This is a genomic window from Arthrobacter silvisoli, assembly GCF_003369445.1.
Taxonomy (GTDB): Bacteria; Actinomycetota; Actinomycetes; order Actinomycetales; family Micrococcaceae; genus Arthrobacter; species Arthrobacter silvisoli.
In genome coordinates, this window is the sequence record NZ_QRCU01000026.1 from 1 (window position 1) to 56,518 (window position 56,518).

The following is a 56,518-nucleotide window of genomic DNA, read 5'->3' on the forward strand; positions in this document are numbered from 1 at the left end:
GCGGCGTGGGCCCAACCGCCTCCCTGACCTCGCTTCGCTCGGCCAGGGAACCCGGGCGGCGTGGGCCCAACCGCCTCCCTGACTGGGTCGCAGTTAACGTCGTTTTGAGCCCTCAAAACGGCACCTACTGCGACCCAGTTTGCGTTTGGATCCACAGCACGCACACAGCTTCGCGTCGCATCATGGAGTCATCAGTTCTTTGCTGCCCGCCCCTTCCGGTCCGGGGAGGAGCGGAGAAGGGATCAGGCCATGTCCACTATGACTCCGGGCGTCCGCACGGCCCTCATCGCGGGCGGTGTCGCCCTCGTTTTGGGTGGCGGCAGCGTGTCCACGGTGTGGGCCGCCGGCCAGATCATCCCTCTGTACACGGGCGCTTCGCCTGCGGCCATGGCTTCGCCTTCCCCCGGCGCACCATCGCCTGCCACCCCCTCGCCCGGCGGCTTCAGGCACCTCCCCGGACTGGACCACAGGTTCGCCGGCAGGGGGATCCACGGCGAGTTCACCGTGAAAAACGACGACGGCACCTTTACGACAATCCTGGCCCAAACCGGCGCCGTGCAGTCCGTCAGTGATTCCAACATCACCGTCAAGAGCGACGACGGCTTCACCCAGAGCTACGCGATCGCCTCCTCCACCTCCATCGCCAGGATCCCCGCCTCCCGAACGGGCACCGAGGGACGGAAGCCGCTACTTGAAACCATCAAGGCGTCCGAGCTGAAGGCCGGCGACACCGTCCGGGTTTCCGGCACGAAGAGCGGCACCATGGTCACGGCCACCCGCATCGTCGCGGGCACCTGGCCCGCTGGACTGGACAAAACCATGCCCAACAACACAACGCCCGGTGACCACGGGCGGCGGCACCGCGAAGGGGCCGGTGCCTAGCCCGCACTAGGACACGGCCCCCCCAGACAGGGGCGCGAGGCTCTTCGTGCCCCGCCAAAGACCTCTTGGCTGAAAAGCGATTTTTCCGCGTAGTTTCAATCATTATCTTGCAAACGTGCTCCGCGTCACTTATGGTTTGTTAAACGGTTAACGAGCGTGGCCTGAGTCACCGCACCACCCGGCCAACAGCCAAACCCAGCCAACAAGGAGAGCGCATGAACCAGACGACGGAAGCCGCCCCGGCCCTGCCGGCCGCCGGCAACGTCCCGGCCCATGCCGAAGGCCGCCCGAGCCCCGGAAAAGGAAAGCCCGCTAAGGCGTCGGCCCCCAGGACCCCGGCCGGCAAGCAGGGCTTCCGCTCCCGCCTGCGGCGCGACAAGCAGATGCTGCTGATGATGGTGCCGGGCATCGTGTTCCTGCTGCTGTTCTTCTACATCCCCATCCTTGGCAACGTCATCGCCTTCCAGGACTACCAGCCGTATCTGGGCATCGGCGACAGCCTGTGGGTCGGCTGGCAGAACTTCGTGGACCTGTTCGACAACCCGGACTTCCTGCAGGCCTTCTGGAACACCCTGTACCTGGCCGCCTGGCAGCTGGTCTTCCTGTTCCCGGTGCCGCTGGTCCTGGCCCTGATCGTGGACTCGCTGATCAGCGTCCGCATCCGCAGGGTCTTCCAAAGCATCGCCTACCTGCCGCACTTCCTGTCCTGGGTGCTGGTGATCGCGCTGTTCCAGCAGATGCTCGGCGGCGCCGGATTCATCAACAACTCCCTGCGCCAGTTCGGCCTGGACCCGATTCCGTTCATGACCAACCCGGAAACGTTCCCCGTGCTGGTGGTGGCCCAGATGATCTGGAAGGACGCCGGCTGGGCGATGATCATCTTCCTCGCCGCGCTGGCCAGCATCGACGCGTCCCTGTACGAAGCGGCAGCGGCCGACGGCGCCGGACGCTGGCGCCGCCTGTGGCACATCACGCTCCCGGGACTCCGCTCCGTAATTGTGCTGCTGCTCATCCTGCGGATCGGGGACATCCTCTCGGTCGGCTTCGAGCAGTTCATCCTGCAGCGGGACGCCGTGGGCGCGGGAGCGGCCGAAGTGCTGGACACCTTCACCTACTACACCGGCGTCGTCGGCGGCGGCTGGAGCTCCGGCGCCGCGGCCGGCCTGGCGAAGGGCGTGGTCAGCGCCCTGCTGATCTTCGCCGCCAACAAACTTGCCCACCGCTTCGGCGAGGACGGCATCTTCGCAAAGAAAGTCGGCTGAACATGACAACCACAGTTTCCCAAGCCAAACCCCGCCCCGACCGGAAATCCGGCCGCAAGCCGAAAGGCCGCAAGCCGAAGGAACTGAGCTACAACCCCAAGCGCCCCGTCTGGAAGGAACGGCCCTCGCCCCTCTACCAGACCATCAAGACCCTGGTCCTGGTGCTCTTCAGCGCCTCGATCATCGTGCCGATCCTGCTGGTGGTGTCCACCTCCCTGGCGGACAAGGACCAGCTCGCCAAGGCCGGCGGCTTCGTGCTCTGGCCCGAGCGGCCCACCCTGGAGGCCTACGAGACCATCTTCAACGGCCCCATGGTGTTGAACTCCCTGGGCGTCAGCGCCTTCGTCACGATCGTCGGCACCGTCCTGGCCCTGTTCGTCACCATCACCATGGCCTACGCCACGAGCCGGCCGGTGCTGTTCGGCCGCCCGGTGGTCCTCGCTGTGCTCTTCACCCTGCTGTTCGCCCCGGGCCTGATCCCGTCCTTCCTGATGATCAAGCAGCTCGGCCTGCTGGACAGCCTGTGGTCGCTGATCCTGCCCGGCATCTTCGGCGCCTTCAATTTCGTGGTGATGCGCTCCTTCTTCATGAACATCCCCCAGGAACTCATCGAAAGCGCCCGCATCGACGGCGCCAGCGACTGGACCATCCTGTGGCGGATCGTGCTGCCGCTGTCCAAGGCGGTGGTCGCCGTCGTCGGGCTGTTCTACGCGGTGGGCTTCTGGAATTCCTTCTTCAACGCCCTCCTCTACATCAACGACCACAGCAAATGGCCCATCCAGCTGCTGCTGCGCAACTTCGTGGTCCAAGGCTCGGGCGCCGCCGACGGTCTGGGGATCTCCTCGGTTCCGCCCAGCCAGTCCATCCAGATGGCCGTCGTGGTGGTGGCCCTGGTCCCGATCCTGATGGTTTACCCGTTCCTCCAGAAGCACTTCACCAAGGGCGTCCTCACCGGCGCGGTGAAGGGCTGAGTCTTACCGAGCTGTCCATACCCAGTTGAAAGGCATGAACACATGAGCGCACCAACCCTTAACCCGGGCTTCAGCCGCCGGGGCTTCCTCGGCCTGGCCGGCCTGGCGGTCACGACGGCGGGCCTCGCCGCCTGCGGTGGCGGCGGCACCTCCGGCGGCAGCGGCGGAGCGGCCGCGTCCGCCGGGGTCAAGCTCCCCACTTACAAGGAGTTCACCGGGGTCACCGCCGACCTCGCGGGCAACTCCAAGGGCCTGCAGGCGGCGTTCTTCAAGCTGCCCGAAGGCGTTACCTCGGTCAAGGAGGCCCCGCTCAAGGGCAAGGTCACGGGCTTGACCGAGACTTTCGAAACCATGAGCCCCGGTATGAAGGACAACCCCTTCTGGCAGCGCCTCAACGCCAAGCTCGGCGGCGAGCTGGAACTGCAGATCGCCGAGGACATCGGCGACGGCTACCCGGCCAAGTTCGCCACCGTCCTGGCCAGTGACGACCTGCCGGACATGATGTGGGTGCCGCCGAACCAGGGTATTCCCAACGTCGGCCCCATGCTGGAGGCGAAGTTCCAAGACCTCACCAAGTACCTCTCCGGCGACGCCGTCCTCGAGTACCCCAACCTTGCCGCACTGAAGCCGGACTCCTGGAAGACCGCCGTCGTGAACGGCAAGATCTGGGGCGCCCCGATCCCGAGCACCCCGTTCGGACAGATCATGTCCGGCCGCCGCGACGTGTGGGAGAAGGTGGGCGGCCTGAACGCGTCCTCGGCTGATGAATTCCTGGACAAGGCCAAGGAACTGACCCGGCCCGCGGAGCGCAAGTACGCCTTGGAACCGGCTTACGTGAACGTCCTGCACATGGTCACCGAATGGTTCGGCGCCCCCAACTCGTGGGCCGTCAACAGGGACCGTACCTTGACGCACCTGTTCGAGACCCCGGAGTATGCCGCCGGCGTCGAGTTCACGGCGAAGCTGTTCGCGGCCGGCGTCTTCTACCCGGACACGAACGTCCCGGACATCCGCAACCGCGTGGCCAACGGCAGCGTCGCGGGACAGGTGCTGGTGGGTCCGCACGACATCAAGGCCTACCGCGCCTTCAACAAGGACCAGGCCTTCGACATCCTGGTGCCCTTCAGCGCGGACGGCAAGGTCAAGCCCACCTACGACATGGGCTACGGCACGGTTGGCTTCACCCCGTTCAAGAAGGCCGACGAGGGCAAGATCCGCGAACTGCTGGCCCTGATCAACTATCTTTCCGCGCCGTTCGGCACCGTGGAGTACATGCAGAAGAACTTCGGCGAAGCCGGCAAGGACTACTCGCTGGACGCCAAGGGCAACCCGCAGCTCACCGAATCCGGCAGCAGCAACCTGCCGGGCCTGGTGTCCGCGCTGAACATCATGTCCAGCCCGGAGAACGTGGTCTTCAACCCCGGCTTCGACGACGACACCAGGTACGTCAACGAGCAGCAGAAGAAGCTTCTGGAGTTGGCCTGGCGCAACCCGACCAATGGCAGCTACTCGGACACCAACTCCAAGGTGGGCGCCAAGATCACCAAGCAGCTGCGGGACAAGGTGGTGGACATCATCACCGGGCGGGCCAAGGTGTCCGAGCTGGATGCCGCCGTCAAGCGCTGGAAGTCCGGAGGCGGCGATAAGATCCGCGACGAGTACCAGGCGGCACTGCCGTCCGACGTTCCGGTCTTCCGCGCCTAGGCAGCCACGACACGGCAGACTGGGGCTGCAAACACCTGAAGGGGGAAAGCATGGGCAGGACAGCAGGGAGCGGAATACGCCCGACCATCCGCATGGTCGCGGCGGAAGCAGGCGTCTCGACGGCGACGGTGTCCTATGTGATGTCGGGCCGGCGCGGCGAGGGCGGCCCGGGTGTTTCGGACATCACCGTGGAGCGCGTGCGCGCCGCGGCCGAACGGCTGGGCTACCGGCCCAACCAGGCAGCGCGGGCCATCCGCACCGGCAGGACCAATACTGTCATCCTGTCCCTGACCATGCTTTCGGACCCCTGGTCGTTGTCCGTGATCGAGGCCGTGCAGAAAACGGCGGCGCCCCTGGGGATCACGCCGCTGATCCTCGGCGATGCGGACTGGGTGAAAGTGCTCCAGAGCCACGATGCCGACGCGGTGTTCGTCGATGCCGTCACACCGGAGCAGCATGGGCCGCTGGAAAGCCTCGCCGCCCGCGGAACCACCCTGGTGGTGTTCGACGAACAACTCGAGGCCGCCGGTTTCGATGTCATCCGTTCCGTCGCCGGACCCGGCTGCACCCTCGCGGTGGAGCACCTGCTGGCCGCCCACCGCAAGGTGGGCTGCCTGGTGCCATCCCGGGAGGGCCGGCCCCCGGCCGGAAAGCGCTACGAGGCCTACACTTCCGCGCTCGCTGCGGCGGGCATCGGCCTGAATGAGGACTATGTGGGCGCCTTCGATGGCACCACGGCGGGGGCCTACGCGGCCACCATGCGGCTGCTCGGCCGCGACGACCGGCCCACCGCGTTGTATGCCACCACGGATTATGCCGCCGTCAGCGCCATCAACGCCGCGCAGCGGCTCGGGCTGACCGTCGGCCGTGACGTGGACATCATCGGCGTCGGCAACGCCATCGAAGGCGAGCGGATGTCGCCCTCCCTGAGCACCGTGGGTCCGGTGGACTTCTTCGAGCGGGTGGCGAGGTTGCTGCTCAAGAGGGCTGTCGACGGCGGCAGCACCCCCGCGGCGCCGCCCGCCGTCCTGGACTTCCCCTGGCAGCTCTTCGTCAGGGAATCGGCCCCGCACCGCAGCGAAACCAACAGACTTTACTGAGAACAGAAAGAAGCACGAAAACACATGGGAACCGAAGACATGAAGATCGGCGTGGTGGGCTTCGGCCTGCGCGCAGGGCTCTGGCGCCATGCGCACAAGCCGGGGCACGGCTCGGAGGTGACCATTGTCTGCGACACCAGTGAACGCGGCCGGGCCGACGCAGCCGCACGCATCCCCACCGCGAAGGTGACCGCCGAGCTCCAGGAACTGATCGACAGCGGAATCGACGCGGTCCTGGTGCTCACTCCGGACAACCAGCACGCCGCCGTCGCCGTCCGCACGCTCAAGGCAGGCATCCCCACCTTCTGCGAGAAGCCGCTCGACATCACCATCGAGGCCGCCGATTCGATCCTGCAAGCCGCCTACGAAAACGGCACCCGGCTCTACGTGGGCCACAACATGCGCCACATGCCCGTGGTGGTCCAGATGCGCGAACTCATCGAACAGGGCCGGATCGGCGAGGTCAAGGCCGTGTGGTGCCGGCACTTCGTGGGCCACGGCGGCGACTACTACTTCAAGGACTGGCACTCCGAGCGGAAGAACGTCACCTCGCTGCTGCTCCAGAAAGGTGCGCACGACATCGACGTCATCCACTGGCTGGCGAACGGCTACGCCAAGCGGGTGTCCGCCGTCGGCGAGCTCGCGGTGTACGGCGGCGTGACGGACCGCAGCGACAACAGCACCAAACGCATGGGCGAATGGTTCTCGCTGGAGAACTGGCCGCCCACCGAACAGCACGGGCTCGCCGAGCGGATCGACGTCGAGGACATCTCCATGATGAACATGGTCCTGGACAACGGAGTGCTCGCCTCCTACCAGCAATGCCACTTCACCCCGGACTACTGGCGGAACTACACAGTCATCGGCACCAAGGGCCGGATCGAGAACTTCGGCGACGGGCCGGGGGAGCGGATCGGCCTCTGGACCAAGCGCACCCCGGGATACGCCGAGCCGGACGAAACCGTCACCATCCAGGACGGCGAGGGCGGGCACGGCGGCGCGGATCCGCGCCTGATCGCCGAGTTCCTGCGTTTCGCCTCCGACGGCGGGCCGACGCAGACGTCGCCGGTTGCCGCCCGGCAGGCGGTGGCAGCCGGTGTGCTGGCCGCCGAGTCCCTGCGGGCCGACGGCGGTGCCCGGGACGTGCCGGCTCTCCCGGCCGGACTGGTGGAGTACTTCGAACGCGGCCAGCCGGCACCGGTCCCCAGCAACTGAGCTGCTGTCAGAGGCGGTGGTCAGTTCGGGGCAGACACCAGCTCGTCCACGACCTCCCGCAGCAGCTGCGCCACCCGCTGCACGGCGTGGCGCCTGGCGTTCTCGGGACGGATCAGCATGTCGATGCGGCGCCGGGTGGCGATGCCTTCGAGCGGCCGGAGGACCACGCCCTGCGAGAGCGCCGCGGCGGCGGCAGTGTGCCGGGGCAACAGACCCAGCACGCCGCTGCCGGCCACCACGGCCGCGACCGTGGCGTAGTCGTTGACGCGGTGGGCAATGTGCGGTGCCCGGCTCGCCACGGCGGCGACGGCGGCCAGCACATCCGCGGGGGAGTAGCCGGGGCGGCTGGAGACCCAGCTTTCGCCGGCGACGTCGGCGGGCGTCAGCGAGGCCTTGGCCGCCAGCGGGTGCCCCGCAGGAAGCGCGACGTCGAAGGGTTCCTCCGCCAGCGGCAGCACCAGGATCCGGTCCGTGGGCCAGTCCTCGCTGTGGGCCATGCGGTGCGCGAGCACGATGTCGTAGCGGGCGGTCAGGGCCGGGAACCCCTGCTGCGGGACGTCCTCGTCGGCCAGGCGCAGCCGCGGCACGCTGCCTGCACCTGAACTGCCGGTACCCGAACCGCCGGTACCCGGACCGCCGTCGCCAGTGCCGCCGTCGTTCCCTGCCGTGGCGGCGAGCCGTCCGGCCAACCGCCCGAAAATCGCCTGGCCGGCACTATGGAAAGCGCTGACGGACACGGTGCCGGCGGGGTCGTCGTGGTAGCCGCCGATCGCCGCGTGCGCGTCGGCCATGGCACGGATGACGGCCCCGCCGGCGTCGGCGAGCACCTGGCCGGCATCGGTCAGCACCAGGTTCCGGCCCTCCTTGCGGGTGAGCGGCACGCCGGCGCTGCGCTGGAGGAGGGTGAGCTGCTGGGACACGGCGGAGGGCGTGACCATCATGGCCTCGGCCACGGCCTTCACGCTGCCGAGTTCACCGAGTTCACGCAACACCTGAAGCTGGCGGACATCCATAAGCCAATCCTAAAGTGTGCAGCCGCTCGATGTAGGGCCACTGAATCCGGACAAGCGAACGTACAGTTGCGGCCCGCGAATCCGGGGCCGCAAGTGTACATTCGCGCTTTGGGGAGGGGCGCTTAGAGGCCGTTGCGGACGATCGTTCCCTGGGCGACGACGGCACGCACCTTTTCGAGGGCGGTTCCGTCGCCGAGCGGGTCGGCGTCGACCACCACGGCGTCGGCGAAAGCGCCGGGCACGAAGCGGCCGGCCTTGCCTTCCCAGTTGAGCAGGCGGGCGGCGTAGGTGGTTGCCGCGCGCAGCGCCTCGAGCGGGGACAGTCCGGCCTCGTTGAGCAGCCGGACTTCGGTGCCCAGCGGGGTGACGTCGTTGCCGAAGGAGTCGGTTCCGGCCACCACGGTGACACCGGCCTCGTGCGCGGCCAGGACGGCGGCTTTGTGGATCGGGGTGTACTCCTTGCCGCGGGCGGCGAGGATCGGATTCGACGAGGTGGCCATGCTGGAGATGGCGTCCATGGTGGGCGTGAAGCAGGTGCCGCGGCGGGCCATCTCGGCGATCGTCTTCTCCGAGACGAACACGCCGTGCTCGATGCTGCGGACCCCGGCGCGCACGGCCCCATCGATGCCCTCGGCGCTGTAGGCGTGGCAGAGGACGCCTGCGCCGCGGGCTGCCTTGACGATCGAGGAGATCTGCTCGTAGCCGTAGACCAGTTCCCGGGGGTCCTGTTCGGGCAGGCCGGCACGCGGGTTGGCGCGGGTCTTGATGACTTCGGCGCCGCGGGCGAGGTTGACCCGGGTGAGGTAGGCCAGGTCCTGGGCCTCGGTGATGCCGTTCCTGAGGGCTGCCAGCGGGGCAAGGTCCGGATCGGCCAGGATCGAATCGCCCTGCTCGGGGGAGATGAACAGGCCCGCGGGACGCATGCGCGGGGAAGCACCTGGCGCCCAGGCGGGGAGCGCGGCGAGGGCGATGTCCTGGTAGAAGCTGCTCGAGCCGCTGCGGACGGCCGTGACGCCGCCCTGCAGCAGGAGCCGGGCATCGGACAGGGCGTTGGCGTGGACGTGCACGTCCACCAGGCCCGGGACAACCCAGCGGCCGGTGGCGTCCAGCACGGTGGCCCGGTGCGCGACGGCGGCCGCGGCCTTGCGCGTGGCGTCGCGGGTCCCGACGGCGGCGACCTGGCCGCCGTCGAGCACCAGCACACCATCCGCCACGGCGTCTCCGGTCAGGGGGTCGACGACGGTGCCGCCTTCGATGATGACGGCACCGGGGACGGCCGGGCTGCCGGGATAGTTCGGGCCGGCGGGGCGCCCGTCGGCCCGGGCCGCCGGTGCCGAAGCGAGCTGGGCGGTGACGCCGGCCACGGAAATGCCGGCCAGGGCGGCGGCGCTGGCGAGGATTCCGCGGCGGGACGGGACGGCGGATGGGACAGCCGCGCTGCTGTGGTCATGCAAGCACATGGTTACTCCTGGGGACTCGGGGAAGCACTGTGGTGCCGGGTGGTACCCTTCACCATATTTGGTATACCAAAGCGCTTTCAAGCTCTTCCCTTGCCGCACAGTCCGCGATTCCGGACAGTGTAGCTTCAACTAAACTGTTGAGTGAGATACTTGAGCTTGTTCTAAGCCGTCTGAAGGCATGTAATGGGAGCCATGAAGGCTCTCTACAAGTCCGGCCCGCACGCCGGCTTCGAACTCGTTGACCGGCCCGAACCCGGGGCCGGTCCAGGCGACGTCAAGATCCGCGTGATGACCACCGGTATCTGCGGCACCGACCTGCACATCCAGTCCTGGGATGCCTGGGCGCAAAGCATCATCGAAACTCCGCTCATCGCAGGCCACGAGTTCTACGGCGAGGTCGTGGCCGTCGGCGAGGACGTCCGGGACGTCAAAGTCGGCGACAGGGTGTCCGGAGAAGGCCACGTGGTGTGCGGTATCTGCCGCAACTGCCGTGCCGGCCGCCGCCAGATGTGCATCCACACCGTGTCGGTGGGCGTGCAGCGCGACGGCGCCTTCGCCGAGTACGTCGTGATCCCGGAAACCAACGTCTGGGTACACCAGGACCCCTCGGTCACCCCGGAGCTTGGCGCCATTTTCGACCCCTTCGGCAACGCCGTCCACACCGCACTGAGCTTCCCCCTGGTGGGCGAGGACGTGCTCATCACCGGCGCAGGCCCCATTGGCCTGATGGCGATCGCCGTCGCCCGCCACGCCGGTGCCCGCAAGATCGCCATCACCGACGTCTCCGAGTCCCGGCTGGCCCTGGCCCGCAGCATGGGCGTGGACCTCGCCGTCGACGTCTCCAAGATGCGCATCAGCGAAGCCCAGAAGGAACTGGGCATGCGCGAAGGTTTCGATATCGGCCTGGAGATGTCGGGACATCCCACGGCCTTGCCTGAGATGATCGACAACATGAACCACGGCGGACGCATTGCCATGCTCGGCCTGCCCAGCCAGTCGATCGACATCGACTGGGGCAAGGTGGTCACCCACATGCTCACGCTCAAGGGCATCTATGGCCGCGAGATGTTCGAGACCTGGTATGCCATGAGTGCCATGCTCTCCTCCAACCCCGTGCTGCACCGCAACATCTCGGCCGTCGTCACGGACAAGCTGTCCGCCGCGGACTGGGAGAAGGGCTTCGAGATCGCCCGTGCCGGCACCGGCGGCAAGGTTGTCCTCGACTGGACCGAGCTGTAACCGGCCGGACTGCGACTGAACCGGACCCCGAACCCCACCGGACTCTAAGGAGACCATTTTGTACACCTCGATCAAGGACCAGCTCCAGGCCGAACTGGACGAGATCCGCGCCGCCGGACTCTTCAAGAGCGAACGCCACATCGATTCCCCGCAGGCCAGCCACATCGCCGCAGGCCCGCTCGGCGAACCATCCCGGCCGGTCCTGAACTTCTGCGCCAACAACTACCTGGGCCTGGCCGACCACCCGGAGATCATCGCCGCGGCCAAGTCCGCCATGGACGAGCGCGGCTTCGGCATGGCCTCCGTGCGCTTCATCTGCGGCACCCAGGACCTCCACCTGGAGCTGGAGAAGAAGGTGTCGGAATTCCTCGGCACCGAGGACACCATCCTGTTCTCCAGCTGCTTCGACGCCAACGGCGGCGTGTTCGAGTCCCTCTTCGGCCCTGAGGACGCCATCATCTCGGACGCACTGAACCACGCCTCGATTATTGACGGCATCCGCCTGAGCAAGGCCAAGCGTTTCCGCTACGCCAACCGGGACATGGCAGACCTTGAAGCCAAGCTCGTGGAGGCCGAAGGCTCCCGCCGCAAGATCGTCGTCACCGACGGCGTCTTCTCGATGGATGGTTACCTTGCCCCCCTGGCGGCCATCTGCGAGCTCGCCGAAAAGCACGACGCCCTGGTGATGGTGGACGACTCCCACGCCGTCGGCTTCATGGGCGCCACCGGTGCGGGCACTCCCGAACACGCCGGCGTCAGCAGCCGCGTGGACATCTACACCGGAACCTTCGGCAAAGCCCTCGGCGGCGCCTCCGGCGGCTACGTGTCCGGCCGTTCCGAGGTCGTCGCGATGCTGCGCCAGAAAGCCCGCCCGTACCTGTTCTCCAACTCCCTGGCCCCGGCCATCGTCGCCGCCACGATCAAGGCCCTCGAACTGGTCCAGGGCTCCGGCGAGCTGCGCACCCGGCTCTTCGACAACGCGGCCCTGTTCCGCCGCCGGATGACCGAGGAAGGCTTCGAACTGCTCGACGGCGAACACGCGATCGTCCCGGTCATGTTCGGTGACGCCGTGGCCGCCGCGAAAGTGGCCGCCGAGATGCTCGAACACGGGGTGTTCGTCACCGCCTTCAGCTACCCGGTGGTTCCGAAGGGTGCCGCCCGCATCCGGGTCCAGCTTTCCGCTGCCCACAGCCCGGAGGACGTCGAGGCCTGCGTGCAGGCCTTCGTGGCCAGCCGGGACGCGGTCAACAGCAGGGAAACCGCCACCGCAGGTGAAACCGCGGGGGCCTGAGTGCCATGATCCTGACCCTGCTTGGTGGCGGAGGTTTCCGGGTGCCGCTGGTCCATTCAGCATTGCTGAGGGACCGGCGGCCCGGCCGCGTCACTGAGCTGAGGTTGTTTGACCACGACGCCGGGCGGCTGGCCGTGGTGGCCAAGGTCCTGGAGGAGCAGGCGGCGGGCGTGCCCGGCGCACCCCGCGTCCGGCTGTTCACCGAGCTGGCCGGGGCCCTGCCGGGCACGGACTTCATCTTCTCCGCGATCCGGGTGGGCGGCATGGCCGGCCGGGCCGCCGACGAACGGATCGCCCTGGAACACGGCGTAATCGGCCAGGAAACCGTGGGCGCAGGCGGGATCTCCTATGCCCTGCGGACCATTCCGGTGGTGGTGGAGATCGCCCGGGCCGTCCGGAAACACGCCCCGCAGGCCTGGTTCATCAATTTCACCAATCCGGCAGGCATCATCACCGAGGTCCTGAACTCACTGCTCGGCGGGCACGTGGTGGGCATCTGCGATTCCCCGGCAGGGCTGGCCCGGCGCGCGCTGTGGGCGGCGGGGTTTCCCGGCCTGGACGTCTATGGCACCGGCGTCGGGATCGACTACGTCGGCCTGAACCACCTGGGCTGGCTGCGCGGGCTGACCGTCGACGGCGCGGACGTGCTGCCGGAGCTGCTCGCGGACGCGGACGCCGTCGAATCCTTCGAAGAGGGCCGGCTGTTCGGCGCCCCTTGGCTCCAGGCCCTCGGCGCGGTGCCCAACGAATACCTGCACTACTACTACTTCCGCCGGGAAAACCTGCTGGCCGAACAGGAAGCATCCCTCAGCCGCGGCGCCTACCTGTCCCGTCAGCAGGCGGCGTTCTACGCGGCCGGCGCCGGGGAACAGGCCGGGGGCTCCGCGCTGCAACTCTGGGAGCAATGCCGGCTGGACAGGGAACGGACGTACATGGCGGACAACCGTGACGCCGCCGGCACGTTCGAGCGGGACGCGACAGACCTGCAGGGCGGCGGCTACGAGGGTGTGGCCCTGGCGATCATGCGTGCGCTGGCGGGTTCAGCAGGCGCCGGCCCGGCAGCCGCTCAGGATGGCGCCGGCCCGGCAGCTGCTCAGGATGGCGCCGGGGAGACCCGCCTGATCCTCAATATGCCTAATGCGGGAACCTTGCCGGGGCTCGATGCCGACGCCGTCATCGAGGCGCCTTGCCTGGTGGGTGCGGACGGGATCCGGCTAATGCCCGCCGATCCGCTTCCGGGCTATGCCGCCGGCCTCGTCACCTCGGTCAAGGCGGTGGAGCGGGCTACGATCGAAGCGGCCCTGGGCGGTTCCCGCAGCGCGGCCTACCGTGCCCTGGCCATGCATCCGCTGGTCGATTCCGTGCGGGTGGCGCACGCCCTGCTGGACGCCTACACGGACCACTTCAAGGAGTTGGCCTACCTGCGCTGAAGCCGGGGCGCCGGGGCCGCGGGCCGGGCGCGGTGCCCCTGTCGGGAATCACCGTGCGGGCCTAGGATCGCTGCATGGGCAATGATGCAGCTACCGAAGTTTTGGACCCGCAGGAATGCTGGGAGCTCCTCCGGGGCGTGTCGGTGGGGCGCCTGGCCGTCTGGCTCGGCGACCGCCCGGACATCTTCCCGATCAACTACGCCGTCGACCACGGAAGCGTCGTCTTCCGAACCGGGGCCGGCACGAAACTCGAAGCAGCGCTCGGCGACTACCCGGTGGCCATGGAAGCCGACGGTGTCGACCCCGACACCGGCGTCGCCTGGAGCGTGGTGCTCCGGGGCAAGGCCGTGCCGTTGAAGAACATCGACGACGTCGTGAGCTCCTTCTCGATTCCGCTGTTTCCCTGGGAGGCCGGGCACAAGGACCACTTCGTGAGGATCCCCGCGGACTCGGTGTCCGGCCGGCGCTTCACCGTCACACCGCCGCTGACCTGGTGGACCCCCTACAGCGGCACCAGGCCGACCCGCGGGGAGTAGCCGCTGCCGTCGCGCGGAGTCCCCGGCTTTGGCAGGATGGGTTGATGGCCTCGAATTACGACGTAGTGATTGTCGGCGGCGGCATCGCCGGGCTCTCGCTCGCCTCCGCCCTCGCAGGAAACTGCTCCGTGGCGCTGGTGGAAGCGGAGCAGACCCTTGCCTACCACACCTCGTCCCGCTCGGCGCGGCAGCTGATCCCCAGTTACGGGCCCGCCGTCGTGCAGGAACTCACCGTCCGCACGCTGGAACTGATTGCGGAGCGCGACGCCGGGCTGGATGTTCCGGTGCTGACGCCGCGGGCGTTCATGATGGTAGGGGACGAAACGGACCTCACTGCCGCAGCGAGCGGCCACATGCGTCCGATTACCCACGACGAGGCCTTGGAACTCTGCCCCGTCCTCCGGCCGGAAAGCTTCACGCACGCGGGCCTGGATACCGGCTCCTTCGCCTGCAATGCCCCCGTGTTGTTGGAAGACCACCGCCGCCGGGCGGAAGCGGCCGGCGCTGACATCATCACCGGAGCCCGGGTGCATTCGGCCCAGCGGATCGGCTCCGCCTGGCAGCTCGGTGCCGGGACCGAGGGACTCGGCGCCGCCGTCGTGGTCAACGCGGCCGGTGCCTGGGCGGACGAACTTGCGGTGCTCAGCGGCGTGGAGAAGCTCGGGCTGCAGCCGTACCGGCGCACCGCGGCCGTCGTCGACGTCGAACGGTCCCTGGCGCCCGGAACCCCGATGGTGGCCGAGGCCGCGCACCGCTGGTATTTCCGGGCGGAGGACGGCCAGGTGCTGATCTCGCCTGCGGAGACCGTGCCCAGCGGGCCGGAGGACGCCAAGCCCCGCCCGGGGGACATCGAGGCACTCGTGGCGCGACTGAACTCGCTGACCACCTTGGGCATCCGCTCGGTGGACCGCGCCTGGACAGGCCTGCGTACCGAAGCCGCCGACGGCGTGCCGGTGGTGGGCTTCGATGCCGAGGCGCCGGGCTTCTTCTGGCTCGCCGGCCAGGGCGGCTACGGCTTCCAAACGTCCTCGGCGATCGCCGAACTGGCGGCCGCCGCGATCCTCGACACCTCCGGCAGCAGTCCGGTATCCCGGACACCGGCGGAGCTGGCGGCCACCCGCTGGTCCGTCCGCCGGTGAACAATTGATCCATGACTACGGGGTTCACGAGCGGGCACGCAAGTACACTGATCCACAACATCGGCGAACTGATGACCCAGGACGCCGGGCATCGCGTCCTGCGGGATGCCGCCGTCGTCATCGAGGGCGAACGGATCTCCTGGATCGGCCCTGCAGCGCAGGCGCCCGCCGCGGATGCCGCCGTCGACGCCGAAGGCCGCGCCGTGCTGCCCGGGTGGGTCGACTCGCACTCGCACCTGGTCTTCGCCGGCGACCGCACCGCCGAATTCGAAGCCCGCATGGCCGGGGAGAGCTACAGCGCCGGCGGCATCGCCGTCACCATGGGCGCCACCCGGGCCGCCAGTGAGGAGGAGCTGACAGGACTCACCGCCGGGCGCGTGGTCGAGGCCGTCTCGCAGGGCACCACCTACCTGGAGAGCAAGACCGGCTACGGGCTGGACGTGGAGAACGAGGCCCGCAGCGCCCGGATCGCCGCCGCCACCGTCGACGAAGTCACCTACCTTGGCGCCCATCTGGTGCCGGCCGGCATCGACCCCGAGGAATATACGGACCTCGTCTGCGGTCCCATGCTCGACGCCGTTCTGCCCTATGTGCGCTGGGCCGACGTGTTCTGCGAACGCGGTGCCTTCACCGAGGAGCAGTCGCGCCGCGTCCTCACCGCCGCCCGCAACGCCGGGCTCGGCCTGCGCGTCCACGGCAACCAGCTCGGTGAGGGCCCGGGCGTGCAACTGGCGGTGGAGTTCGCCGCCGCCAGCGTGGACCACGTGAACTACCTCTCCGACGCCGACATCCAGGCGCTCGCCGGGACCTGGTCCGGCTGGGACGCTGCCAGCGGCACCGGCATCCGCGGCACCGTGGCCACCTGCCTGCCCGCCTGCGACCTCTCCACCCGCCAGCCGCTGGCCCCGGGCCGCGAACTGATCGACGCCGGCGTGCAGATCGCGCTTGCCGCCAACTGCAACCCGGGCACCTCCTACACCAGCTCCATGGCCTTCTGCGTCACCACGGCCGTGCTGCAGATGCGCCTGAGCGTCCACGAGGCCGTCCGGGCCGCCACCTACGGCGGCGCCCTGGCCTTGGGCCGGGAGTCCGGCAAGGATGCCGACGGCGAACGCGCGGTGGGCTCGATCGCCGTCGGGCACCGTGCGGACCTGCACATGCTCAAGGCACCGTCCGCCACGCACCTCGCCTACCGTCCCGGCATCCCGATGACGCACGCCGTCTGGCGTGCCGGCGTGCGCGAGGTCTGAGCTTTCCGCAACGCGGGGTCACTTACGGCCCATTCCGATGCCTCGGATAGGCCGTAAGTGACCCCGCGTTGGCCTTATGATCGGCCGGACCGTGCGCGGACCGCGGCGCCGGCGCACAGCACCACCGCCAGGCCGCCGGCTACCGTGGTCCAATCCAGCCTCTCGCCGAGCAGCAGGCTTGCCCAAGCGATGGTCATGACGGGCTGGACCAGCTGGACCTGGCTGACCTGGGCCATGGGCCCGATGGCCAGGCCGCGGTACCAGGCGAAGAAGCCCAGGAACATGCTGACTACTCCGAGGTAGGCAAAGGCGGCCCACTGCGCGGGAGTGGCGGACAGGTGTTGCTGAGTGGCCGGAAGAAGGATTGCCAGCACCGCCATCAGGGGCGACACCAGCACGAGTGCCCAGGAAATGGTCTGCCAGGCACCGAGCTCGCGCGCCAGCAGGCCACCTTCCGCATAGCCGACCGCGCACGTGGCCACAGCACCGAAGAGCAGCAGATCGGTCCAGTGCAGCGAAGCGAAGCCGCCGGCCTGGACCGACGCGAAGCCGATGGCCGCCAGGGCGCCCACGGCCGTCATTGCCCAGAAGGACCGCGGCGGGCGCTCCCTGCCGCGAAGCACGGCCGTCATGGCCGTGACGGCCGGAAGCAACGCGATCACCACCGCGCTGTGGCCCGCCGGTGCGGCGGTGAGCGCGAAGGTCGTGAGGAACGGAAAGCCGACGACGACGCCGCCCGCCACTACTGCCAGGCGTGCCCATTGCGTGCCGCGGGGGAGCCGCTGCCGGGTGAGTGCCAGGGCGAGGGCTGCGAGGAGCGCTGCCACGACGGCACGCCCGGACGCGACGAACAGCGGCGGCAGCCCGCCGACGGCCACTTTCGTGAAGGGAACGGTGAAGGAGAAGGCCGCCACACCGAGCAGTCCCCACCACAGCCCCGACGCCGGGCGGCGCTCCCGCGGCTCCGGAGGGTGTAGACCGGTGGATGCCTGCTCCGATACCGCTTGGGCGGGAATTACAGTAGCGCTACTATTGTCTCTCATGAACAACGATAGCAGTTCGCGGATCGCCGCACGCCTGCGGGAATGGATTTCCGGGGCGCCTCCGGGATCCAGGCTGCCATCCACCAGGGCCTTGGTGGCCGAGTACCAGGCCAGCCCGGTGACCGTGCAGAAGGTGCTGCGTGCACTGGCCACGCAGGGCCTGATCGAAAGCCGCCCCGGGGTGGGCACCTTCGTCCGCGAGGTGCGGACGGCCCGGCCTTCGGACTACGGCTGGCAGACGGCGGCCCTGCGCTCCCCGCAGGCCCGGTTGAGGCCGTTGTCCGCGGCCATGCGCACGGCGCCCAACGACGTCATTGCGTTCCACTCCGGCTACCCGGACCGGGAGCTCCTGCCCGAGCGCCTGGTCCGGGCCGCCCTGACCCGCGCGGCCAGGGGCGACGCGGCCCTGCTCCGCCCGCCCGCTGCAGGGCTGCCCGAACTGCAATCCTGGTTCGCGCAGGAGCTGCGCGGATCCACACCGGCGGGCGTCAACCCGCCCACACCCTCCGACGTGATCGTGCTGCCTGGAACCCAGAGCGGGCTCAGTTCGGTCTTCAGGGCCCTGGTGGCCGGCCGGCAGGCCCTGCTGATGGAGTCGCCGTCGTACTGGGGCGCGATCCTGGCCGCGGCGCAGGCGGGCGTCAACGTGGTTCCCGTACCGAGCAGTCCCGAGGGACCCGAGCCGGAGGAACTCGAGCGCGCCTTCCGGGAGAGCGGGGCCCGGGTGTTCTACGCCCAGCCGAACTACGCCAACCCGAGCGGGGCGCAATGGTCCGCGCGGCGTGCGGAAGAGGTGCTGGAGGTGGTGCGGCGGAACGGCGCCTTCCTGGTGGAGGACGACTGGGCCCACGACTTCGGCATCACTTCCGATCCCGAGCCGCTCGCCTCCCGGGACGACTCCGGCCACGTGGTCTATCTCCGCTCGCTGACGAAAAGCGTGTCCCCGGCGATCAGGGTGGGGGCCGTCGTCGCCCGCGGTCCGGCGCGTGATCGGATCCTGGCCGCCCAGGGCGCCGAATCGATGTACGTCAGCGGGCTGCTGCAGGCCGCGGCGCTCGACGTCGTCACGCAGCCCGGCTGGCAGACCCACCTGCGCGGACTCCGCCACCAGCTCCAGGTCCGCCGGGACCTGCTCGCCACCAGCCTGCGCGAGCACGTGCCGCAGGCCCACCTCGGGCTGCTTCCGAAAGGCGGGCTGAACCTGTGGGCCCGGCTGCCGGACGGCACGGACGTGGACCGGCTCGCCCGGGGCTGCGAGGCCGCCGGGGTCCTCATCGCTCCGGGCAACGAATGGTTTCCCGCAGAGCCTGCCGGCCCGTTCATCCGGCTCAACTACGCCGGCCCGAACCCCGGCGCCTTCCCGGAAGGGGCGAGGCTCATCGGCCAGGCACTGCAACAGGCGCTGGCGTAGAAACGGGGGACGGCCACCAACACAACGCGGGGTCACTTACGGCCCATTCCGATCGCTCGGATGGGCCGTAGCTGACCCCGCGTTGATTCAGGAACAGGTGAATTTGGCGTCCGCCCAGTCGGCGTGGTCGTTGCCGTTGCCGTCACCGGCGTCGTCGGCCACCAAGTCCACGTAGCGCGCTCCGCTGACATCCACCGTGAGCGGAAGCGGGGCGCTGGCCGGGCCGAGGACCGGCGTGGTGGCCTTCGTGGTGCCGTCGGCCGCCACGGAGAACCTCACACTGCCACGCGTGGCCTGGGCATCGTCGATGCCCACCACTGCGGTGAAGGTGGTGCAGTAGCCGCCAAGGTAGTAGCGGATGGTGCTGTTGGCGTGGGCACCCAGGCCCTTGGCGAAGACGGTGCCGTTGAGCGTGAGCGGCCTGCCGTCCCCGCTGCCCTGCTCACCGTTGGACATGTCCTTCTCCACCGGACCCCAGCCGTTGCTGGCGCTCACCCAAGGATGGTCGCTGGCGAACACCGTGGCCTGCGGCGGCTTGGGCAGGGTGCGGACCATAGCGGTGGTGCTGATCGTGCGTCCGCCCACGGGGTCCGTGCCGGTGGTATAGCGGGCCGTCGCCGTGATGGGGTAGGCGCCGTCTGCAGAAGCCGGGGCGGTCAGTTTCCAGGTAGTGGCCAGGCGGCCGCCTGCAGCAAGGGTTGCGGCCGTGCCCGGCGTCGCGGGGCTGGCGGTCCAGCCCTCGGGAAGGGCCAGTTCGACGGACAGGTCCTTGATGTCCGCGGGCTCGTCGGAGACGAAGGTCGTCACGAAATCCTGCGCCTTGCCCTGTTCGATCACATCCGCCTGGAGCTTGGCGCCCAGTCGGGCACAGGCAGGGACTGCGTCGGACGCGCCGAGGTCTTCCACCAGGAAATTGTCCAGGGTGAAATCGGAACCGCTGGGGCTGCCGCTGCGCTGCAGCCCCACGAAGTAGTCCCCGCAGAACCCGGCATCGAGCACATGCTCAAAGCGCGCCGTCGAGGTCTGCTCGCCGACCGGCTGGATTCCGGTGACGGCGGGTCCGGCCTGGGAGTCGTAGCCGGAAACCCAGGAGTACTGGCCGGCCTTGGAATTCTGGTAGTCGAAGGAAACCCGGTATTTGTGGCCCGCGGTAAACGGCACGGTAGCCGCCGTGGTGCGGTAGACCATCCCCGGTCCGCCGTTCGGGGCACGGTTCTCGTCGTGTGCGATCAGGGACCAGTTGCCGTCCAGGACCTCGTCGATCACGTTCTTGTCCCAGCCCTTCTGGGTGAACGGCGCGTGGCGTTCCGTGATGTGCGTGCGCGGGTCGGTGCTGCCGCCGGCGTCGCCCTTCACGAAGGGACCCCAGCCTTGGTCGACGTCCTCGAAGTTCTCGGCAAGCACTCCGCGCGTGGCCACCCGGGATGTCTTGACCGCGCGGAAGTCGTCCAGCCTGACCTTGGCGGTTCCTTCTCCTGCGGCCACGCTCACGACGGGTCGGACCCCGTTCTGCGGGATGTCCACCAGGACCCGGAAGCGCTGGAAACGGGTGCCGGTCTTTTCATCCGCTGCCACATAGTTCTGCGCAGTGGAGCTGTCGATCGTGAGGCTTTGGCTCGTACCGCCAGGGACGTCCACTTTCAAGGTGACGGGGCGTTTCTTCCCGGCCTCGATCTCCACGTAGGCGCTGATCGAAGAAGTGCCCGCCTGGAACGGCAGAAGCGTCTGGGAAAGCGACGGGGTGCCCGCGCCGAGTTCGGCGTAGCGGCGGCCCTTGGCATCGCGGACGATCGAGGCCGCGCCCTTCGGGCTCCACTTGGCCAGGTCCGCGGCGTTGAAGCCGGGGTCCTTGAAGCGGGTGCCTTCGCCGAAGGAAGGAACGGCGGGCAGGCTCACGGCCGCGGCATCGGCGGTCAGCACATAAGGCTGGCCGGCGTCGGCGGTGAGCGTGACCTGGCCCCCGGTCACCGGAATCTCGGCCACCTTGACCCGCCCGGCGTCGGTGAGCTTGAACTGCTGCAGTTTCGTGGCACCGGCGAAGGCGCCGGTGAGCGTCCAGGTGCTGCTGCCGCCGGACGGGCTGTAGTGGTAGAGCTTGTCCTGCGCTCCGCCGGTCTTCGAAGCCCAGGGGAGCAGGTAGCTGCCGCCGTGCAGCACAGACACTCCGTCAATGGTGATGTTGCGTTCGGCCGGGGTGTTCCCGGTGACGGCCACGCCGCCGGCCAGGTCGATCCGGTCCTGGGTCCACCTGGTGATCTCGTGGTGTTGCAGGAACTTGGCGGGAAGGTTGGATTCCCAGATGTTCCTGGAGAAGGCGTTGTAGTCGTTCTGGCCCGTCCAGCCTTCGAACTCCACGATGTGGCTGACGCCCAGCTTCGGGTCCGGATTCCAGACGTCGGATTGGGTGTTGTTGATAAAGCGCAGGATCCGGGAGTTGATGCCCTTGTTGCTGCTGCCGCCGTAGTTCTCGTCGTTGGCCCAGTGCGACCAGGTGTTGTTGCGGGAAAGTTTGTCCGCCCATTCCGAGCCCACGCGGAAGCCGTTCTTGACCAGTTCCTGCTGGAGCCGTTCGGCCAGCCAGCCGTATTCGTAATAGACGTCGACGTAGGCGAAATCGAGGTTGTCGTCCGTGGCGTCGGCCAGTTCCTTGACCCGCTGGGCCAGCTTCCCGGAGGTGATGTCGTGCCGCTGGTTGATGTAGTAGGACTGGTCAAGCCAGTTCCAGCCCAGCGACTTGTTGGCCGTCAGCAGGTCCTCGGCGAAGGATTTTGCCTCCGGGTAGATCTCCGTGGCGTTGATGTGGACGCCGAATTTGGCGTTCCAGTCCTTGCCCGCGGAGACGAGTTTGTTCAGGTCTGTCAGGCCGCCGGCGCGGGTGTTGAAGTTGTTGCCGTAATCCGTGTTGGCGGAGTCGTGGCCTTCGGAGGTGTAGCCCTTGAGCATGGCCACCTGGCCGAGGCCGTCGGTGGCCAGGGCGATCCGCTTCACGTCGTCCAGCGTGCGCAGGAACGGGTGGGTGGCCTGCGAAGCGAAGTTGAACGGGATATGGGTGACCACGTTGTCCGGGGTCTGTTCGCCTTTGTTGGCCTTGACCTGGATGGAACGCATGGCGATGGCGGCGTCCTGCCAGTCCACCGCGCCGTCCGCGTTGGCGTCCGTGGTGATGGCCACCCGGGTCCAGGGGAGCTCCTCGGTGGTGCCGGAGCCTGCGGCCCGGTAGAGCCACTGGCCGCTCGCGATTCCCATGCGGACGGTGCCGCCGTCGTTTACGGCCTGCCGCCAGAACCGTCCTTGGTCCTTGCTGCCGGGCCCGGACGAGGTGTCATACAGGGCGTTGGATTCCATGGCGGCCGCGAGCTCTGAGGTGTTGGCGAGGGCGGAGGCAGAGCTCCTGGGGGCCGCGTCCGGGGGAGTGGCGGAGGTGACGGGGGTGAACAGGTCACCGCTCTTGGCGCGGTCCACCGAGAGATTGGCAGTGGACACCTGCGCACCCGGCTGTGCCGACGTCACGGAGACCAAATTGAGTTTGGGCAACTGCAGGGTGTGGACCTGGAAGTCCGCCGAGTCGTGGATGGCGGTGACGTTGAAGGACACCACGTTGCCCGCGACGGCCAGCCGGGCATCGATGGTGGTGTTGCCGAAGTCCGGCAGGGTGAGGACGTAGTCCATGGTGTTGCCGGCCGACTTCGACGACGTGGCGGAGACCCGCTGTTCGGTGCCGTTGACGGTGATGGCGGACAGCCTGCCGGGAGTTCCGTCCAGCCGGGCCCGGCTGGCTACATCGGTGTAGCCCAGGACCTGAGGAAAGGACGTGGAGACATCCACGGCGAGGGTTCCGGAGCTCAGGGTCTCCGTTCCGGCCAGGGCCTCCGGACCGGCTGCGGTTTCGGCCGCGGCGGGGACGGCGGCGCCGAAGCCGAGGGAGCCGGCTGCGACGACGCAGGCGAGGCTTAACCCGGCGAGGCGTTGCGGGGATGACAAGCGGGGCATAGTGCTCCTTCTTGATTTTTCCTTGTGAACATCGGTCATGTTCTTGCGGACGGCTCCACTCTGCGCCATGCGAACACAAAATGACAATAGCTGAGCAAAAAGTCTCTTTTTAAAACAAAAAGGAACAGAGCCGTGGGGAATCAACCGTTTGATCACCGGCCGGGCCCGGGCCGGGTGGCGTGCATCACGAACACTCCTTGTGCGATCGAAGTTGATCGATTAGTGTTTTTATAGATCAGAAAACGTCAAACGCGCGTCGTGAAGCGCAGACAGGAACGGTGCGTCCGATGAGCAACGCTGCCCTTGGTGCCTACATGGAAGAAGAGCTGGTTTCGCAGCCGGACGTCTGGCTCCAGGCGATCGCCCAAGCTGAATCGGACAGGGCTGAATCGGACAGGGCTGAATCGGACAACGCCAGCCAGGGCCGGCTCCTGCCCGCGGACGGCGAGCGGGTCGCCGTCGTCGGCTGCGGAACGTCCTGGTTCATGGCGCAGAGCTATGCTGCCGCGCGCGAGGCCGCCGGCAAGGGCGTCACCGATGCGTTCGCCGCGTCCGAAGCCTTCCTGAACCACAACAGCGCCGGCCGCCAGTACGACGCCGTCATCGCCATCACCCGCTCCGGCACCACCACCGAGGTGATTGAGCTCCTGGAAGCACTGCGCGGCAAGGTCCGCACCGTGGCCGTGATCGGCGACATGGATTCGCCCGTGGCCACGCTGGCCGACGCCGTCGTGGGACTGCCGTATGCGGACGAGAAGTCGGTGGTCCAGACCCGCTTCGCCACCACCGCCCTGGTGTACCTGCTGAGCACCCTGGGAGTTGACCTGAGCGACGCCGTCGAGCAGGCCCGCCCGGCGGTCACCGAGCCCGTGTCCCGGGAACTTGTGGACGCCGAGCAGTTCACCTTCCTCGGCACCGGCTGGACCATCGGCCTGGCCCACGAAGCCGGGCTGAAGATGCGCGAAGCCGTGCAGGGCTGGACCGAGTCCTACCCGGCCATGGAGTACCGGCACGGCCCCATCTCGATCGCCGCCCCCGGGCGCGTCACGTGGCTCTTCGGCGAACAGCCCGAGGGACTGGACGTCGACATGAAAGCCACGGGCGCCCTGTACATCAACACCGGCAAGCACGCCCTCGCCGAACTTGCCCGGGTCCACCGCGTCACCCTGGAGCGAGCCCGCGCCCGCGGGCTGAATCCGGACCTGCCGCGCAACCTCACCCGCTCGGTCATCCTCGACACCACCGCCTAGGACCCGCCATGGTTCTCGGAGCAGCTGGGGCGGCCGTACTTGCCTTCGACGTCGGCGGCACGGACATGAAGGTTGGCCTTGTCGACGCCCAGGGGAACGTCCTGGGCCTGCGCCGGGTCCGCACTCCGCGTGATCCCCACCGGCCCGCGGATGCCATCCTGGACCGGGTGGCCGAGCTGGCGCGTGAGCTCGAAGCCGAGTTCCCCGCGCATCCGGTCCGGGCCGCCGGGGTGATCGTCCCGGGAATCGTGGATCCGGAATCCGGGGTGGGCCTCTATTCGGCCAACCTCGGCTGGCGGAACTACCCCTTTACCGCCGAGGCCGAACGCCGGCTGGGCGTACCGGTGGCCTTCGACCATGACGTCCGCTCCGCCGCCGCGGTGGAGCACCACTACGGCGGATCGCGCGAGTTCGACGACGTCGTGGTGATGGTGGTGGGCACCGGCATTGCCGCCGCCGTCTTCTCCGGCGGCAAGGCCGTGAGCGCCGGCGGCTTCGCCGGCGAACTCGGCCACGCCCAGGTTCCGGATCCCGATGGCAGCGGCACCACCATCCTCGAAGCCGTGGGCTCCGCCGGGTCCGTGGCCAAGCGCTACACCGCCCACTCCGGAACCCCGGTTGCGGGCGCCCGGGAGGTCCTGGAGCGTGCCCGCACCGGAGAGGAACTGGCCGCCCGGATCTGGGCCGACGCCGTGGACGCGCTCGCCTTCAGCATCTGCCAGTGCGTCAGCATCATTGGCACCGAGGCCGTCGTGATCGGCGGCGGCCTTGCCGAGGCCGGCGAGGAACTGCTCGAACCCCTGCGCACACGGGTGGACAGTATGCTCGACTTCCACCGCCGTCCCGTGATCCTGCGCGCCCAGCTCGGCCAGGACGCCGGACTGCTGGGCGCGGCGATGAACGCGCGGGCCCTTCTCGTGGAAGCCCCCGCCGCTGGTGCGCCCGCCGCCGGTGCGCCCGCCGCCGGTGCGCCCGCCGCTGAAGCCCCCGACGCCGGGGCCCCTGAAGCCACGGACGGTGCTGCATGAGGCGCATCGTCACTGTCACCCCGAACCCGGCCGTGGATATGAGCTACCACGTGGCCGGCATCCACCCCGGCGCCAGCCACCGGGTGCCGACGCCGCTCAGCCGCGCCGGCGGCAAGGGCCTCAACGTGGCCAGGGTGGCGCACCAACTCGGCCACCCCGTCCTCGCCCTCGCCCCGTATGGCGGCAGTTCCGGCGCCGAGTTCGCCGCCGAACTGGAAGCCAGCGGCGTTCCCCATGCACTGGTGCCGGTCGCCGGCCCGACCCGCCGCAGCATCGCGCTGGTGGACACGGTGAGCGGGGAGACCTCCATCTTCAACGAGGAAGGCAGCCCCCTCCTGGCCGGCGAATGGCAGGCACTGGCCGCCGTCGTCGTCGACGCCCTTTCGGCGCAGGGGGAGGACGCCCCGGGCGTCCTGGCCGCGTCCGGCAGCCTGCCGCCGGGCGCCCCCGCGGACTTCTACCCGGCGTTGGTGCGTTTGGCGCACGACGCCGGGATCCCCGCAATCGTGGACACCTCCGGTTCCGGGATCCTCGCCGCAGCCGCAGCCGGAGCGGACCTGCTCAAACCGAACCACCACGAGCTCGAAGAAGCCACGGGGGAGCGGGACCTCGCGGCGGCCGCCTGGCAGCTGATCGGCCTCGGCGCCAAGACCGTGCTGGTCAGCTCGGGAGCGGACGGGATGCTCGCCTTCAGCCACGCCACTCCGGACGGGTACTGGCGCGCCAGGCTGCCCGAAGCCCTCAGCGGCAACCCGACCGGCGCCGGGGACGCCGCCGTCGCCGCTGCCGCCACGGCCCTGGCCGACGGGATCACCGACACCAGGGACATTCTCCGCCGCGCCACTGCCTGGTCCGCCGCCGCCGTCCTGATGCCGGCAGCAGGGGAAATCTCGCCGCGCTACACGGAACTCGAAGAACAACTCATCATCAGCTGGGAGGACAATCGGTGAGCCTGGTCAACACCCGGGAATTGATGGACGCGGCCGCCGCGGCCGGCATCGGCCAAGGCGCGTTCAACATCATCCACCTCGAAACCGCCGAAGGCCTCGTGGCCGGGGCCGAAGCGGCCGGCGTGCCGCTGATCCTGCAGATCTCGGAGAACTGCGCGAGATTCCACGGCGGCCTGGAGCCGCTGGCCCGCGGTGCCCTCGCCATCGCCCGCGATGCCTCGGTTCCGGTGGCGCTGCACCTGGACCACGCCGAATCCGAGGAACTCGCTCGGCAGGCCGTGGATCTGGGCTTCGGTTCGGTGATGTACGACGGCGCGCATCTTCCCTACGCGGAAAACGTCGAAGCAACGCGCCGGGTGGCCGCCTACGCCCATGGGCGCGGGGTCCACGTCGAGGCAGAGCTGGGCAAGGTGGGCGGCAAGGACGGGGCGCACGCACCCGGCGTCCGGACCGATCCCGGCGAAGCCCGCGACTTCGTGGCCGCCACCGGTGTCGACGCCCTGGCGGTCGCGGTCGGCTCCTCGCATGCCATGACCGAACGCAGCGCCCAACTGGACCTGGAACTGATCACCCGGCTCAAGGATGCGGTGCAGTTGCCCCTCGTGCTGCACGGATCTTCCGGCGTAGCAGACGAGACACTAGTGGCGGCGATCCGGGCCGGTATGACTAAGATCAACGTATCCACGCACTTGAACGGGTTCTTCACGCGTGCTGTCCGGGAGTACCTGGACGCCAATCCCGCGGTAGTGGATTCCCGCAAGTACATCGCGGCGGGCCGTGATGCCCTGGTGGTGGAAACCGCCCGCTTGCTGACGTTGTTCGCGAAAGTGAACTAGAAACCACCTCCGGAAGGTTCGTGATGACCCGTACAGATCGGCTGACTGCCATCCTCGATCTCCTCGCCGAGTCAGGGCATGTCGAAGTCGAGGACATCGTGACCCGCCTGGGGGTTTCCCCGGCCACCGCCCGGCGCGACCTGGACAGCCTGGCCAAGCAGCGGCTGCTCAGCCGTACCCGCGGCGGGGCCACCAAGGGCGCCGTGGCGTACGACCTGCCGGGCCGGTACAACCGTGACGACCACGCCGAGGCCAAGCAACGGATTGCCCTGGCAGCCTCGGAACTGATCGCGCCGGGCGCCGTGGTCGGCCTGAGCGGCGGCACCACCAGCACGGCGCTGGCCCAGGTGCTCTCCACCCGTGAAGACCTCAATGCACCCTCCAACCGGCCGATGCTGACGGTCGTCACCAACGCCATCAACATCGCCGCCCAGCTCGCAGTGCGCCCCAACATCAAGATCATGGTCACCGGCGGCATCCTGAATCCGCGCTCCTACGAACTGGTGGGGCCCTATACGGACGTGATCATGCAGAAGGTCGCCCTGGACATCGCCTTCATCGGCGTCAACGGCGTGGATCCCAAGATCGGGCCGACCATCACCGACGAAGGCGAAGCCATGGTGAACTCCGCCATGGCACGCCGCGCCGCCGCGTCGTACGTCCTGGCGGACTCCAGCAAGATCGGAAAGCGGTCCTTCGCCACCATGGCCGGCTACGAATTCAAGCGGCTCATCACGGACAGTGGCATCAAGGCCGCGGACAAAGCCGCTTTCGAAGCCGCCGGAACCGAAGTGACGGTCGCCGGACTCGACTGAGGCTGCAACGCTAGAAAGTGACGGGCGGGGCGTCCAGCACGGTTTCGTCCACCCGCCGTTCCACCCACTGGCTGAACGGGGTGTCCAGATCGTACTTACCGGCGTCGTTCCGGACCAGGGTTCGCAATTCCGCATTGCCCGGGTTGTTGAGCGACTCGAAGTATTCAACGGACCAGTGGAACCAGCGCATGCAGAAGAGCCTCATGGTCAGGCCGTGCGTCACGAACAGGGTGTTCGGCGCGTAGTCCGGTTTCTCCCAGTGCCGGTACAGGGTTTCCATGAAGGAGGAGACCCGGTCGTACACATCGGAGCCGGATTCGCCTTCCCGGAACCGGTAGAAGAAATGACCGTACAGGTTCCGCAGTTCCTTCTGGTCTTCGATTTCGCCGGCGATCTGGAAGTTGGCCCAGTCCTGCTCGCGCAGCCGGGGCTCCTCGATCACCCGCTCCGTCAGGCCGTCCAGCCGCAGGGCCTCCAGCGTCTGGTAGGCCCGAAGGTACGGCGAGACGTACACGCACACCTGTTCGCCGTCGAGCTTCCGGCGCAGTTCCTCCCCGGTGCGCCTGGCCTGCTCCAGCCCGAGTTCGGTCAGCGGAATCCGGTAGTCCGGCACGCGGTTGTAGATCGAGGTGTCCACATTGGCGGCGGACTGGCCGTGCCGGACCATGAAGATACGTGCTGGCGCGCTCATCCCACCAAGCATAGGCAAACACCCAGGGAAATGAAGGCAAGATAGGACCATGCTCGTTGCCTCCACGCGCCGCCTGCGCGCTGAAGTCCTCATCGTCCTGGGCCTGTCCCTGGGCCAGTCCGCGGTGTACTCGGTGGTGCAGCTGCTGGACAAGGTGAGCCGGGCCCCGCTGGCGCAAGGAACCTCCACCCTGAATGCCTCCCGGAACAGCCGCGAATACTTCGACCTCACCTACCAGTTGCTGGACATCGTCTTCGCCCTGGTGCCGGTGGTGCTGGTGTTCTATTTCCTCGCGCAGCAGCGGGCGCCCTCCGAACAGGAATCGGCGTTCGAACGCCTCGGCTTCACCCTCGCACGGCCGGGCCGGGACCTGCTGCAGGGCCTGGGCCTGGCGGCCCTCATCGGAATCCCCTCGCTGGGGCTTTACGCTGCGGGGCGGGCCATGGGAATCACGACGGCGATCATCCCCAGCGCGCTCGACTCCTATTGGTGGACGGTTCCGGTGCTGATCCTCTCCGCTGTCCGGCACGCCATCGTCGAGGAAGTGATCGTGGTGGGCTACCTTCTTGACCGCTTCGGCAAATTCGGCTGGAGCACACCGCTGGCCATCGGCCTGAGCGCCCTGTTGCGGGGTAGTTACCACCTCTACCAGGGCTTCGGCCCGTTCATCGGGAACGCGGTGATGGGCCTGGTCTTCGCCTGGCTGTATAGCCGCAGCAAACGGGTCATGCCGCTGGTGGTGGCCCACGCGCTGCTGGACATCGTCGCCTTCGTCGGTTTCAGCCTCTTCGGGAAGGCGGTCGGGCTGGGTTGAGGGGCGGCGACCGGCCGTCCCCGGGGGCGGCCGGTCAGCAGCGGGAGCCACAGGGCGGTCCCGGGTCGCCGGAGAGCTGCGGGGTCGCTGGAGCTTTCCAGCGACTTCGCAGCCCTTCCGCGAATTCAGCGGGAACACCCGGCCGCCACGACCCGGGCCACTACCTGGTGTGGTCTTGGATGGCGACCCTTAAAGGGGTTCGGCTTAAAAGGGTTCGGCCGCCGTCGCTGGGTGACGTCATTGGCACCCGCCGATGGCGGCCGAAACTTTGGGCCGGGGCAACCGCCGGCGGCGGCACCCCGGAAGGGGTCAGATGGTGACGGCCCCGTTGGCTGTTTCAAAGGTGACGGACATAATGCCCGGGACACCGTGCGGAGCAACCCACTGGACGGCGACGTCCTCGAGCGGCTTCTCCACGGGTTCGCCCAGCCACTCGGTCACGCGGGCAGCCGACCCGGCGATGGTGAGGCTGGACATCTTGACGTCGCTCGCGTAGACGAGGGACGGGTGCAGGGAGGGATCGCCTTCCCAACGGAGCAGGTACGGGACCTGCGGATCCGCGATCAGGCCGAGGATGCCGATCTGCTGCCAGACAAGTTCCCGGCCGTCAGGGAACTTGCGGTTGCCGGGAACCGCGGAGCGGCCCAGACGTTCTTCAAAAGGGGACAGGTCGTCGACGGCGACGCACCATCCCATCCATCCACCGCCGGTGGCGGAGCGTGCCCGGACAGCTTGTCCGAACGGCGCTTTGTCCGACGCGGGGTGGTCCAGGACCTCCACAACTTCCAGGTATTTGTGGTCTGCGAGCGGAATGATCATGTTCCGCGTACCGAAGCGCGGGTGCACTCCGCCGCGGACCGCATCCACTCCCAAAGCTGCGGAAATCCGCTCTGTGGTGGCCATCAGGCCATCCTGTTCACAAGCGTAAGAGACGTGATCCATGCGCATGACACTCATCTTGGCACTTTGTGATGGACCTCTCAGCTTAGCCAAGCCTAAGTAAGGTAGGACGTCCGTGAATCGCGTCCCGGAGGGTAACAGGAGGACTCCGCGGGACCGAAAAAAGACCGTCTTCTTCACAATGCTTCAGCAGCCCGGGCGGGACTTCCTAGACTGGCCGCACGGCACGCCGGAGGGGCAACCGCCGCCTTGGCCGGCCGGACCAGTTCACGCATCAGAAGGAGGCGCAATGTCGCACGGTTGGTCATTCGAAACACGCCAGATCCATGCCGGCCAGGAGCCGGACGCCGCCGCGGGTGCCCGCGCCCTGCCGATCTACCAGACCACGTCCTTCGTGTTCCCGAGCGCAGAGAGTGCGGCAAACCGCTTCGCGCTCGCGGAGCTGGCGCCGATCTACACGCGGATCGGAAACCCCACGCAGGACGCGGTCGAACAGCGGATCGCCAGCCTCGAAGGCGGCCTCGGAGCACTGCTGCTCAGCTCGGGGCAGGCCGCTGAAACCTTCGCCATCCTCAACGTGGCCGAGGCCGGGGACCACATCGTCGCCAGTCCCAGCCTGTACGGCGGAACCTACAACCTGTTGGCCCACACCCTGCAGAAATTCGGCATCTCCGTGACGTTCGTGGATGACCCGGACAAACTGGACCAGTGGCGCGACGCGGTCCGGGACAACACCAAGCTCTTCTTCGCCGAGGTGGTGTCCAACCCCCGCCAGGACGTGCTCGACATCGAAGGCGTCGCCGGCATCGCGCACGAGGCCGGTGTCCCGCTGATCGTGGACAACACCCTGTCCACTCCGTACCTGATCCGGCCCATCGAATGGGGCGCGGACATCGTGGTGCATTCAGCCACCAAATACCTCGGCGGCCACGGTGCGGCGATCGCCGGGGTGATCGTGGATTCCGGGAACTTCGACTTCGGCGCGCACCCGGAGCGCTTCCCGAACTTCAACACCCCGGACCCCAGCTACAACGGCCTGGTGTATGCACGCGACCTCGGCAAGGACGGCGCCTTGGGCGCCAACTTGTCCTACATCCTCAAGGCCCGCGTCCAACTGCTGCGCGACCTCGGATCGGCCGTCTCGCCGTTCAACGCCTTCCTCATCGCCCAGGGCCTGGAAACGCTCAGCCTGCGGGTGGAACGCCATGTGGAGAACGCCGCCAAGGTGGCCCGGTGGCTGGAAGGACGGGACGACGTCGAATCCGTCGCCTATGCCGGCCTGCCATCCAGCCCCTGGTTCGAACGTGGCCGCAAGTACGGACCGAAGGGGACCGGGGCCGTGGTTGCCTTCACCATCAAGGGCGGCCTCGACGCCGGCAAACGCTTTGTGGACGCCTTGGAGCTTCACTCGCACGTGGCCAACATCGGCGACGTCCGCTCCCTGGTGATCCACCCGGCATCCACCACGCACAGCCAGCTGACCGTTGAGCAGCAGGCCGTGGCAGGCGTGACTCCCGGGCTGGTGCGCCTGGCCGTGGGCATCGAGCACATCGACGACATTCTGGCCGATCTGGAAGCGGGTTTCCGGGCCGCCAAGGAGGACTGAGGCGCCTGCGAGCGATGTCCGGGCCCGCGGTATGGCGGGCCCGGACCGTCACAAAGCTGTCACATTGTTCGCGTTGGCGGAGCGGTTCTTCCTACACTCGAAACCAAAGGTCACGAGTGCCAGCGCTAAACCCCGGTTTGCTGGCCGGCAACCCTCCTTCCGTGGCGGGGTGCCCCGGGTGAAGACCTGGCCTGCCGGACAGCTGTCGGCAGGCAAGCACGAGGCTCAGGGGTTCTCCATGACGATTGCCGCACCGTCGGTCACCAGCAAGCACAACGAAAATGGCCGCACCGAAGACGGCACGCTCAAGTACGTTTCCATCGGCGCGCTGGAACTCGAAGCGGGAGGCTTCCTGCCGGACGTGCTCCTCGCCTACGAAAGCTGGGGCACCCTCAACGCCGACGCCTCCAACGCCGTCCTCATCGAGCATGCCCTCACCGGAAGCACCCACGTAGCCCGCGGCGGAAGCGACGAAGAAGGCTGGTGGGAACAGCTCGTCGGCCCCGGCGCCACCATCGACACGGACCGCTGGTTCGTGGTTTCAGTCAACATCGTCGGCGGTTGCTACGGCAGCACCGGGCCGTCGTCGAACGCGCCGGACGGCAAGCCGTGGGGTTCCCGGTTCCCGCTGGTGACCCTGCGCGACTCCACCACAGCGGAGGCCCGGCTCGCCGACGCCCTGGGGATTGACCGCTGGCACGCGGTGATCGGCGGCTCCATGGGCGGTGCGCGCGCCCTCGAATGGGCGGTCAGCTACCCGGCCCGGGTGAAGAACTGTGCGGTCATCGCGGTGGGCGCCTACAGCACTGCCGAACAGATCGCCTTCGCCCAGGCCCAGACGCTCGCGATCCGCCAGGATCCCGCCTTCAACGGCGGCGACTACTACGGTGGCGCTGCTCCCGAGGCTGGCCTGGCCCTCGCGCGCCGGATCGCGCACATCACCTACCGTTCGGCCGCGGAACTGGACTTCCGTTTCGGCCGGAACGCCCAGGACGACGAGTCCCCCCTGCAGGCCCCGGCGCTGGGGGAGCGCGGCCGCTACCAGGTGGAAAGCTACCTCGACCACCAGGGCCACAAGCTGGTGCGGCGCTTCGACGCCAACAGCTACGTCGCCCTCACGGAGGCGCTGATGAGCCACGATGTGTCGCGCGGCCGCGGCAGCCTTAAGGAAGCCCTCTCCATCGCCGAGGCGAACTTCTTCGTGGCCGCCGTGAATTCGGACCGCCTCTACTTCCCGGAGCAGTCCCGCGAACTCGCCGAGGCTTTGCCCGGCACCGTGGAAGTCCACACGATCGAAGCTCCGATCGGGCACGACGGCTTCCTCACCGAGATCGGCCAGCTTGGCCCGCAGCTCGGCGCGGCTTTCTTCGCCTAGTCAGCCGTTCATGATCTCCTGGCGGAGTTTCATGTACTCCTCCATGGCGATCTTGCCGTCACTGAACTTCCGGTCCAGCTCCGCCAGTTTGCGTGCCCGGTAGCCTTGCGGCTCCGAGGGCGCCGGGCCGGGGGCAGGCGGCGGTCCGGCGGGAGCGCGGTGTTGCTCCGGCACTTTGTACTGCTCCGGTGTTTGGTACGGCTGCGGATACGGGTTCGACGGCGGAACCTGCGACGGCGGGTACGGGCCCGGCGGATTCCGGCCCGAGATGTAGTCGGGGAGTTTGCCCGTGTAGCCGCCCTGCTGGAAACGCCCGTCCGGGTAGCCGCTGTTGCGGATCCGCCGCTGCTGGGAGCGCTTGTACAGGCGTATCCCGAGCGGGATCAGCCACGAGCAGACGATAATCCAAAAGAACAGATTGTTCATGGGGCCACCTCAATTCCACCTCAAGCTTAGTCCCGGGAATCCGCTGCAACCCGGGCCCGTCAGAGGAGCCTTGCGGGCATCCCCAGGAAGGCGCCGTACCGCGTCGCCTCGGCCTCGAGCGCGGCCCGCCCGGCAGCGTCCAGTGGGTGGTCCATCCTGGCATCGAGCAGGCATTCGCCGCCGGAAAAGTCGTGCCGCCACCACCCGGCGAGCCGTCCGTCCAGCAGGACAACGTGCGCGGGCGCTCCGGCCGGGGCGAAGTAGGGAGCCGTTCCGCCAAGGTGGTTCCGGGTCTGTGAATAGCCCATCACGTATTCGTCGTAGCACTGGATCAGGTCGATCGCCGGTGCTTCTCCGTTGACCCCGGCAGTCCCGGCGCCACTGGACTTTGGGGCGCCGGACGCGGCGGCGGCCACGGCGTCGAGCTCCTCGGCGGCAAGATGGAACTCCATTCCGTCCCTGCTGAATGAGGCAAGGGAGCCGGGGGAGATGTCCGCAGCCAACCGCAGGCCCTCCCGCACTTCGCCCATCGTCAGGCCGGACCAGGCGGCGCAGTCCTTGACCGTCGCCGGCCCGCGGCTCCGGAAGTACCGCAGGGCGAGTTGCCCCAGGGACCACTCCCGCCGTGCCGTCCCGGCGGCGCCGTTCTTCGCGGACGGATCCTGCCGTGTCCGTTCCGGAAAGGCGGCGTACGTCTGCTTCAGGGCTCCGCCGGCGGAGCGCACCGGGGCCCCGCTCACCAGGATCCTGTTGATCTCCGCGTGCATCAGCAGGTAGATGAAGCCCAATCCCTTGGAAGGGAAGCCTGCGTCCCCGAGCACAGCGGCGAGGTCCTCGCGGGTCTTGTGGGCACCGCCGGCAACCGCGGCGGCCAGGATGTCGGCGCTGCGGGCAGCGGCCTTGGCGTCCACGCCCGTCTGCCGGTACATGCCCTTGTTCCCCTGGTGCAGTCGGGGAGCGGACAGCTCCATCAGCCAATCCAGGTCGTCCCGATGCACGAAATGCCAGGTGGGCCGCAGCACGTGCGTCCTGAGGACTGTGCCGTCCGCGACGGCGTCTTCCACCCGGGCAGCGAGCCCGCCGGCGTCGTCGGCCGTTCCGGCTCTGCAGCGTTGGGCGAGGGACCAGCGGGCGTAGGCAAACTCCTGGGCCTGGACGGCGAGCAGGTTCTTCAGGGCATCCTCGAGGCCGGCCGCGCCGGGCGGACGCAGCTGCTGGCGCCGGAGCCTGCTCGGGATAAGCCAATCCGCGCTGCCGCTCATGTCCGTCAGTTCCGGGGCACGGCCGGGTCCGCGGGACCGAAGACGGGACCCGGCATCGGGCGCTTGGGGGAGACGCCGTCGCCGGAGGACTGGTGGCGGATCCGCCGGATCACCCACGGCACCAGGTACTCGCGCGCCCAGACCAGGTCCCCGGTGCGTGCCTCCCGCCAGTTGCGCAGCGGCAGCGGCTTCGGGGTGTACGGCTCCAGCTGGTGCGGGACGTTGAGCGCATCGAGCACCATGGCGGCGATCGTGTGGTGGCCCAGGGGCGAGAAATGCAGGCGGTCCTCGTCCCACATCCGCGGATCGGCCAGCTCGCGCAGGGACCACATGTCGGCCACCACGGCGTCGTGGCGGGCCGCCACCGTGCGGAGGTTCTCGTTGTAGATGGCCACCTTGCCGCGGATGCGGCCCAGGACCGTGGACCCGGTGTCCGGGCCGTTGAAAAGCACCACCGTGGCGCCGCCCGCGCTCAACCGCCCGACGGCGTCGTCCAGTTTCTCGGCCAGTGCATCCGGATCCCCGCCGGGCCGGATGAGGTCGTTGCCGCCCGCGCTGATCGAAATGAGGTCGGGCTTGAGGGCCAGGCACGGGGCAAGCTGTTGGTCGAGGATCTGCTGCAGCAGCCTGCCGCGGATCGCCAGGTTCGCGTAGGCGAAGTCGGAGTGCCCGCGGCTCAGTTCCTCGGCCACCCGGTCCGCCCAGCCGCGGTGGCCACCCGGACTACCGGGCTCGGGGTCGCCGATGCCCTCGGTGAAGGAGTCGCCCAAGGCCACATAGCGGCTCCAAGGATGGTTCTGCTCGTCCACGGCGGGGTGGCCCATGGGATCGGTGGCACTCACGTTTGCTGTCCTGCCTTTGGTGCATAGCTACGCGACGGTAACTTGTTACTCGTGGGTAACTGTAAGAATAGACCCATGAGTCAAGCAGCCGCCTTCCCTGCCCCCGTTGTCCTGTGGTCCCACGAGGAAGGGGAGCGGGCCGGCAGGCCGCTGCTGGTGCTGCTGCACGGCTACGGCTCCAACGAAGCGGACCTGTTCAGCCTGGCCGGGCTGCTCCCCGGCGAGTTCGTGATCGCCTCCCTGCGTGCGCCGATCCCGATGGGTCCGGGCTTCACGTGGTTCCCGCTGACGGCCTCCATCGACTATTCGCTCGACGCGGTCAAGCTGGCCGCCGACTACGCCCTCGCCTGGCTCGACACTGTCAAGGACGACCACCCCTCGGTGACCCTCCTTGGCTTCTCCATGGGCATGGCCATGGCCACCACGATGCTTCGGCAGCGTCCCGCGGACTTTGCCGCCGTCGTCGGGCTTTCAGGTTTTGTGGTCGACGCCGACGCTGACGCCGCCTTCCGGGACGCCGAACTGGACGGCTCGGTGCCGATGTTCTGGGGCCGCGACCAGCAGGACCCCGTCATCACGCCGGACAAGATCGACTACACCATGGGCTGGGTGCGCAAGCACGTGGACCTCACCAAGGTGCTGTACACCGGTATGTGGCACGGCATCAACCAGCAGGAGATCGGGCACGTGGGCGAATTCCTCACCCACAAGGTCCTCAGCTAGGAGTTGCCGGCGATCCGCACGGTCCGGCCGTTCACGGTCACGGTGTCGCCGGCATGCAGTTGGCGGCCGCGGCGTTCCTCGATGTCCCCGTTGACCTTCACCAGGCCGTTCTTGATGAGCTCGGTGGCCTCGACGCCGTCTTCCACGAGGTTGGCGAGCTTCAGCAACTGGCCCAGGCGGATCATGTCGTCGCGGATGGGTACTTCGTCGATTTCGGGGTTGCTCATACAGCAATGATGCCTGACGTAAGGAAAGTGGAAATGCCGCAATCTTCCCGTCGCACGCCCCTGGCCGGCGTCGCCGGCCTGCCCGTCGCCGTCGCCGCAGGCGTGTTTCTCCCGCTACAGGGCCGGATCAATGGTGCCCTGGGCGCGCGGCTTGGGGACGGGATCGCGGCCGCCGTCGTGAGCTTCACCACGGGACTCATCGTCATCGCCGCCGTCGGACTTGTCCTGCCGCAGGGCCGCGCCAGCCTGCGCCGGATCGTCCCGGCGCTGCGGGAGCGCCGCTTCCCCCGCCTCTATGTCCTGGCCGGCGTCGTCGGCGCGCTGTTCGTGATCGCCCAGGTCTTCACTATCGGCGTGCTCGGCGTGGCTCTCTTTACCGTGGCTGTCGTGACAGGGCAGACCGTCAGCGGCCTGCTGGTGGACCGCATGGGGATCGCCCCGGGCGGGAAGCGCTCGGTCACCGCCATGCGCATTCTGGGCAGCGTGCTCACCGTCGCCGCGGTGGCCTGGGCCGTGTCGCCGCGCTTTTCGGCCTCGAGCGGGCCCGCCGCGCTCCTGGTGCCCGTGCTGCTGCCGATGCTGGCCGGTTTCCTCATGAGCTTCCAGCAGGCCATGAACGGGACCGCCACAGTGCATTACGGCAGCCCGGTGGCGACCACCTTCGTTAACTTCGCGGCCGGCGCTGTGGTCCTTTGGGTCCTGTTGCTGATCAAGCTGTCGCTCGCCGGCCCGGGGCAGGAGTTCCCGGCCGAATGGTGGTACTACCTCGGCGGGCCCATGGGCTGCGTGTTCATCGGCCTCGCGGCCTTGTTGGTGCGCGGCCTCGGAGTCCTGCTGACCGGCCTCGGGATGATCGCCGGCCAGTTGCTCGGCTCCCTGGCGCTCGACGTCGTCCTGCCCGCCCCGGGCGCAGTGGTCGCCTTGCCAACGGTGCTGGGCACCCTGCTGACCCTCGGGGCGATCATCCTCGCCACCCTGCCATGGCCCAAGGGCGCCCTGGCGGCCGGGCGGGGCACTCGCCCGCGGAAGCCGGACGGGGGCCGGGGCCGGTAGGCTAGGACAGGCAGCATTCCTGCCCGGCTTTCTTTCGTGCAGCCCTTCCGCTGCGCACCAGCGCGGACCGCACCCAGCGGCCCTGTAGATCATTGGAGTACCCATGGCAGCAAAATCCGTCCTCGACCAGATCATCTCCCTCGCCAAGCGGCGCGGGTTCGTGTTCCAGGCCGGTGAAATCTACGGCGGTTCGCGGTCTGCCTGGGACTACGGGCCCCTCGGTGCGGAACTGAAGGAAAACATCAAGCGCCAGTGGTGGCAGTCCATGGTCCGCGGCCGCGAAGACGTGGTGGGCCTGGACTCCTCCGTCATCCTGCCCCGCCAGGTCTGGGAAGCGTCCGGCCACGTGGAGGTCTTCTCCGACCCGCTGGTCGAATGCCTCTCCTGCCACAAGCGCTACCGCGCCGACCACCTCGAGGAAGAATACGAGGAAAAGAAGGGCCGCCCCGCCGAAAACGGCCTGGCCGACATCGCGTGCGCCAACTGCGGCACCCGCGGCCAGTGGACCGAACCGCAGGAATTCTCCGGCCTGCTCAAGACCTTCCTGGGCCCCGTCGCCAGCGAAGAGGGCCTGCACTACCTGCGCCCGGAAACCGCGCAGGGCATCTTCGTGAACTTCAACAACGTGCTCACCACCTCCCGGAAGAAGCCGCCGTTCGGCATCGGCCAGATCGGCAAGTCCTTCCGCAACGAAATCACCCCGGGCAACTTCATCTTCCGCACCCGTGAATTCGAGCAGATGGAGATGGAGTTCTTTGTCGAGCCCGGCACGGACGAAGAGTGGCACCAGTACTGGATGAAGGAGCGCATGGCCTGGTACACGGGCCTGGGCATCAGGGAAGAGAACCTGCGCTTCTTCGAACACCCGCTGGAGAAGCTCAGCCACTACTCCAAGGGCACCACGGACATCGAATACCGCTTCGGCTTCCAGGGCTCCGAGTGGGGCGAGCTCGAAGGCATCGCCAACCGCACCGACTTCGATCTCTCCACCCACTCCAAGGCCTCCGGCCATGACCTGAGCTACTTCAACCAGGCCACCAACGAGCGTTACACCCCGTACGTGATCGAACCCGCGGCCGGCCTCACCCGCTCCTTCATGGCGTTCCTGATCGACGCCTACACCGAGGACGAGGCCCCCAACGCCAAGGGCGGCGTGGACGTGCGCACCGTGCTGAAGCTGGACCCGCGCCTGGCCCCGGTGAAGGCCGCCGTCCTTCCGCTGAGCCGCAACGAGGACCTCTCGCCCAAGGCGAAGGACCTGGGCACCCAGCTGCGCAGGAACTGGAACATCGACTTTGACGACGCCGGCGCCATCGGCCGCCGTTACCGCCGCCAGGACGAGATCGGCACTCCGTTCTGCATCACCGTGGACTTCGACACCCTTGAGGACCAGGCCGTGACCATCCGCGAACGCGACACCATGAGCCAGGAACGCGTGTCCCTGGACAAGGTGGAAGGCTACCTGGCAGCACGGCTGATCGGCGCCTGAGCATGACGGTCGAATACAGGGAATGGCGCGAGGGCGACGACCTCGCGCTCCTGGAAATCTGGGGTGGGCCCGAAACCCTCCCGGCCCAGCAGTTCCGCGCAGCGCTGGCACCGTCCAGCAACACTCCCTGGCGCCGGTGCATCGTGGCCGAGGACGTCGTGGACGGCGTCGCCATCCCGGTGGCGGCCGCCGTCGTCCACGAAGCCTCGCTGCACCCCGAGCGGCTGTGGGCCTACATCGAGGTCGCCAAGGACCACCGACGCAACGGCATCGGTGCCACACTGCTGACCATGCTGCGACGCGAAGCCGAACTGGCGCCGTCGGGCGTTACGAAACTGCGCAGCAAGGTGGAACCCGGTACCTCCGGTGCAGCCTTCGCCGAGTGGGCCGGGCTTGTCCCGATCCAGCGTTCGCAGCTGGTGGTGGTCCACCCCGAGGCGCTGAAGCTCCCCGTGTTCGGCGACGGCTCGGAAGAAGCCGCCTCCGAGCAGTTCGAAGACCTTGCCACCGGTTCGGTGGAACTGAGCGACGTCGTCGGCCGCTACTACACGGCCGTGCACCACTGGGACAACCCCGGCGAGCTGGGGATTCCCACGGTGCAGCGCATGTTCCTGGACGAGCTGAGCGGCGCCCACGGGGCCGTGGTGCTGCGTGCGCCGAAGGCCAGCGCCTTCGGCGCCGGGGTGCCTGCCGCACGCAAAGGCAGGATCCGGGCCTTCGCCATCAGCTACGCCACGGGCAACGCCGATGACACCTCCGAGGTCTTCCTCGGCCACGAGCCGGCGCTGGACGCCGGCGACGCTGCCCGGGCCGTAGCTGAGCTGCTCGCCTTGATCGCCTACCAGCATCCCGTGCTGCTCGAAGTGGACGACGCCATGGTTGCCCTGCGCGAGGTCCTGGACCCCCTGCTGGCCCAAGGAAAGGCCCACGTGGAGGGCGCGGACACGCAGGTCGTCAGCGACTGACTTTTCAGTAGCAGTACCCAACTGACTGGCAGCAGATGTCGTTTTGAGCCCTCAAGTTTTTGAGTCCTCAAAAGGACAACAATTGCCAGTCAGTTGGGCCGCCGGAATGATGGGGAATCACACAACAATGGGTCACGGACACTCGCACAATCCTGCCGAAGTTACTGCTGAGTCACTCGTGGCACGCAAGCGGGCCAACTGGCTGCTCGCCGCGGTCCTGGTGCCGCTTGGCGTGCTTACCGCGGTGGCCATGCTGCTGATGTGGCCTTCCGGCAGCAAGGAAGGGCTCACCCTTGCCAGCCCGTACCAGGCCGCGCCGGGCGTCACCTTCGACACGGGGAAGATCCAGTCCGTCCTCCAGGAAAGCTGCAGCCAGGCCAACACCGGCGCGGACATCCCGCCGGCCGGCCAAAACAACGCAGGCTCGCAATGCACCTTCGCGATGACCCAGCCCGACGCGGGCGGCAGCCCGGTGAAGGTGGTCATCAATCCGGACGTCGCCAAGAGCCATGGCGTGAAGGCCGGCGACGACATCCGCTACCTGAACCTCTCCAGGGTGCAGGCCGACGGGACCGGCTCGCCCGCCTACGTCTTCGTGGACTTCGTCCGGACCCTGCCGATCGCGTTGCTGGCCATTCTGTACGCCGTGGTGGTGATCGCCGTCGCGCGATGGCGGGGTTTCCGGGCACTGCTCGGCCTGGTGGGCGCCTACGTGGTGCTGGTGAGCTTCATGCTGCCCGGCCTGGTGGACGGCAAGCCGCCGCTGCTCGTGGCGCTGGTGGGTTCCACGGCCATCATGATCGGCGTGCTGTATTTCGCCCACGGCTTCTCGGCCCGGACCTCCACGGCGCTCCTGGGCACGATCTTCGGCCTGGGCATCACGGCGTTGCTCGCGGCCTGGGCAACCAGCGCGGCGAACCTGGCCGGCGTGGGCAACCATGACGCCGCCACGCTGGTGAACATGTCCGACCGGATCTCGATCTCCGGCATCATCATGTGCGGCCTCATCATTTCCGGCCTCGGCGTCCTCAACGACGTGACGATCACCCAGTCTTCGGCGGTGTGGGAGCTCTACGAACTGGCCCCGGAGACCACGGCCCGCAAGCTCTTCAGCTCGGCCATGCGGATCGGCCGGGACCACATCGCCTCCACGGTGTACACGATCGCCTTCGCCTACGCCGGCGCCGCCCTGCCGATCCTGATCATCGTCATGCTTTACGACCGCCCTCTGCTGGACACCCTCACCAGCGCCGAACTGTCCGAGGAAGTGGTCCGGACACTGGTCGGTTCCATCGGCCTGGTCCTCGCCATCCCGGTCACCACGCTGATCGCGGTGCTGGTCGTCAAGGCCACCGGCCTCCGCCGCGCGCCCGCGGGCACCGCCCCCCTCGGCGGTACCGCCGGGGAGGACGCCGACGCCGGCCGGGTCCGTGAGCTGGAAAGCTCCCCGGCGGCGGAGGACTACGCCTCGCTCGACACCGGGGAGCTGGCCGCCGTCGTCGAAACCCGCCGCGCACGCCGCGAAGCCGAACGGCGCGAAGCCGATCGCCGCGAAGCGCAGCAGCGCGCCGCCGGACAGCGACGGCAGGGCAGCTAAGGCCCGGCCGGCCCTGATTTGCCCGGCTTTGGCACAATGGATGGGTGACTGTTGTAGCAACCCCTCCTTCGCCGAAGCTCGAGCTGCCGCCCCTGCAGCTGGGCAAGATCACCGTGGACACTCCCGTGATCCTGGCCCCCATGGCCGGCATCACGAACTCGGCGTTCCGCCGGCTGTGCCGCGAATACGGCGGCGGGCTCTACGTTGCGGAGATGGTCACCTCCCGTGCCCTGGTGGAGCGGACGCCTGAGTCGCTGCGCATCATTTCGCACGACGACGACGAGAAGGTGCGCTCGGTACAGCTCTACGGCGTGGACCCTGCGACAGTCGGGGCTGCCGTGCGCATGCTGGTCGAGGAAGACCGTGCCGACCACATCGACCTCAACTTCGGCTGCCCGGTCCCGAAGGTCACCCGCCGTGGCGGCGGCTCCGCCTTGCCCTGGAAGATCGATCTGTTCACCGCCATTGTGCAGACCGCGGTGAAGGAAGCGTCCAAGGGAGACGTCCCGCTCACCATCAAGATGCGCAAGGGCATCGACGAGGACCACCTGACGTACCTCGACGCCGGCCGGATCGCCCGCGATTCCGGTGTCGCCGCCGTCGCGCTCCACGGCCGCACCGCGGCGCAGTTCTACTCCGGCGAGGCGGACTGGTCTTCGATCGCCCGGCTGCGCGAGGCCCTGCCGGACATTCCGGTGCTCGGCAACGGCGACATCTGGTCCGCTGAGGACGCCGTCCGCATGGTCCGCGAAACGGGCATCGACGGCGTCGTGGTGGGCCGCGGCTGCCAGGGCCGGCCGTGGCTGTTCGGCGACCTCCAGGCGGCCTTCGACGGCAGCGAGAAGCGCCACCGCCCGGGGCTGCGCCAGGTGGCCGAGGGCGTTTACCGGCATGCGGAGCTGATGGTCGAGACCTTCGGTGGCGACGAATACAAGGCACTGCGCGAAATCCGCAAGCACATGGCCTGGTACTTCAAGGGCTATGTGGTGGGCGGGGAACTGCGCGCCAAGTTGGCCACCGTGCCCACCCTCGAGGTGCTGCGCGGCCTGTTGGACGAACTGGACCTGGACCTGCCGTACCCGGGCGTGGATTCCGAGGGTCCGCGCGGACGGGCCGGTTCGCCCAAGAAGCCGGCCCTGCCGAAGGACTGGCTGGACAGCCGCGCGTTGAACGAGGAGCAAAGCCGCGACATCGCCGCGGCGGAACTCGACGTGTCCGGCGGCTAGGCGTCATCCACCCTGGTCCGGTCATGGAAGACTAGGCCACATGGGAACCGAAGCACTGTCCGCAAGCACCCGGAGCGATTCCGCCCCGGTCATTCCGGGCTACAGCGAGGCCGACTCCGCCCGCTGGGTCCAGGAACCCCGGAAGAGCAACTACCGTTCGGACTTCGAGCGGGACCGTGCCCGGGTGCTGCATTCCTCGGCGCTGCGCCGGCTCGGAGCCAAGACCCAGGTGGTGGCCCCGGACACCGACGACTTCGTGCGCACCCGGCTGACCCACAGCCTCGAGGTCGCCCAGGTAGGGCGCGAACTCGGACGGGCCCTGGGCTGCGACCCGGACGTCGTGGACACCGCCTGCCTGAGCCATGACCTCGGCCACCCGCCGTTCGGGCACAACGGCGAGTCTGCCCTCAACGAGCTCGCCCATGCGATCGGCGGCTTCGAGGGCAACGCCCAGACCCTGCGGCTGCTGACCCGGCTCGAGCCGAAGGTGCTCACTCCGGGCGGGGAACCGGCGGGACTGAACCTGACCCGTGCAAGCCTGGACGCGGCGTCGAAATACCCTTGGTCCGCCGCTGACGCTCCCGTCATCCACGGCCACCGCACCAGCAAGTTCGGCGCCTACGAGGACGATCTGCCGATCTTCGCCTGGCTGCGCGAAGGCGCCCCGGGCAACCGCTCGTGCATCGAGGCCCAGGTCATGGACCTCGCCGACGACATTTCCTACTCTGTGCACGACGTCGAGGACGCGATCGTGGCCGGCCACTTCCAGCTGAAGTGGCTCGACAACCCGGACCACCGCGCCCGCGTGGTGGGCTACACCCGCCAGTGGTACCTGCCGCACAACGAACCCGCGGAGATCGACGCCGCCCTGGCCCGCCTCGAGGCCACCAGCGTCTGGGTGCGCGAGGCGGACGGCAGCCGCAAATCGATGGCCGCTTTGAAGAACATGACCAGCCAGCTGATCGGCCGTTTCTGCCAGAGCGCCCTGGAAACCACCCGGCGCCACTTCGGCCCGGACCGGCTCACCCGCTTCAGTGCTGAACTGATGGTGCCGGAAGAGACCGTCACCGAGATCGCCGTGATGAAGGGCCTCGCCACCACTTTCGTGATTTCCACGGACCATCGCCAGCCGGTCTACGAGCGGCAGCGGGAAGTCCTGCACGCCCTGGTGGGTGTGCTGAACGCCAGCGGCGACCGGCATTTGGAGCCGATGTTCGCCGCGGACTGGCGTGACGCCGTCGACGACGCCGCCCGGCTCCGCGTCGTGGTCGACCAGGTGGCGTCCCTCACGGATGCCTCCGCGCTGGCGATGTACGAGCGCCTGGTGGGCAGCCTGCCGTCGCTGTGGTGAGCCGGACCCGGAGAGTTGCATAGACTTATCCGGTGGCTGGCCTGATCAAACGTGAGGATATCGACGAGGTACGCCAGCGCACGGACATCAAGGAAGTCGTTGACGGCTATGTGACCCTGAAGGGCGCCGGCCTCGGGACCTACAAGGGCCTGTGCCCCTTCCACGACGAGCGTTCGCCCTCCTTCACCGTCCGCCCCCAGGTGGGCCGCTACCACTGCTTCGGCTGCGGCGAGGACGGGGACGTCATCTCCTTCGTCCAGAAAATGGACCACAGTTCCTTCCACGAGGCCGTGGAGAAGCTCGCGGCCCGCATTGGTTACGAGCTCCGCTACGAGGACGGCGGCACCGGGCCCAGCCGCGAGGAGGTGGGCAAGCGGCAGCGGCTGCTGGACGCCCACAAGATTGCCGATGAATTCTTCCGTTCCCAGCTGCTGACCCCGGGCGCGGCGGAGGGCCGGAACTTCCTGCACGGCCGCGGCTTCGACCGCGCGGCCGCCGAACAGTTCGGCGTCGGCTACGCCCCGCAGGGCTGGGATTCGCTCCTCAAGCACCTGCGCGGCCGCGGCTTCACGGACGCCGAGCTGAAGCTCACGGGCATGTTCTCGGCCGGGGGACCCGGAAATCAACAGAGGATTTATGACCGCTTCCGCGGCAGGCTCATCTGGCCCATCCGGGACATCGCGGGGGACACCATCGGCTTCGGAGCGCGCAAGCTCTATGAGGACGACCAGGGGCCCAAATACCTGAACACCCCGGAGACCACGCTCTACAAGAAATCCCAGGTGCTCTACGGGATCGACCTCGCCAAGCGGAACATCGCCAAGGACCGCCAGCTGGTGGTCGTTGAGGGCTACACGGACGTGATGGCCTGCCATCTGTCCGGCGTGGGCACTGCCGTGGCCACCTGCGGCACTGCCTTCGGCGCCGACCACATCAAGATCGCCCGCCGCCTGCTCTCGGACGACGGCAGCGGGGGTGAGGTCATCTTCACCTTCGACGGCGACGCCGCGGGCCAGAAGGCGGCGTTGCGCGCCTTTGAGGAGGACCAGCGCTTTGTCGCCCAGACTTATGTGGCGGTGGAACCCACCGGTGCGGACCCCTGCGACCTCCGGCAGCTGCGCGGCGACGCGGCCGTGCGTGAACTGATCGGCAGCCGCCGGCCGCTGTTTGAGTTCGCCATCCGGGCGTCCCTGAAGCGGCACGACCTGGACACCGTGGAGGGCCGCGTGGCCGCTTTGCGCGAGGCTGCGCCGGTCGTGGCGCAGATCCGGGACTCCGGCTTGCGCCCGGCATATGTCCGTGAACTGGCCGGGTGGTTGGGCATGCCCATCGAGGACGTCAGCCGGGCCGTCAGCGGAGCGCAGAAGCGGGCCGCGCAGGGCGGACAGGGCGGCGCGGGCGGCCCGGGAGGGTCGCAGGGCAGCGGCGGCCCGCAGGAGGCGGGCGGTCCGGCGGGAGCCGCCATGCCGACGTCGGGCAGTGGGGCAGGCTTCCACCGTCCGGACCCGCGCGACCCGGTGGCCGCCATGGAACGGCAGGCGCTCGAAGTGGTGCTGCAGGATCCCTCCGTGTTGACCGGTCCGGCCTGGGACCGTTTCGAGCTGTCCCGCTTCGCCACGCCGGTGTACGCCGCCGTGCACGACGCCATCCGGGCCGCCGGGCTGGCCCGTGCCGGGGATCCGGTGGCCTGGGTGGAAGCCGTCCGGCAGGAGATGCCCGAGCCCCTGCGCGGCCTCGTATCCGAGCTCGCCGTGGTGCCGCTGCCGGCCAGCACCCCCGAAGCCATACAGCGCTACTGCCGGGACATCCTGGCGCGCCTCTTCGAGCTGCAGATCACCCGCATCAAGGCGGACAAGATGGGCCGCCTGCAGCGCCTGGACGCCGCCGCCAACCCGGAGGAGTTCCAGCAGCTCAACCGTGAACTCATGGAACTCGAGATGCAGCGCAGGGCGCTCCGGGCGGAGCAGTAAGCCGGTTCATGGACAGCGTCCGGGCCTCGATTTCGTTTCCCGCCGGGCCTTTGCTAAAGTCATAACCGCTTCATTCCTCCGTAGCTCAATTGGCAGAGCATTCGACTGTTAATCGAAGGGTTACTGGTTCAAGTCCAGTCGGAGGAGCTCCCGATGCCCCCGTTCCGGATCCCCCGGAGCGGGGGCATTTTCATACCCCGGGAGGGTATTTTTCGGAAGCGGGGCCGCCGGCCGGCGCCGATTTCGCGAAGTGGCCCGACCTTTGCTAAAGTCATAACCGCTTCATTCCTCCGTAGCTCAATTGGCAGAGCATTCGACTGTTAATCGAAGGGTTACTGGTTCAAGTCCAGTCGGAGGAGCGCACAGGGCCCGTACCGCGGAAACGCGGTACGGGCCCTTTTGTCTTCCAGGGCTTTTCCGCCGTGTCGCACAGGGCCCGTACCGCGGAAACGCGGTACGGGCCCTTTTGTCTTCCAGGGCTTTTCCGCCGTGTCAGACGAAGTCCATTTCAACTTGCAGGAACCTGGCGGCCTCGTCAACGGCGGCGTGGAACGCTTCGTCTTCCGTCGGAGGCGTGCGGGGCTCGCGCGGGTGCCACTCGTGCGGCGAGGAGTGCACCCGGGTGAAGCCGCTGCCCGGAGGCGCATAAAAGATTCCGAAGCGCTGCACGGGCCATTCGGGGGACGTTTCGGGGGCCACCAGGAGGGCTGCTCCGGTGTCCGGGTTGAACCACTGGGCGATCGGCCGCCGCCGGTCTTCGGTGAAGAGCCCGGCCGCGTACAGGGCCGCCGACTGCGGACTCGTCACTGAACACAGGCGGTCCCACCACAGGGGCAGGATTCCGTTGTCCTGCCGCTGCCAGGGCGCCGGAACCGGGTGTGTATCCTGCCAACGGGGCACAGTTCAACTTTATCGCCGGGCCCGGGAGCACAACAGGGCCGGCCGGGGCCGTTAACGCGCCGGCAGGCTCAGTCCCGCTTCCAGGGTCCCGGGTTGATCCGGTACATCAAGGCGGCACCGATCACGGCACCCAGGAGGGCGCCGAACAGCGGGTTGCCGAGGTTGCGTCCCAGGAAGAAGCCGGCGACGGCGCCGATCACCGCGCCCACGAAAAGGCCGCGTCCGTTGCGGTGCGGGCGCTTGGGGTCCGGGCGGTTTCCGGAAGGGTTGCGGGCCATGGTTCCAGCCTAGGGGCTAGTGGATCGACTAGTGGATCGACGGAACGGTGCGCGGGCGGACTACCAGCCACAGCGCCAGGACCGCGCAGCACACGCAGACCGCCTGGACGGCGCCCATCGGCGTGGCCGACGCGACGCCGAGCACGCCCACCACGGGCGGGATGATTCCGGCCATCATGAAGTTCGAAGCACCCAGCAGCGACGCCGCGGTTCCCGCCTGTGCCCCGTGGTTGGCCAGCGCCACCACCTGCACGCAGGGGAACATGAAACCGGTGGCGAGGATGTAGAACCACAGCGGGATGATCACGCCCCACAGCCCGAGGTGGAGCATGTCGAACAGGACGATCAGGAGGGCCATGAGCAGCAGCCATGCCGTCGCGCAGGCCATGATCCACTGCGGTGCCACGTGCTTGATGACGCGGGAGCTGATCTGGACACCGGCCACGATGCCCAGCGAGTTGACGCCGAACAGCAGGCCGTATTCCTGCGGCGAAAAGGAGTAGACCTGCTGGAACAGGAAGGTCGAGGCCGAGAGGTAGGCGAACAGCCCGCCGAAATTGAAGCCGCCCACCAGGAGCATGCCCACGAAGATCCGGTCACTGAAGACCGCCCGGTACCGCTGGGCTGCCGTCGTGCTTCCCTGGCTGCGGAGCTCAGGCGGGTAGGTTTCCCGGATCAGGAAGATCGCTGCGATGATCACCAGGGACCCGTAGCCCGCCAGGAAGTAGAAGATGCCGGGCCACGGCATCACCAGCAGCAGCTGGGAACCGATGATCGGCGCCAGGATGGGGGCCAGGCCGTTCACCAGGGACATACGGGAGAACATCCGCACCATGGCGTAGCCGTGGAAGAGGTCCCGGACCATGGCCATGGCCACCACGCCGCCGCCGGCTGCACCGATGCCCATGAGGACACGGAACAGGGACAAAGCGCCGATGTCTGTGGACAGGGCGGCGCCGAGGGACGAGGCGATGTGGAGCGCGGTTGCCAGGATCAGCGGCATGCGCCTGCCGAACTTGTCGCTGAAGGGTCCGACGACGAGCTGGCCGATGGCGAAACCCACCGTGGTGCCTGCCAGGGTCAGCTGAATCGCGGCCGCCGATACCCCGAAATGCTGTTCCAGCGCCGGGAAAGCTGGCAGGTACAGGTCCACCGTGAAAGGGCCGAGCGCAGTGAGGGCGCCCAGGAGGAGGATGTACAGGAGCTTTTCGCGTCGGCTGAGGGCATCACCGCGGGCAGGGGGAGTCGTCACGAACACCAATCCTATGTGCCAAAGGTCATATCTCTGATAGCCCTGGCCGCGCATTCCCTGGGGTGCGGGGGCGCGCCGGGAAACAGGCCGGAAAAGCGGAAGAAGGCTGAATGGTAGTTTTGTGGGCAGGTGCCGAGAATGGGGTTCGGGTTGGCGCCGCCGACCGACGGATACGTAGAGAGCAGTAAGGCGGGGAACTGATGAGCGGACGTCACAGGGGCAAGCCCGGGATGGGCCCGGGAATCGGGGCACTGCCGAGGACCATCAAGCTCGCCGGCCGGCTCGTGCCCCGGCAGCTCAACGACGAAATCCGGCTCGCGAAGCTTGAACTCAAGGACAAGGGCGTCAAGCTCGGTATTGCCGGCGCCTTCGTGGGCGTGGCCCTCGTCTTCGCGCTGCTGCTGGTCATAGCCCTCGTGGTGGCGGCGATCCTCGGACTCGCGACTGTCATGCCCGGGTGGCTCGCGGCCCTCGTGGTCTCCGCTGCGTTCCTGCTGGTGATCGCGATCGGAGGGCTCGTGGCCTTCAACGGATTCAAGAAGGCGCAGCCGCTGCTGCCGGCCGAAACCATCCGCGGACTCAAGCACGATCTCGGTGTCCTCACCGAGGGCTCCGACTTCGACGCGAGCATCCTGGACCCGGACTCGGAGGCCTACAAAGCCGCGAAGGCCGCCAAGGAAGAAGCTGTCCGGAAGGCGAAGGAGGAAGCCGCTGCCAAGGAGGAGGCGCGCCACCGGGACGAGCCTCCCTCGCCGGACAAGGACGAACTGCTGCGCCGTCTGCAGCAGCGCCGCGCGCACCTGGCTGGTGTCCGCGACCAACTCGGATCCGAACTGGACTTCAAGACCCAGGGGAAGTTCTTCCAGGACCTCGCCCAGGAGAAGCTCGACGACGGACGGAAGTTCGCCGGGGACCTCGGCAAGCGGCTTCCGGACGGACTATCCGGGCGGTTCGCGGGACGCTGGAAGGAAATCCTGGCCTTCCTCGCCTCCGCGGCGGTGCTCGTCGTCGGACTCCGGAGACTCTTCAGGAAGTAAGCAAAAACATCACCACGACAGGTAACAGGATTCAAGGGGACAGATGAAGTTCATCGGCGCCGGTGCCCGTCCGGGCCAGCCGCAGATCGACCACGATCTGGTCTTCACCGTTCCCAACTTCCTGACCGTGCTCCGCTTCATGGGAGTTCCGGTGTTCGTCTGGCTGGTCCTCGGAGCCCGCGAATACGGTTACGCCGTGCTCGTCCTGGCCATCATGGGCAGCACCGACTGGATCGACGGCTACGTCGCCCGCCGCTTCAACCAGACCTCGCGGCTCGGTCGCATCCTCGACCCTGCTGCCGACCGGCTGGCGCTCATCGCCGTCGCCGTCACGCTCGTAATCGCCGGCGTCGTCGAATGGTGGTACCTCGCGGCGCTGGTGGTCCCCGACGCGATTCTCGGCTCGGTCTCGCTGTTCTATTTCCGCAGCCACCCCGACCTTCCCGTGAGCAGGATCGGCAAGATCCGCACCGCATTCCTGCTCCTGGGCACCCCCCTGCTGCTGTTGTCCAAGCTGTCCTTCCCGCTCTCCGCCGCCAGCTTCGTGCTGGCATGGATCTGCCTGGGCCTGGGCCTGGCGGGGCACTGGATCGCGGCCTGGAACTACTTCTGGGCGATCCGCCGCAAGGGCCGGGAACTGCGGGAGCAGGACCCCATGGACGACGGCGGTCGAGGCTGATGGTCTGGCTCGCCGTTCTTCTCGCTGTGCTCAGCGCATTCTGCATGGCCTTCGGGGCGCAGCGCCAAGGCAGTGCCGTCAAGGCCGATACCGGTGGCCTTGCCCTGAGTTCCAATGGCTTCCTGCGCTTGCTGCGCAACCCGCGCTGGGTGCTCGGACTCCTGCTGCTGTGGGCCGGCATGGCCCTGAATGCGGTCGCCCTGGTGACTGCGCCTTTGACGGTGGTCCAGCCGATCGGTGCGATCGCCCTGGTGATCACCACCGTGGTCAACGCCAAGGACCAGGGGCTCAGCATCAACCGCGCCACGGTGGTGGCGATCAGCGCCTGCGTGACGGGGTCCGCCCTCTTCGTGCTCCTGGCGGTCAACGTCACCCAGGAAAACCACCACGTCAGCGGCGAGGACGAACTGACCATCGTGCTGCTGCTGGCGCTGGCGGTGGGCCTGTTCGGCACCCTGGCAGCGCTGTTCAAGCACCGCATGAGCGCCTTCGTCTACATCCTCGGCGCCGGTGTGCTGTTCGGCTTCGTGGCGGTGCTGACCAGGATCATCGGCAAGCACCTGCTCGACCCCAACGGCTTGTTCCTGTTGAACGTTTCGCCGTACTCCGTTGTGGCGATCGCCGCGGCGGGCGGCCTGGGCTCCTGGTTCGTCCAGAGCGCCTATTCGAGCGGGCCGCCGGACCTCGTCATCGCCGGGCTGACGGTCATCGACCCGATCGTGGGGATCGCCATCGGCATCACGATTCTTGGTGAGCTTCGTCCCGATGTCCACGCCGTAACGGCAATCGCCATGGCTGCGGCTGCTGTCCTTGCTATCGTGGGGGTTATTGCCTTGAGCCGGCACCATCCGGAGGTCACCAAGCGGAAACGGGACTCCAAAGCGCCCTCCGCGCGGAAAGCCTAAGGCAAGCTTCGCGATTGCACCGCCACATGCGGGCAGGCGGCGAAGGCACCGCGGGGCACAGCTTCCCGTGGTGTTCACACCGTGACAAACAGGAGTTCTCCACGTGACCATTCCCGGCAACACCAAACCCCTCACCATCCTGATTGCGGCCGACACCTACCCGCCGCACGTCAACGGTGCAGCACAGTTCGGGTACCGGCTGGCCAAGGGCATGAGCGAGCGCGGCCACAACGTCCATGTCCTGGCCTGCCGCCAGGACAAGGGGAAGAGCTTCACCGAATTCCGTGACGAAGCCACCGTTCACCGCCTCCGCTCGCACAGCGTCCCCACCCACGAGTACTTCCGGATCTGCTTCCCGTGGGAGATCAAGAAGGAAATCAGCCTCCTGTTCGACAAGGTGCAGCCGGACGTGGTGCACATCCAGAGCCACTACATGATCGGCGAGCACGTCCTGTACGAGGCCGTGAAGCGCGGCGTCCGCGTCGTGGCCACCAACCACTTCATGCCGGAGAACCTGAACCCTTTCCTGCCCTTCCCGCAGTGGTTCAAGAACATCATCGGCCGCATCTCGTGGAAGGACATGGGCAAGGTGATGGGCCAGGCCGACGTCGTTACCACGCCCACTCCGCTGGCCGCGAAAGCGATGCACCAGCACGCGTTCCTCCGCAAGGTGCTGCCGCTGTCCAACGGCATCGACTCCGCGGCCTACGAACTGCAGCCGGGCGAAGTCATCGAGCCGCACGAGCACCCCACGGTGCTTTTCGTCGGCCGCCTCGCCGAGGAGAAGCATGTGGACGTGCTCATCGACGCCGTCGCCAAGACGCCGTCCGAGCTCAAAGTGCATCTGGAGATCGTCGGCGGGGGAGAGGTGCGCCCGGCGCTCGAAGCCCAGGTGGCCCGCCTCGGCCTGCAGGACCGCGTGAAGTTCCTGGGCCTGGCCAGCGACGAGGAACTGCGCAAGGCCTACATCCAGGCGGACATCTTCTGCATGCCCGGCACGGCCGAACTCCAGTCGCTGGTCACCCTCGAGGCGATGTCCGCCTCAACCCCGGTGCTGCTGGCCAACGCGATGGCGCTCCCGCACCTGGTCCGCGAGGGCGAGAACGGCTATCTGTTCACGCCGGGCGACAGCAGCGAACTGGCAGCCCGCATCACCGAGCTGGTCCGCCTGTCCAAGGACGAGCTTGCAGTGATGGGCAAGGTCAGCCGTGAAATGGTGGAGCCGCACAGCATCCAGGGCACCCTGCAGACGTTCGAGGACCTCTACCGCGGAGCGTCCAACGAGGACAAGGTACTCTAGGACCCGCGCCAGCGCCGGCGTGCACGCAATGAACGCGTGCCTGGCACTAGTATTGCTAGAGTGCTTTCGGCCGGAGGGCCGCTGAACCCAGCGGATTCCCGGCCGTCACGGGGCTATAGCTCAGCTGGTTAGAGCGCGGGACTCATAATCCTAAGGTCCTCGGTTCAAGTCCGAGTAGCCCTACCAAGGGACCCCGGAGATCCAATCGGATCTCCGGGGTCCTTTCGTTTTAAGGACTTTGACTGAAGCACCCGGCGTGAATCACCCCGGGCCGGCTCACCCGGCCCGGTCATCAGGCGTGAATCACCCCGGCCGGGGGACGGCCATTGAAGCCCGCATCGCGATGCGGTATGTTACTCATCAGTAACTTACTTTCAGGTAGCACGCTGCCGCCCGGCGGCGCCGTGCGAACTTGCCCACACCAATGGAGGTGCCCGCATGTCCACCACGACTGCCATCGATCCGGAAAACCTTCCCTACGCCGACGGCGACTTCTACGGTTTCGAGCAACTGCTCACCGACAAGGAGCGGGACCGGCTCGCCGAGATCCGGGAGTTCCTGGCCCGCGAGGTCAAGCCGATCGCCGTGGACTGCTGGAACCGCGGCGAGTTCCCCATGGAGCTGATCCCCAAACTGGCCGAGATCGACCTGGTCAGCCCTGTCCGCCGCCAGGGCTTCTCGAACCTGTTCGCCGGGCTGGTGCACGCCGAAGTCACCCGCGCCGACACCTCCATCGCCACGTTCATGGGTGTCCACGACGGCCTGTTCACCGGTTCCATCGAGGCGCTGGCCTCGCAGGAGCAGCAGGACGCCTGGTTGCCGGACATCTACTCCATGAAGAAGATCGGCGCCTTCGGCCTGACCGAACCGCTGGGCGGCTCCGATGTTGCAGGGGGCACCCGTACCACGGCGCGGCGCGACGGCGACACCTGGATCCTCAATGGTGCCAAGCGTTGGATCGGCAACGCCACCTTCTCCGACTGGGTCGTCATCTACGCCCGCGACGTGGCCGACAACCAGGTGAAGGCGTTCCTCGTTGACACCTCCCTCCCGGGCTATTCGGCCAGCAAGATCGAAAACAAGATCTCCCTGCGCACGGTCCAGAATGCCGACATCGTGCTCGACGACGTGGTGGTACCGGACTTCTTCAAGCTCGCCAACGGCAACAGCTTCCGGGACACCAACAAGGTCCTCAAGGTCACCCGCCTCGCCGTCGCGTGGCAGGCCGTGGGCCAGCAGTTGGCGGCCTTCGATGTCGCCCGCCGCTACGCCGTCGAACGGATCCAGTTCGGCCGCCCCCTTGCCTCCTTCCAGCTGGTCCAGCAGCAGCTGGTGCAGATCCTCGGCAACGCCGTCAGCTCCATGGGGATGATGGTGCGCCTGGCCCAGCTCGAAGACGTTGGCTTGGCCAAGGACGAGCAGTCCGCCCTCGCGAAGGCCTTCACCACGGACCGCATGCGGGAGAGCGTGGCCCTCGGCCGCAGTATCCTGGGCGGCAACGGCATCGTCACCGACTACGAAATGGCCAAGATCTTCGCCGACGCCGAGGCCATCTACTCCTACGAAGGTACTTACGAGATCAACACCCTCGTGACCGGGCGGGCCATCACCGGGATCTCCGCGATCGTCTAGCCCGTCTACGGCGGCCCTTCGAGCGGCAGCAGGATGGACGGCCGCAGATCCATGACGAAGGCCAGGGGATCGACGTACTCCTCGCCGCGCCGCACACCCCAGTGCACGCACGGCAATTGCCCGCAGTGGCCGGGCTCGAGGACGCCGATCTCCTGGCCTTTCGTCACCGGATCACCCTGGTGAAGTCTGCTGCGCACCGGTTCGAAGCTGCTGCGCAGTCCGCCGCCGTGATCCACCGTGATCACCGGACGGTCCACCACTACGCCCACGAAGGCCACCACGCCGTCGGCGGGCGAGGTGACGGAAGCGCCGTCGGCCGTTGCCTGCAGGTCCACGCCGCGGTGCCCGCTTAACCACGGTTCCGGCGGCGGGTCGAAGGGCCGGACGACCACCGGCTTGGGGGAAAGTGGCCAGTTCCAGGACGGGCGGGCGGTGTTTTCCGGAGTTTGCGCCGCGGGGGCGGCACCGGCCGGTCCGGCGAGGGCCGTGACAAGCACCAGGACGGTCAGGAGAGGGCCGGATTTCATGAGATCCAGCTTCCGGATCCGGCCTGTCCGTGGAAAGCCCCACACCCGGCTATGTGGAAAACCCGGCCCTTTGCGACGCTCCCACGGCGCACCGGACGGGGCGGCTGCTGTAGTACACTTGTGACTGCAGTTTGCCGTGCCCTCAAGCTGTTTCAGAAGCGTGGCTCATTCAGCCGCGCGGGGGCCTCAAATTGACTACGCGCATCCAGCCCTCCACATCCAGATCCTGGTGGATCAATGCTGTGGAGGATTGTGCCCCTTGCGGTCCGGTCATTGAGCGGATGAGGGGTGCAAGGGATGCCAGGAGTAGGACCCTTCCGGGTCCGCTAACAACCGTCAACTATTGGCAGGGTAAGAGCAGCCCGCGAGGCTCTCTCATGAATGACCTGCCGGAAGGAGCGTCGGCATGCCCGTCGTAACCATGCGCCAGCTGCTTGACAGCGGCGTCCACTTTGGACACCAGACCCGTCGTTGGAACCCGAAGATGAAGCGCTTCATCTTCACCGAGCGCAACGGCATCTACATCATTGACCTGCAGCAGTCGCTGTCCTACATCGACCGCGCCTTCGAGTTCGTCAAGGCCACCGTTGCCCACGGCGGCACCGTGCTGTTCGTCGGCACCAAGAAGCAGGCCCAGGAAGCAATCGCCGAGCAGGCCACCCGCGTGGGCCAGCCCTACGTCAACCAGCGTTGGCTGGGCGGTATGCTCACCAACTTCTCCACGGTTGCCAAGCGTATCCAGCGCATGAAGGAACTCGAAGAGATCAACTTCGAGGACGTCGCCGGCTCCGGTTACACCAAGAAGGAGCTCCTGCTCCTCCGTCGTGAACTGACCAAGCTCGAGGCCAACCTCGGCGGTATCCGCAACCTGACCAAGGCTCCTTCGGTCCTGTGGGTTGTCGACACCAAGAAGGAACACCTCGCGGTTGACGAAGCCAAGAAGCTGAACATCCCGGTTGTTGCCATCCTGGACACCAACTGCGACCCCGACGAAGTCGACTTCCCGATCCCGGGCAACGACGACGCCATCCGCTCCGTGAACCTGCTGACCCGCGTCGTTGCCGACGCCGTGGCAGAAGGCCTCATCGCCCGCAACCAGCGTGCAACCGGTGCTGCCGAGGCTCCGGAAGAGCCGCTGGCCGAGTGGGAGCGCGAGCTCCTCGAGGGCAGCAAGGCTGAAGCTGCGGCTGCCGAAGAGGCACCCGCTGCTGACGCTGCTGCAGGCGAAGAAGCAAAGTAGATCCGGACTTTCCCGTGGCCTGCAACGGCAGCGGGAGCTACTGACAGGATGGCGGCCCGCCAGGCGGGCAGCCGTCCTGTCAGTCCGTAAACACATAAATTTCTAGACAGAGGGGTTCACATGGCGAACTACACTGCTGCAGACATCAAGGCCCTGCGCGAGCGCACCGGCGCCGGCATGATGGATGTCAAGAAGGCTCTTGACGAGGCCAACGGCGACGCCGAGAAGGCCATTGAAATCATCCGAATCAAGGGCCTCAAGGGCGCTACCAAGCGTGAAGGCCGCGCAACCGCCGAAGGCCTGGTTGCCGCCAAGGTCACCGGCAACGTCGGCGTGATGGTCGAAGTCAACTGCGAGACCGACTTCGTCGCCAAGGCCGACAAGTTCATCCAGCTGGCCGACAAGGTCCTGGCCGTGGCCGTCGAGTCCGGCGCTG

At 67.7% G+C, this 56,518-nt stretch carries 50 protein-coding genes, 3 tRNA genes and 1 riboswitch (1 of these 54 cut by a window edge); of the genes, 39 read left to right on the plus strand and 14 right to left on the minus strand.

Annotation, left to right across the window (positions count from 1 at the left end; translation table 11 throughout):
• Nucleotides 1-249: 249 nt before the first annotated feature.
• The 6 genes from DWV11_RS05985 to DWV11_RS06010 all read left to right on the plus strand — a co-directional run bounded on the left by DWV11_RS05985 (nt 250) and on the right by DWV11_RS06010 (nt 7,134).
• Nucleotides 250-882, plus strand: a complete 633-nt coding sequence (locus tag DWV11_RS05985) for a hypothetical protein (RefSeq protein ID WP_136017885.1) — start codon at nt 250-252, stop codon at nt 880-882.
• A 215-nt stretch (nt 883-1,097) separates the two neighbouring features.
• Nucleotides 1,098-2,144, plus strand: coding sequence for an ABC transporter permease (locus tag DWV11_RS05990; protein WP_115787980.1), 1,047 nt, complete (start codon nt 1,098-1,100; stop codon nt 2,142-2,144).
• A gap of 2 nt (nt 2,145-2,146) precedes the next feature.
• A complete protein-coding gene (locus DWV11_RS05995) occupies nt 2,147-3,115 on the plus strand; it encodes a carbohydrate ABC transporter permease (RefSeq protein WP_115787981.1) in 969 nt (322 codons plus the stop codon).
• A 42-nt stretch (nt 3,116-3,157) separates the two neighbouring features.
• Nucleotides 3,158-4,819, plus strand: a complete 1,662-nt coding sequence (locus tag DWV11_RS06000; protein ID WP_115787982.1) for a type 2 periplasmic-binding domain-containing protein — start codon at nt 3,158-3,160, stop codon at nt 4,817-4,819.
• A 50-nt stretch (nt 4,820-4,869) separates the two neighbouring features.
• On the plus strand, nt 4,870-5,919 hold the full coding sequence (locus tag DWV11_RS06005; protein ID WP_115787983.1) for a LacI family DNA-binding transcriptional regulator: 1,050 nt from the start codon (nt 4,870-4,872) through the stop codon (nt 5,917-5,919).
• Between the two features lie 24 nt (nt 5,920-5,943).
• The gene (locus DWV11_RS06010; protein ID WP_115787984.1) at nt 5,944-7,134 is read left to right on the plus strand and encodes a Gfo/Idh/MocA family protein; all 1,191 of its coding nucleotides are present in this window, start codon (nt 5,944-5,946) and stop codon (nt 7,132-7,134) included.
• A 20-nt stretch (nt 7,135-7,154) separates the two neighbouring features.
• Here DWV11_RS06010 and DWV11_RS06015 read toward each other — a convergent pair whose 3' ends face one another.
• Nucleotides 7,155-8,147, minus strand: a complete 993-nt coding sequence (locus DWV11_RS06015) for a LysR family transcriptional regulator (RefSeq protein ID WP_115787985.1) — start codon at nt 8,145-8,147, stop codon at nt 7,155-7,157.
• A gap of 122 nt (nt 8,148-8,269) precedes the next feature.
• Nucleotides 8,270-9,607, minus strand: a complete 1,338-nt coding sequence (locus DWV11_RS06020; protein ID WP_115787986.1) for an amidohydrolase family protein — start codon at nt 9,605-9,607, stop codon at nt 8,270-8,272.
• Between the two features lie 192 nt (nt 9,608-9,799).
• Between DWV11_RS06020 and tdh the strand changes: the two genes are divergently transcribed.
• The 6 genes from tdh (at nt 9,800) to hutI (ending at nt 16,492) form a co-directional block, all read left to right on the plus strand.
• Nucleotides 9,800-10,846, plus strand: coding sequence for an L-threonine 3-dehydrogenase (gene tdh / locus DWV11_RS06025; RefSeq protein ID WP_115788106.1), 1,047 nt, complete (start codon nt 9,800-9,802; stop codon nt 10,844-10,846).
• A 58-nt stretch (nt 10,847-10,904) separates the two neighbouring features.
• Nucleotides 10,905-12,137, plus strand: coding sequence for a glycine C-acetyltransferase (locus tag DWV11_RS06030; RefSeq protein WP_115787987.1), 1,233 nt, complete (start codon nt 10,905-10,907; stop codon nt 12,135-12,137).
• Between the two features lie 5 nt (nt 12,138-12,142).
• Nucleotides 12,143-13,567: a family 4 glycosyl hydrolase gene (locus tag DWV11_RS06035; RefSeq protein WP_115787988.1), complete on the plus strand. Its 1,425-nt coding sequence runs from the start codon at nt 12,143-12,145 to the stop codon at nt 13,565-13,567.
• 74 nt (nt 13,568-13,641) lie between these two features.
• Nucleotides 13,642-14,103, plus strand: a complete 462-nt coding sequence (locus DWV11_RS06040; RefSeq protein WP_115787989.1) for a pyridoxamine 5'-phosphate oxidase family protein — start codon at nt 13,642-13,644, stop codon at nt 14,101-14,103.
• Between the two features lie 44 nt (nt 14,104-14,147).
• Complete coding sequence (locus tag DWV11_RS06045) at nt 14,148-15,242, plus strand: NAD(P)/FAD-dependent oxidoreductase (protein ID WP_115787990.1); 1,095 nt, start codon at nt 14,148-14,150, stop codon at nt 15,240-15,242.
• 11 nt (nt 15,243-15,253) lie between these two features.
• Nucleotides 15,254-16,492, plus strand: coding sequence for an imidazolonepropionase (gene hutI, locus DWV11_RS06050; protein WP_115787991.1), 1,239 nt, complete (start codon nt 15,254-15,256; stop codon nt 16,490-16,492).
• A 74-nt stretch (nt 16,493-16,566) separates the two neighbouring features.
• Here the strand turns inward: hutI and DWV11_RS06055 are convergent, their stop codons facing one another.
• Nucleotides 16,567-17,535 (minus strand): DMT family transporter, encoded by a 969-nt coding sequence (locus DWV11_RS06055; RefSeq protein WP_115787992.1) that lies wholly within the window; start codon nt 17,533-17,535, stop codon nt 16,567-16,569.
• Between DWV11_RS06055 and DWV11_RS06060 the strand changes: the two genes are divergently transcribed.
• Nucleotides 17,534-18,946, plus strand: coding sequence for an aminotransferase-like domain-containing protein (locus tag DWV11_RS06060; protein ID WP_115787993.1), 1,413 nt, complete (start codon nt 17,534-17,536; stop codon nt 18,944-18,946). The two genes, DWV11_RS06055 and DWV11_RS06060, sit on opposite strands and share 2 nt — an antisense overlap.
• An 87-nt stretch (nt 18,947-19,033) precedes the next feature.
• Here DWV11_RS06060 and DWV11_RS06065 read toward each other — a convergent pair whose 3' ends face one another.
• Nucleotides 19,034-22,936: an endo-alpha-N-acetylgalactosaminidase family protein gene (locus tag DWV11_RS06065; protein WP_115787994.1), complete on the minus strand. Its 3,903-nt coding sequence runs from the start codon at nt 22,934-22,936 to the stop codon at nt 19,034-19,036.
• A gap of 287 nt (nt 22,937-23,223) precedes the next feature.
• Here DWV11_RS06065 and DWV11_RS06070 point away from each other — a divergent pair, with 287 nt between their 5' ends.
• Genes DWV11_RS06070 through DWV11_RS06090 form a run of 5 tightly spaced genes read left to right on the plus strand, consistent with a single transcriptional unit; the run spans nt 23,224 to nt 27,815 of the window.
• Nucleotides 23,224-24,186 carry an SIS domain-containing protein gene (locus tag DWV11_RS06070; RefSeq protein ID WP_115787995.1) on the plus strand — a complete coding sequence of 321 codons (963 nt, stop codon included), beginning with the start codon at nt 23,224-23,226 and terminating at the stop codon, nt 24,184-24,186.
• Nucleotides 24,187-24,194: 8 nt separating this feature from the next.
• Complete coding sequence (locus DWV11_RS06075) at nt 24,195-25,214, plus strand: ROK family protein (RefSeq protein WP_115787996.1); 1,020 nt, start codon at nt 24,195-24,197, stop codon at nt 25,212-25,214.
• The gene (locus DWV11_RS06080; protein ID WP_115787997.1) at nt 25,211-26,164 is read left to right on the plus strand and encodes a 1-phosphofructokinase family hexose kinase; all 954 of its coding nucleotides are present in this window, start codon (nt 25,211-25,213) and stop codon (nt 26,162-26,164) included. The genes DWV11_RS06075 and DWV11_RS06080 overlap by 4 nt, the downstream gene beginning before the upstream one ends.
• Complete coding sequence (locus tag DWV11_RS06085) at nt 26,161-27,000, plus strand: class II fructose-bisphosphate aldolase (RefSeq protein WP_210725672.1); 840 nt, start codon at nt 26,161-26,163, stop codon at nt 26,998-27,000. The genes DWV11_RS06080 and DWV11_RS06085 overlap by 4 nt, the downstream gene beginning before the upstream one ends.
• A 23-nt stretch (nt 27,001-27,023) precedes the next feature.
• Nucleotides 27,024-27,815, plus strand: a complete 792-nt coding sequence (locus DWV11_RS06090; protein ID WP_115787998.1) for a DeoR/GlpR family DNA-binding transcription regulator — start codon at nt 27,024-27,026, stop codon at nt 27,813-27,815.
• A gap of 10 nt (nt 27,816-27,825) precedes the next feature.
• On the opposite strand, the gene DWV11_RS06095 is transcribed toward DWV11_RS06090, so the two are convergent.
• The gene (locus tag DWV11_RS06095; RefSeq protein ID WP_210725673.1) at nt 27,826-28,506 is read right to left on the minus strand and encodes a histidine phosphatase family protein; all 681 of its coding nucleotides are present in this window, start codon (nt 28,504-28,506) and stop codon (nt 27,826-27,828) included.
• A gap of 49 nt (nt 28,507-28,555) precedes the next feature.
• Here DWV11_RS06095 and DWV11_RS06100 point away from each other — a divergent pair, with 49 nt between their 5' ends.
• A complete protein-coding gene (locus tag DWV11_RS06100; RefSeq protein ID WP_115788000.1) occupies nt 28,556-29,320 on the plus strand; it encodes a CPBP family intramembrane glutamic endopeptidase in 765 nt (254 codons plus the stop codon).
• Nucleotides 29,321-29,629: 309 nt separating this feature from the next.
• Here DWV11_RS06100 and DWV11_RS06105 read toward each other — a convergent pair whose 3' ends face one another.
• Complete coding sequence (locus DWV11_RS06105) at nt 29,630-30,268, minus strand: VOC family protein (RefSeq protein ID WP_074589062.1); 639 nt, start codon at nt 30,266-30,268, stop codon at nt 29,630-29,632.
• Nucleotides 30,269-30,509: 241 nt separating this feature from the next.
• On the opposite strand from DWV11_RS06105, the gene DWV11_RS06110 reads away from it, so the two are divergent.
• Nucleotides 30,510-31,826: a bifunctional o-acetylhomoserine/o-acetylserine sulfhydrylase gene (locus DWV11_RS06110; RefSeq protein WP_115788001.1), complete on the plus strand. Its 1,317-nt coding sequence runs from the start codon at nt 30,510-30,512 to the stop codon at nt 31,824-31,826.
• 108 nt (nt 31,827-31,934) lie between these two features.
• Nucleotides 31,935-32,051: riboswitch (SAM riboswitch) on the plus strand.
• Nucleotides 32,052-32,064: 13 nt separating this feature from the next.
• A complete protein-coding gene (gene metX / locus DWV11_RS06115; protein WP_115788002.1) occupies nt 32,065-33,201 on the plus strand; it encodes a homoserine O-acetyltransferase MetX in 1,137 nt (378 codons plus the stop codon).
• On the opposite strand, the gene DWV11_RS06120 is transcribed toward metX, so the two are convergent.
• From DWV11_RS06120 to DWV11_RS06130, 3 genes are read right to left on the minus strand one after another with little or no spacing between them, the layout of a single operon-like run.
• Complete coding sequence (locus DWV11_RS06120) at nt 33,202-33,627, minus strand: hypothetical protein (RefSeq protein ID WP_115788003.1); 426 nt, start codon at nt 33,625-33,627, stop codon at nt 33,202-33,204.
• A gap of 59 nt (nt 33,628-33,686) precedes the next feature.
• Nucleotides 33,687-34,889, minus strand: a complete 1,203-nt coding sequence (locus DWV11_RS06125) for a winged helix DNA-binding domain-containing protein (RefSeq protein WP_115788004.1) — start codon at nt 34,887-34,889, stop codon at nt 33,687-33,689.
• 5 nt (nt 34,890-34,894) lie between these two features.
• Entirely contained in the window at nt 34,895-35,713 is an 819-nt protein-coding gene (locus DWV11_RS06130) for an SGNH/GDSL hydrolase family protein (protein WP_115788108.1), read from the minus strand.
• A 93-nt stretch (nt 35,714-35,806) separates the two neighbouring features.
• On the opposite strand from DWV11_RS06130, the gene DWV11_RS06135 reads away from it, so the two are divergent.
• Nucleotides 35,807-36,454 carry an alpha/beta hydrolase gene (locus tag DWV11_RS06135; RefSeq protein ID WP_115788005.1) on the plus strand — a complete coding sequence of 216 codons (648 nt, stop codon included), beginning with the start codon at nt 35,807-35,809 and terminating at the stop codon, nt 36,452-36,454.
• Here the strand turns inward: DWV11_RS06135 and DWV11_RS06140 are convergent.
• On the minus strand, nt 36,451-36,681 hold the full coding sequence (locus tag DWV11_RS06140) for an RNA-binding S4 domain-containing protein (RefSeq protein WP_115788006.1): 231 nt from the start codon (nt 36,679-36,681) through the stop codon (nt 36,451-36,453). The genes DWV11_RS06135 and DWV11_RS06140 overlap by 4 nt on opposite strands.
• Nucleotides 36,682-36,714: 33 nt before the next feature.
• Between DWV11_RS06140 and DWV11_RS06145 the strand changes: the two genes are divergently transcribed.
• The 9 genes from DWV11_RS06145 (at nt 36,715) to DWV11_RS06185 (ending at nt 46,691) form a co-directional block, all read left to right on the plus strand.
• Nucleotides 36,715-37,734 (plus strand): DMT family transporter, encoded by a 1,020-nt coding sequence (locus tag DWV11_RS06145; protein WP_115788007.1) that lies wholly within the window; start codon nt 36,715-36,717, stop codon nt 37,732-37,734.
• 103 nt (nt 37,735-37,837) lie between these two features.
• The gene (locus DWV11_RS06150; protein ID WP_115788008.1) at nt 37,838-39,223 is read left to right on the plus strand and encodes a glycine--tRNA ligase; all 1,386 of its coding nucleotides are present in this window, start codon (nt 37,838-37,840) and stop codon (nt 39,221-39,223) included.
• A 2-nt stretch (nt 39,224-39,225) separates the two neighbouring features.
• On the plus strand, nt 39,226-40,188 hold the full coding sequence (locus DWV11_RS06155) for a GNAT family N-acetyltransferase (RefSeq protein WP_115788009.1): 963 nt from the start codon (nt 39,226-39,228) through the stop codon (nt 40,186-40,188).
• A gap of 127 nt (nt 40,189-40,315) precedes the next feature.
• Entirely contained in the window at nt 40,316-41,785 is a 1,470-nt protein-coding gene (locus DWV11_RS06160) for a YibE/F family protein (protein WP_115788010.1), read from the plus strand.
• 44 nt (nt 41,786-41,829) lie between these two features.
• Nucleotides 41,830-43,011: a tRNA dihydrouridine synthase DusB gene (dusB, locus tag DWV11_RS06165; RefSeq protein WP_115788011.1), complete on the plus strand. Its 1,182-nt coding sequence runs from the start codon at nt 41,830-41,832 to the stop codon at nt 43,009-43,011.
• Between the two features lie 40 nt (nt 43,012-43,051).
• Nucleotides 43,052-44,362 carry a deoxyguanosinetriphosphate triphosphohydrolase gene (locus DWV11_RS06170; protein ID WP_115788012.1) on the plus strand — a complete coding sequence of 437 codons (1,311 nt, stop codon included), beginning with the start codon at nt 43,052-43,054 and terminating at the stop codon, nt 44,360-44,362.
• 32 nt (nt 44,363-44,394) lie between these two features.
• Complete coding sequence (gene dnaG, locus DWV11_RS06175) at nt 44,395-46,332, plus strand: DNA primase (protein ID WP_115788013.1); 1,938 nt, start codon at nt 44,395-44,397, stop codon at nt 46,330-46,332.
• A gap of 74 nt (nt 46,333-46,406) precedes the next feature.
• A tRNA-Asn gene (locus DWV11_RS06180) sits at nt 46,407-46,479 on the plus strand.
• Between the two features lie 139 nt (nt 46,480-46,618).
• Nucleotides 46,619-46,691 (plus strand) — tRNA-Asn (locus tag DWV11_RS06185).
• A 133-nt stretch (nt 46,692-46,824) separates the two neighbouring features.
• Here the strand turns inward: DWV11_RS06185 and DWV11_RS06190 are convergent.
• The 3 genes from DWV11_RS06190 to DWV11_RS06200 form a co-directional block, all read right to left on the minus strand.
• On the minus strand, nt 46,825-47,232 hold the full coding sequence (locus tag DWV11_RS06190) for a hypothetical protein (RefSeq protein ID WP_115788014.1): 408 nt from the start codon (nt 47,230-47,232) through the stop codon (nt 46,825-46,827).
• Between the two features lie 68 nt (nt 47,233-47,300).
• Entirely contained in the window at nt 47,301-47,510 is a 210-nt protein-coding gene (locus DWV11_RS06195) for a glycine zipper domain-containing protein (protein WP_115788015.1), read from the minus strand.
• Between the two features lie 28 nt (nt 47,511-47,538).
• On the minus strand, nt 47,539-48,768 hold the full coding sequence (locus tag DWV11_RS06200; RefSeq protein ID WP_115788016.1) for a multidrug effflux MFS transporter: 1,230 nt from the start codon (nt 48,766-48,768) through the stop codon (nt 47,539-47,541).
• Nucleotides 48,769-48,962: 194 nt separating this feature from the next.
• On the opposite strand from DWV11_RS06200, the gene DWV11_RS06205 reads away from it, so the two are divergent.
• The 6 genes from DWV11_RS06205 to DWV11_RS06230 all read left to right on the plus strand — a co-directional run bounded on the left by DWV11_RS06205 (nt 48,963) and on the right by DWV11_RS06230 (nt 54,315).
• A complete protein-coding gene (locus DWV11_RS06205; RefSeq protein WP_115788017.1) occupies nt 48,963-49,799 on the plus strand; it encodes a phage holin family protein in 837 nt (278 codons plus the stop codon).
• A gap of 43 nt (nt 49,800-49,842) precedes the next feature.
• A complete protein-coding gene (locus DWV11_RS06210; protein ID WP_115788018.1) occupies nt 49,843-50,478 on the plus strand; it encodes a CDP-alcohol phosphatidyltransferase family protein in 636 nt (211 codons plus the stop codon).
• The gene (locus DWV11_RS06215; RefSeq protein ID WP_115788019.1) at nt 50,478-51,383 is read left to right on the plus strand and encodes a DMT family transporter; all 906 of its coding nucleotides are present in this window, start codon (nt 50,478-50,480) and stop codon (nt 51,381-51,383) included. Before DWV11_RS06210 ends, DWV11_RS06215 begins: the two co-directional genes overlap by 1 nt.
• A gap of 103 nt (nt 51,384-51,486) precedes the next feature.
• On the plus strand, nt 51,487-52,683 hold the full coding sequence (locus tag DWV11_RS06220) for a glycosyltransferase (RefSeq protein ID WP_115788020.1): 1,197 nt from the start codon (nt 51,487-51,489) through the stop codon (nt 52,681-52,683).
• Nucleotides 52,684-52,792: 109 nt separating this feature from the next.
• Nucleotides 52,793-52,869: transfer RNA gene (locus tag DWV11_RS06225), tRNA-Ile, on the plus strand.
• Between the two features lie 252 nt (nt 52,870-53,121).
• A complete protein-coding gene (locus tag DWV11_RS06230; protein ID WP_115788021.1) occupies nt 53,122-54,315 on the plus strand; it encodes an acyl-CoA dehydrogenase family protein in 1,194 nt (397 codons plus the stop codon).
• 5 nt (nt 54,316-54,320) lie between these two features.
• Here DWV11_RS06230 and DWV11_RS06235 read toward each other — a convergent pair whose 3' ends face one another.
• Nucleotides 54,321-54,842, minus strand: coding sequence for a M23 family metallopeptidase (locus DWV11_RS06235; RefSeq protein WP_115788022.1), 522 nt, complete (start codon nt 54,840-54,842; stop codon nt 54,321-54,323).
• Between the two features lie 406 nt (nt 54,843-55,248).
• On the opposite strand from DWV11_RS06235, the gene rpsB reads away from it, so the two are divergent.
• Both rpsB and tsf read left to right on the plus strand, forming a co-directional pair.
• Nucleotides 55,249-56,082, plus strand: coding sequence for a 30S ribosomal protein S2 (gene rpsB, locus DWV11_RS06240; protein ID WP_115788023.1), 834 nt, complete (start codon nt 55,249-55,251; stop codon nt 56,080-56,082).
• 120 nt (nt 56,083-56,202) lie between these two features.
• Nucleotides 56,203-56,518, plus strand: partial view of a translation elongation factor Ts gene (gene tsf / locus DWV11_RS06245; RefSeq protein WP_070350858.1) — the start only. Its footprint extends 521 nt past the window's final position; the window shows 316 of its 837 coding nt (coding positions 1-316); its start codon is at nt 56,203-56,205; its stop codon lies beyond the right edge, outside the window.

Excerpts from the sequence above, each read along its gene's own strand:
- DWV11_RS06140 (WP_115788006.1), bottom strand. The coding sequence starts at position 36,681 with ATGAGCAACCCCGAAATCGACGAAGTACCCATCCGCGACGACATGATC.
- DWV11_RS06130 (WP_115788108.1), bottom strand. The coding sequence starts at position 35,713 with ATGGGCCACCCCGCCGTGGACGAGCAGAACCATCCTTGGAGCCGCTAT.
- DWV11_RS06105 (WP_074589062.1), bottom strand. The coding sequence starts at position 30,268 with ATGCGCATGGATCACGTCTCTTACGCTTGTGAACAGGATGGCCTGATG.
- metX (WP_115788002.1), top strand. The coding sequence starts at position 32,065 with ATGACGATTGCCGCACCGTCGGTCACCAGCAAGCACAACGAAAATGGC.
- tdh (WP_115788106.1), top strand. The coding sequence starts at position 9,800 with ATGAAGGCTCTCTACAAGTCCGGCCCGCACGCCGGCTTCGAACTCGTT.
- DWV11_RS06210 (WP_115788018.1), top strand. The coding sequence starts at position 49,843 with ATGAAGTTCATCGGCGCCGGTGCCCGTCCGGGCCAGCCGCAGATCGAC.
- DWV11_RS06035 (WP_115787988.1), top strand. The coding sequence starts at position 12,143 with ATGATCCTGACCCTGCTTGGTGGCGGAGGTTTCCGGGTGCCGCTGGTC.
- rpsB (WP_115788023.1), top strand. The coding sequence starts at position 55,249 with ATGCCCGTCGTAACCATGCGCCAGCTGCTTGACAGCGGCGTCCACTTT.
- DWV11_RS05985 (WP_136017885.1), top strand. The coding sequence starts at position 250 with ATGTCCACTATGACTCCGGGCGTCCGCACGGCCCTCATCGCGGGCGGT.
- DWV11_RS06110 (WP_115788001.1), top strand. The coding sequence starts at position 30,510 with ATGTCGCACGGTTGGTCATTCGAAACACGCCAGATCCATGCCGGCCAG.
- DWV11_RS06080 (WP_115787997.1), top strand. The coding sequence starts at position 25,211 with ATGAGGCGCATCGTCACTGTCACCCCGAACCCGGCCGTGGATATGAGC.
- DWV11_RS06060 (WP_115787993.1), top strand. The coding sequence starts at position 17,534 with ATGAACAACGATAGCAGTTCGCGGATCGCCGCACGCCTGCGGGAATGG.
- DWV11_RS06020 (WP_115787986.1), bottom strand. The coding sequence starts at position 9,607 with ATGTGCTTGCATGACCACAGCAGCGCGGCTGTCCCATCCGCCGTCCCG.
- DWV11_RS06125 (WP_115788004.1), bottom strand. The coding sequence starts at position 34,889 with ATGAGCGGCAGCGCGGATTGGCTTATCCCGAGCAGGCTCCGGCGCCAG.
- DWV11_RS06155 (WP_115788009.1), top strand. The coding sequence starts at position 39,226 with ATGACGGTCGAATACAGGGAATGGCGCGAGGGCGACGACCTCGCGCTC.
- DWV11_RS06205 (WP_115788017.1), top strand. The coding sequence starts at position 48,963 with ATGAGCGGACGTCACAGGGGCAAGCCCGGGATGGGCCCGGGAATCGGG.
- DWV11_RS06040 (WP_115787989.1), top strand. The coding sequence starts at position 13,642 with ATGGGCAATGATGCAGCTACCGAAGTTTTGGACCCGCAGGAATGCTGG.
- DWV11_RS06010 (WP_115787984.1), top strand. The coding sequence starts at position 5,944 with ATGGGAACCGAAGACATGAAGATCGGCGTGGTGGGCTTCGGCCTGCGC.
- DWV11_RS06150 (WP_115788008.1), top strand. The coding sequence starts at position 37,838 with ATGGCAGCAAAATCCGTCCTCGACCAGATCATCTCCCTCGCCAAGCGG.
- DWV11_RS06090 (WP_115787998.1), top strand. The coding sequence starts at position 27,024 with ATGACCCGTACAGATCGGCTGACTGCCATCCTCGATCTCCTCGCCGAG.
- DWV11_RS06070 (WP_115787995.1), top strand. The coding sequence starts at position 23,224 with ATGAGCAACGCTGCCCTTGGTGCCTACATGGAAGAAGAGCTGGTTTCG.
- DWV11_RS05990 (WP_115787980.1), top strand. The coding sequence starts at position 1,098 with ATGAACCAGACGACGGAAGCCGCCCCGGCCCTGCCGGCCGCCGGCAAC.
- DWV11_RS06215 (WP_115788019.1), top strand. The coding sequence starts at position 50,478 with ATGGTCTGGCTCGCCGTTCTTCTCGCTGTGCTCAGCGCATTCTGCATG.
- DWV11_RS06045 (WP_115787990.1), top strand. The coding sequence starts at position 14,148 with ATGGCCTCGAATTACGACGTAGTGATTGTCGGCGGCGGCATCGCCGGG.
- DWV11_RS06055 (WP_115787992.1), bottom strand. The coding sequence starts at position 17,535 with ATGAGAGACAATAGTAGCGCTACTGTAATTCCCGCCCAAGCGGTATCG.
- DWV11_RS06065 (WP_115787994.1), bottom strand. The coding sequence starts at position 22,936 with ATGCCCCGCTTGTCATCCCCGCAACGCCTCGCCGGGTTAAGCCTCGCC.
- DWV11_RS05995 (WP_115787981.1), top strand. The coding sequence starts at position 2,147 with ATGACAACCACAGTTTCCCAAGCCAAACCCCGCCCCGACCGGAAATCC.
- DWV11_RS06000 (WP_115787982.1), top strand. The coding sequence starts at position 3,158 with ATGAGCGCACCAACCCTTAACCCGGGCTTCAGCCGCCGGGGCTTCCTC.
- DWV11_RS06095 (WP_210725673.1), bottom strand. The coding sequence starts at position 28,506 with ATGAGCGCGCCAGCACGTATCTTCATGGTCCGGCACGGCCAGTCCGCC.
- DWV11_RS06235 (WP_115788022.1), bottom strand. The coding sequence starts at position 54,842 with ATGAAATCCGGCCCTCTCCTGACCGTCCTGGTGCTTGTCACGGCCCTC.
- DWV11_RS06015 (WP_115787985.1), bottom strand. The coding sequence starts at position 8,147 with ATGGATGTCCGCCAGCTTCAGGTGTTGCGTGAACTCGGTGAACTCGGC.
- DWV11_RS06145 (WP_115788007.1), top strand. The coding sequence starts at position 36,715 with ATGCCGCAATCTTCCCGTCGCACGCCCCTGGCCGGCGTCGCCGGCCTG.
- DWV11_RS06230 (WP_115788021.1), top strand. The coding sequence starts at position 53,122 with ATGTCCACCACGACTGCCATCGATCCGGAAAACCTTCCCTACGCCGAC.
- DWV11_RS06100 (WP_115788000.1), top strand. The coding sequence starts at position 28,556 with ATGCTCGTTGCCTCCACGCGCCGCCTGCGCGCTGAAGTCCTCATCGTC.
- hutI (WP_115787991.1), top strand. The coding sequence starts at position 15,254 with ATGACTACGGGGTTCACGAGCGGGCACGCAAGTACACTGATCCACAAC.
- DWV11_RS06005 (WP_115787983.1), top strand. The coding sequence starts at position 4,870 with ATGGGCAGGACAGCAGGGAGCGGAATACGCCCGACCATCCGCATGGTC.
- DWV11_RS06120 (WP_115788003.1), bottom strand. The coding sequence starts at position 33,627 with ATGAACAATCTGTTCTTTTGGATTATCGTCTGCTCGTGGCTGATCCCG.
- DWV11_RS06075 (WP_115787996.1), top strand. The coding sequence starts at position 24,195 with ATGGTTCTCGGAGCAGCTGGGGCGGCCGTACTTGCCTTCGACGTCGGC.
- DWV11_RS06170 (WP_115788012.1), top strand. The coding sequence starts at position 43,052 with ATGGGAACCGAAGCACTGTCCGCAAGCACCCGGAGCGATTCCGCCCCG.
- DWV11_RS06135 (WP_115788005.1), top strand. The coding sequence starts at position 35,807 with ATGAGTCAAGCAGCCGCCTTCCCTGCCCCCGTTGTCCTGTGGTCCCAC.
- DWV11_RS06195 (WP_115788015.1), bottom strand. The coding sequence starts at position 47,510 with ATGGCCCGCAACCCTTCCGGAAACCGCCCGGACCCCAAGCGCCCGCAC.
- DWV11_RS06160 (WP_115788010.1), top strand. The coding sequence starts at position 40,316 with ATGGGTCACGGACACTCGCACAATCCTGCCGAAGTTACTGCTGAGTCA.